Genomic DNA, 57,671 nt, shown 5'->3' with positions numbered 1-57,671 from the left:
AGCGAAGGCTTGGAAATATTTAGAAAGGACCAACAAGCTTTTGATCTGATCATTACCGATTACAATATGCCGATCATGGATGGTCAGCAGTTAATCAAACATATACGTGGTGAACTGATGAATAGTGTGATACCGATCTTAATGGTAACCAGTGAGGATAATCAAACCCGTCTCAGTAATGTACATAAAGCCGGGGTCTCGGCTATTTGTGATAAACCGTTTGATCCGCAAACGGTTAAAGAAATGATCTATAGGGTGTTTGATGCCTAATAAATAAGCCGATTAAACAGGTTTGATTGGCAGCAATAAATATTTACCTATTTATCATTAAGCATTGCTATTGTTCATTGTGACCCGCTTCGCGTAAAATCGCTACCCACTCGATGTCTATTCATCCAATCTGCGGAGCAATACCATGAAACCGATTTTATTTTTGATTTTCCTAATAACCTCCAGTTATGTATGCGCCGAGGAAACCACAGCACCTGTTACAGCACCTGTTAAAGAAGAATGGCAAGATACGACCTTAAGTGACGCTGTCATCCAAAAAATACAAAAAGCCCAGTATAATTATAAAAAATGCGTAGTAGACGCTATGCGCAAACCCGATGTAGCCAAACTTGAAAGCCGACACGCTACTGATGCGGTAATCAAAGAATGTGAACCCGTTCTTAGCGAAATTCGCACCGTGTATATAGACGCTGGAGTGCCAGGGGTTTTAGCGGACAGACACCTTAAAAAAATGCGTATTCAGGTCACACGCAACGTGCTGCAAGAGTTGATGTATGCAGAAGCGGCTAAAAAAGCAGGGCAATAATCCCAACTATTTGTTTGTTTAAAACTAATTTGATCAAAATGCCGGACATGTGTGTCCTGTTAACATTTGAGCAGAACAACTAGCATCTGGCTGACCAACCAGTACTGCATACTGCTAATAACTCTCATAAACTACTTATCTCTTAACCGTTTATAGACTATTCATGAATACTTTTAGCATTGATTTATCCTTACGCCCTACCACTTTAGATTTATGGCATGTTTGTTTAGCGGGTACTGTCGCAGTGCTAACGCTACTTATAATCATTCTATCAATTGCTGCATTCTGGTCTAGTCTGCGCTCTAAAAAATCAACAGCAGCGTCATTACAGGCCCCTGAAATAAAAGTGGTCGAAAAAATAATTGAGGTGGAAAAAATTGTTGAAGTTGAAAAAATCGTACAACAACCAGCACCCGAACCGATTATTTTAAAAGAAGCAAGTGATGATGCGGCCTTACAACTTCTCAGCCTATTGCAAAAAGAAGCGCGTTTTATTGATTTTATTAATGAAAACATGCAAGCCTATAGCGACGCAGATATTGGAGCTGCGGCGCGCATAGTCCATCAGGGATGTGCAACAGTCATCAAAGATCACTTTACCATAAACCCAGTCAGTACAGATCAGGAAGGACAACGTATCACTCTCGATCAAGGATTTGATGCTAACGCTTACCGACTAACGGGCAATGTTGTAGGAACTGCTCCGTTCACTGGCGTGTTGGTACATAAAGGTTGGCAGGTCAGCGAGTTGCATTTACCCAAGCTGACCGCTGGTCACAACCCTAAAATTATTGCCCCTGCCGAGGTAGAATTATGAGTGAGGGTTTACGTTATTCCGTTGGCATTGACTTAGGGACGACACATTGCGTACTCTCCTACCTGGATTTGCAATCTGCGGATCAGGAACAGCCGACACTCACTGTATTTTCGATACCGCAGTTAACAGCACCCGGCACAGTAGAAGACAAAACTCAGCTAGCCTCATTTATGTATTTGGCACATGGGGCCGAAATTTCTGAAGGTACAACAGCCCTACCCTGGTGCCATCAAGCAGAACACCTGGTCGGAGAAATTGCCCGCAATTTAGGCAGCAAAACCCCCATCCGACTGGTTTCCAGCGCCAAAAGCTGGCTATGTCATACCGGAATAGATTGTAAAGCAGCCATACTACCCCCTGAAGCCCCCGAAGATGTACCACGCGTGTCTCCGTTTACAGCCAGTAAGGCGTATTTGCAACATTTATGCGATGCTTGGAATCATCAATTTCCGCAACACCCTCTACAAGAACAAGAACTGACTATTACTGTGCCTGCATCTTTTGATCCAGCAGCACGTGAACTCACTGTAGAAGCTGCTCGTGCAGTAGGCTTGCAGCAAGCTGTGTTACTAGAGGAGCCACAAGCAGCTTTATATAGCTGGATTGAAAAAAACGGCCGGGACTGGCGTCAGCAGGTAAAAGTCGGCGATATTATTTTAGTCATCGATATTGGCGGTGGCACCACAGACTTATCTTTGATTGCTGTTACTGAAGATCAAGGTAATTTGCAATTGACCCGAGTAGCAGTTGGCGATCATATCTTGCTAGGTGGCGATAACATGGATTTGGCCCTCGCTTACACGGTAAAAGCCAAGCTGGAACAAGATGGAGGCAAGCGCCTGGAGAACTGGCAATTACAAGCATTAACCCATGCCTGCCGAGAGGCCAAAGAAAAATTATTCACGCATGCAGAATTAGAAACTATCCCGCTGGTAATTGCCAGCCGTGGCTCGTCCTTAATCGGAGGCACTTTGCGCAGTGAATTAAACCGCGAGGAACTCAACAGGGTTCTTGTAGAAGGCTTTCTGCCAGTAGTAGGCATCCACGACAAGCCACAATCAAGACCACGCAGTGGCTTACGTAGTACGGGTTTACCTTATGCTCAAGATGCAGCTATCAGCAGGCATCTAGCTGCGTTTTTATCCAAACAATTACATGCAGCAGGTGAATTTAAAGATATTAATACACCTGAGCATGCTAGTTTTTTGCACCCCACCGGAGTGTTATTCAATGGCGGCGTCCTTAAATCTGAAAATTTGGCGCAACGCTTATTAGCTATTTTAAATGGTTGGCTGGAAGCAGACAAAGCCCCAGAGGCCCGTTTATTACAGGGAGCCGATCTAGATTTAGCCGTTGCCAGAGGCGCGGCCTATTACGGGCATGTTCGTAAAGGAAAAGGGGTACGTATCAAAGGCGGTACAGCAGCAGCTTATTATGTGGGTGTTGAAAGTGCCATGCCAGCTGTACCCGGTTTGCCACCGGAAATTGAAGCATTATGCATTGCGGCGTTTGGCATGGAAGAAGGCAGTGAGCAAGTACTACCCAATGATGAATTTGGCCTGGTCATTGGAGAGCCTGTCCGCTTTCGTTTTTTTGCGTCTAAAACACGCCGTAGCGATAGTGTAGGTAGCCGTTTAGAAGCTTGGGATGCCGAGGAACTTGAGGAACTAAACGAAATAGAAATTACGCTACCTGAAGAGGGTCAACGTAGTGGCGAAGTGGTGCCTGTCAATTTATCAGCAGCCATCACTGAAGTGGGAACATTAGAATTACGTGCAGTATCACGCCTCAATCCACACCAACACTGGAAAATTGAATTTGAGGTGCGCGAAAATCGATAATCAATGGCAATTACCACGTGAGAAAGGACGCTCATCCTGCAACGGGCCAGGTTAAACGGTCTTTCGCACGACATTGGATTGGCTTAAGTTAAACTCAAGCATCCAGTAAGGTAATTCGCCTTTGCGTATTCTTTATTCAACATAAACAGATTAAGACCATACTCTAACAATCAAGATCAATCAAAAATAGCTTCGTAGGTATAGCCATTACTTTCCAGAATTTCTTTTAATCGTTTCAGGCCATCCATTTGAATTTGTCTGACCCTTTCTCTGGTAACACCTAATTCCCAAGCTACTTGTTCCAACGTTTCGTTTTCATAGCCACACAAGCCATAGCGGCGACAAATCACGTCACGTTGTTTATCTGCCAACTGATGTAACCAATGTGCTAAGTTTTTATGGATAGCATTGTCTTGTAAAATTTCCATCGGCGAATGACTTTCATCATCGGACAGAGTTTCTAACAAGGTTTTATCGGAATCTTTACTGCTTGAAACATCAACTGAGCTGACACGCTCATTGAGTTTCAGCATTTTACTGACGGTGTCTACCGGTTTATCTAAATGTCTGGCTATGTCTTCAACCGTAGGCTCATGATCGAGCTGCTGAGTCAGTAGGCGCTGCGCCTTTAAATAAACATTCATTTCTTTTACAACATGAATAGGCAGACGTATAGTACGCGTCTGATTCATGATAGCTCTTTCGATCGTTTGTCTGATCCACCAGGTTGCATAGGTGGAAAATCTAAATCCACGATCAGGATCAAATTTTTCAACGGCTCTAATTAAGCCCAGATTCCCTTCTTCAATCAAATCCAGCAATGGTAATCCACGATTCAGATAACGGCGTGATATTTTTACTACCAACCGTAAATTACTTTCTATCATGATTTTACGAGCGCTCTCATCTCCATTTAAAGCTCGCTTACCATAGATTTTTTCTTCATCAGCACTCAAAAGCTTCGATTTGCTTAAATCATTCAGATAGGCACGAGTCACATCAAAATTTGAATCGTTCTGCGAATCGGTATTATCACTATCTACCAGTTTAAAAACTTCTGGTACATCGCTTATATCGAGATCAGAGATATCATCATCAATGTCATCAAAACACATTAAATCGGGTACATCCAACTCTTTTGCTACATTTAATACTTCTTCCATCATGAGTAGTCTCCGGGTAAGGACTTGCAATATCAGACCGATCAGACTGTAGTGCTACCTATGCAATTTATTAAATCACACTAAAAAAATGCGAAGTAAATAGCAAACATTAGCATTAATTCGTGCAACATTACACAACATCTAACAAAACGGCCCGTAAAAACACAATGACAGTTTAACTTTAAAATATCTGTGTTATCAATTGATAATATTGCCGTTTTTTGCGGGCAAATTCACCTTTTTAACAATTTTTTACTAAAAATGCGGGTATTATTTTTTCGTTAAAAAAATAGATCAGATTACATTTACTGTGTCAATATTTTTATTTGCCGTTTTATTTGGCTGAGGTCACAGTTTACAAATTCAATAAATTAACTACACCGCATAAATTTTCTAAGAATTTAATAAAACTTTTTTAGCCAAATTTATTTGCGCAGCAAGATAATCAGACCCACCTTTATCAGGATGAACACGTGCGATCAATTTACGATGAGCAGCAATAATATCTGCTGCACTGGCACCTGCTTTAAGCCCCAAAATATCCAATGCTTCTTGTTGAGTAATAGCGGCAGATCTAAAATTTTCTGAATCAGATTTTTGCTGTTTTTTTGCAGACTTGAAAAAAGTCCATAATTTATGCAGATGGGGCATATATCTTAATAAAACTGGAGCCAACCGCAACCCCGTTGCAAACACCACACCCAATAATGCAAACAACCAGTTCAAGCGCCCAGACAGAACTAATGCCACTAACAATAGCAAGCCTAGACCTGTCAGTATTTTTTTCAGCCATACCTTGATTTGCTCTGGACTGACTTTTTTTAACCAAGGCAACACCCATACCAGCATTACCATGACAATGATAAGCCCTCCTAGCAGATAAATACGTATCATCCGAAACCCTCTGTTTCTAATTGCATTAAGTGCTTCCAAACAATGATTTACACCACAACACTCTTTACAAGCTAAGCCGTTGCTAGCACTTCAGTAGCAACTCAAATAGAATATGACCACTTTGCACCATCCTAACTCGCAATGTTGACTAATCAACCACCCGTTCTTGGTTTCGCTGCTTTCAGTGGCGCAGGCAAAACCACCCTGCTCACCCACATTCTTCCCATTCTAAACCAACATGGCTTAAGAGTAGGCGTCATTAAAGCCAGCCATCATGATTTTGATGTTGACCAACCAGGTAAAGACAGTTACAAACTGCGCAAGGCTGGAGCAACCCCTGTAATGCTGGTCTCACCCTACCGCCGCGTCGTAATCACCGAGCTAACCAATAATGCCGACCTTGATTTAGCCACACAGCTTGCAGCATTTCCAAGTGACGGATTAGATTTGATATTAATAGAAGGCTTTAGAGAAGCCCCTATACCTAAAATTGAAGTACATCGCTCACAGCTGGGCAAGCCTTTACTCTATCCTAATGATAAGCACATAATCGCTATCGCCTGCGATTCATTGTTACCATCCCCAATCTCAATTCCTTGTCTGGATTTAAATAATCCAGAACAAATTTGTGAATACATTTTGCAACACTTTTTTGCTAAAGGGTTTAACAGTGGCGATGACAAAGACAAGCTGCTATCACAAGAAAAATGATTAGCAATTTACTCATTGTGTTTCGCTTGGCATAATAGTCTGATTTTGATTGACAACCAAGCTTGCCAGCCACTAGCTAGCATGACTTACATCAAAGTTTGAATTTATATGCAGTTTTTTTGTCTTACCTTTCCCTCGATGTTTAGGTAAAAATGTTTACCAAAACTTACCCACTATTTTCAGGAATTCCATTATGTCCAAATCAGTCACATTACAAGTAATCGGCATGAAATGCGGAGGCTGCGAAAACTCCCTAACTACAAAACTTTCGGCGCTTAATGGCATTTTTTCCGTTAAAGCATCCCATCAGGACAAACAAGTTCAAGTCGATTACAATCCTGATGAAATTGATCTTGATGAGATTGAAGACGCCATTTCTGATGCTGGTTTTAAAGTTGAATCCTAAAGCAACAACGCTTAACAATACACTATTGGGAACTTCGAAAAACCACCTTTCGATAGGCTCAGGGCGAACGGTGGCATTTATATATTAATAACTTACCGTTCACATTGAGCCTGTCGAAGCACAAAAGCCAGGTTTTTCTAGGTTCCCTGGAGTAAAAACATGTCAGCACATCAACTAGCGAATTCGGCGTTTTTTCATGGCTGAAGACGGTGTTTCCTTATCGAAAGCGGAAGAATATAACAGCGCATGTCACTGCCTAACCCTTAACCGCAAAGCTTTAGAAGAGCAGCTTAGCCGTGTCGACAATCGCGGTGATTTATATCGAATGCTGATTGACGAACGACCGCATCTAATTGCAAACTCAGCCGTTTTTGTCAACAAAGCACATCTAAACAAACAACTGGAAATTATCTGGGCGCTGGAAAAAGTAATCGCCATGCCAGCCTTTCAGAAACAAGTTCTAAACTATGCACCGCAAATTGCACAATTTCAACCTAAAGCATTTGGCGCTTTTGTGGGTTACGATTTTCACCTAGCTGCAGACGGACCCAAGCTAATCGAGATTAACTCAAATGCGGGAGGACCTTTAATCAATAGCTTAATAAGTCACGCCCAACATGCCTGTTGCAAAAAAATAGGTAGCCGACAATTTGACCATGCAAACCTTACAGAAAAGTTTATAGATGATCCCGAAAATTCATTTATAGCAATGTTTTATCAGGAATGGCAAGCAGAGCGCGGCACGCAGCCTTTACATACTATTGCTATCGTTGATGACGAGCCAAACAACCAATATCTGCTACCCGAATTTATATTATTTAAACATTTATTCGAACAACAGGGTATTTGTGCGGTCATTTGCGACCCATCCGAGCTTCATTATCATAATGGCGCAATTTGGCACGGAGCACTGAAGATCGACCTAATTTATAATCGCTTAACGGACTTTAGCCTGGAACAGCCTAAACTAGAATCGTTGCGCGCCGCTTATCTGGCTAGTGACGTGGTACTTACACCTCACCCCAGAAATCATGCCATTTACGCGGACAAACGTAATTTAACTTGGCTTTGTAATACCGATTTTTTAGAGCGTATTGGCGTTGAAACAGCCATCCGTGACATCCTTATACAAGGAATAGCCCATACCGAGCAGGTTAATATCCAAAAAGCAGAGATACTTTGGTCCACACGCAAATCTTTATTTTTCAAACCCTGCCGAGGATTTGGCAGCAAAGCGGCCTATCGTGGCGACAAATTAACCAAACAGGTATTTAGTTATATATTAGAAAATGACTATGTGGCACAGACACTGATAAAACCTAGCGAAAGGCACTTGGAAATCGGACAGGATATTGTGAAAATGAAGCTCGATTTACGCCACTATGTGTATAAAGGTCAAACACAACTGATTTGCGCACGACTCTATCAAGGTCAAACCACTAATTTTCGAACGCCTGGCGGTGGTTTTGCACCCGTAGTGATTATTTAAAGATTGGAATCACTTGCATTTCCTTTAAGCAGCAACGAGTACAGTCGAAAACTACAAACTCTGTATGTGTCCTATCATATCGGCAAGATAGTTGATCATTTGCCCAATTAATACATGCAGATCATCCAACATACTTTGCAAGGCACTAAGAAAGGTACTATGGCTAAAATTGGCGTTTCGATAAAAACTAAAACCTTTATGTATGGTATTGATTCCCATACCTATCATAATCAAGGCGGCGGCTTTATACATAAAACCTCGCAATTTAGCGCTGATTTTACCAAATGCTAGACTGATAAAAAGCATCATAGGTAAGGTACCGGCACCAAATACTAGCATAAGCGCCCCTCCCTCCAGCAAAGTATGGGCAGAAGTGGCTTTAACGGCCATGGCAAAAGTTAAAGGGCAAGGCATTAAGCCATTTAAAAACCCTGAGAGTATGGCTCCTAACACAGGCCCCATTTGCCTGGAACTGGCATAGCCTTTACGCAAAGCCTGCATAGGAATTAGCCTTATAGTGGCTTGCCAAGGAGTCCAGCCCAAAATCCCGAACGCCAAAACAATCACGACCATACCAATAAACATTTGCAGAATGCTCTGTATTTCGCCAAATATGCCACTGTCCACCAACACCACACCCAGCATTGCGGCAGAAATACCAATTAGACCGTAGACACTGATACGGGTAAATTGGTATGCAATATAAGGCCAAATACTTTTGGTTTTGCCAGTATTCATAAAATAGCCGGACACCAGCGCACCGCACATTCCCAAGCAGTGTCCACTACCTAAAAATCCAGCAATAAATGCCAAGGTGTAATCGAATCCAGAGGCAGTGACAATATCAGCCATACCCTGCATAGCGTGCATACCGTGATCCATGCCAGCCATACTATGATCCATACCATTCATGGAATGATCCATACCGGACATGCCTTCCATATTATGTTCCATTTATTTACTGAGCCTGAGTGAATTAACGATAACGGAAACAGAACTTAAAGCCATGGCAGCTGCAGCAATCATGGGGTTGAGCTTACCCAAGGCAGCAACTGGAATAGCAATAGTGTTGTAACCAAACGCCCAAAACAAATTCTGTTTTATAACGCGAAGGGTAAACGTACTGAGCTCAATAGTCTCAGTCACTTTGGAAATATCTCCTTGTACCAAAGTCAAATCAGCTGATTCAATAGCGATGTCAGTGCCACTACCTATGGCAAAACCCACATCGGCGGCAGCCAAAGCAGGGGCATCGTTGATACCGTCACCTATCATGCCAACCAAATAACCCTCAGTTTGTAACTGACGGATGATTTCCAGTTTTTCATTGGGTTTGACGTTAGCAATGACATCAGTTATACCAACACGCTTAGCGATATAGTAAGCGGTTTTTTCAGTATCACCCGTTACCATCATGGTTTTGATGCCCAACTGGTGTAAGCGGGTGATAGCAGCGGCGGATTCAGGGCGCTGATTATCTGCAATGGCAAAAACCGCTGCTTCCTGGCCATCAATGGCCATATAAACGGCTGTTTTACCTTGTTCGGCAAAGACATCTGCCTGCACTGATAACGCTGATACCCGAACTTTCTGGCTTTTCAGCCAACTTTGGTTGCCAAGCAATATTATGTGTTCGGACACACTTGCGCGAATACCGGAGCCGGTTTCGCTATAAAAATAGGCGCTTTCGACCAGATTAATCTCAGCTTCACGCGCATGAGCAACAATCGCTCTACCGAGAAAATGTTCAGAATTATATTCTGCCGATGCTGCCAGTAAAATAATTTCGGCTTCGGTCATGGATGATAAATTAAAAATATCACTGACTTTGGGCTTACCCTCGGTAATAGTGCCGGTTTTGTCGAACACCATAGCATTGAGTTTGCTAGCAACTTCCAGGCTTTCGCCATTACGAACATAAACACCTTTTTTAGCAGCCTGACCAGTGCCTACCATAATAGCAGCAGGTGTCGCCAGACCGAGCGCACAAGGGCAGGCAATCAATAATACGGTAATGGCATTGCCGAAAGCGAATGCAAATGGCACCCCAACCAACAGCCAGCCCACCAAAGTAACGGCAGATACCCCCATCACGGCTGGAACAAAAACCGCCGAAATTTTATCCACTTGTTTCTGAATAGGCAACTTGGCGGATTGAGCCTGATCGACCATATGTACGATACCTGCCAGCACAGTATTCATACCTGTAGCAGTCACTTTAATATGCAAAACGCCACTGCCATTAACACAACCACCTATCACTGTCTGCCCTATACTTTTAACCACTGGCATACTTTCACCAGTGACCATGGCCTCATCCACTGTAGAAAGACCATACACGACAACACCATCTGTGGGTATTTTTTCACCCGGCCGCACCAACAGTAGATCGTCAACCTGTACCTCATCAACATCAACTATTTGTTCCACTCCATTTTTTAACAGATTAGCCATTTGTGGTTGTAAATCAACCAGCTTACGAATAGCTTCACCCGCTTGGCCCTTAGCCCGTTCTTCTAAATAACGTCCTAACAAAACTAAGGCAATAATGGTGGATGCTGCTTCGAAATAGACGTGTCCACGACGCCTAAACAAGGCGGGAAGACTATAAGCATAGGCTGAACCAACGCCCAAAGCAATTAAGGTATCCATGTTGGCAGTACGCTGCTTGGAAAGTCGATATGCTTTATCAAAAAAGGGCTTTCCGGTCCCAAACACCACTTGTGAGGTTAATATAAATTGTAGCCAATGCATCCAGGGAGAGGGAGACATTGACATTACCAAAGCAACTACGGGAACTGTTAAAAGCCCTGCCCATACGAATCGACGTCGGGCTGCGTCAATTCGATTACACTCCTTTTCAATCAGTTTTTTCCTTTGCGATAAAGTGTCGATCAATAAGGCGCTATAGCCAAGGCTTTCAATTTTTTCAATCACTTCAAGTTTGCTTAATTGACCTCGTACCGAGAGAGTTTCGGTGGCAAAATTGACACTGACCGTTTTTACTCGTGCGTCACGATTCAACACCATTTCGATTAATAATGCACAGGAAGCGCAGCTCATACCCTCCACAGCCAAATCAACTTCCTGCAAAGGTCCGTTAAACTCTTTTTTAAGTTGAGAAGTGATGGTGTGTTGCTTTTGACCAATATTACCCAGTACCGCATCCAATAAAATTAATAAATTTTTCTTGGGTAAGCGACGGGAATCGAATTCAATAGTCACTGAACCAATCGCAAATACCGAATTTACCCGAGTAATTTCAGGACGTTTTTTCAGCAGAATTTCAAAAATATAACCGCGTTCTCTATCATTCGCCAGTACTGGAGAAATAATACGAATACGGTTATTTAACTGGTGTTTAAGGTAAAAATTTTTATATTTCAGGCAGTCATCAACCATTATGTTTAAATCCTAAATCTTAGCTCATCCGGTTTGTTCCAAGACATCCACTGTTACAGAATGTAAACGTTATTTTTTTCGCCGTGAACGTACCAACAAAAAGAACATATAAAAAGTTGCTAACCATTCATAGCGATATACAAAAGGCCTTACTAGCCATTCTTGCGTGATACGCGTCCAGTGCGCTTTAATTAAATACAAAACTAAAATATCGTTTAGGAAATCGATAGTGGCTTTTTCAGGATCTCTAATTAAGGCTCTAGGCCCCTTAGTCGTTAATTTTCCAACAATTTTAACTGCCTGAAAAGTTTCTTTGGCTGCTTGATATTTCTCACCAAACCATCGGCTAATGCGGGTGCTTTTTAGCCGTTGCTTAAGTTTTGACCGACCTGGCTTAGGCAATACCAGCTGTTTTTGCGACTCGAACCAGCCTTGGCTCTCCAATTCAGTTAAAATTTGAAATAATTGTTTGGCTAACTCGGAAAATGTGCAGATAGAAGAATGGAAACGAATGGAAAGTTTGTTCTGACTGCGATACAAGTGCACCGAATATACACCCTTTATAGCCAGAATTTGCTCTGTTAGCAACTGAGCAATTTTTTTCTCACAGGCACGTGGCGGTATCTGAAACCGTACATGTTCATTATCGCGATAGCGCAATACAAATTCTTTTTGGATAGTCATTTCAATACAACATAAAAGAAAAACGGGCGAACCTATTTATCAGGTGACGCCCGTTTCACATTAATAAATTTTCCAACGAACCCATTTATCAATAATACATAGGATTACTGACTTTCTTTTGTCTCAGCGACGATATCTTCCAAGTTTTCTTTTTGATGCAGAATAAAATCTTTACCAGCATCAAGGGTATTAGTTGCGCTACTAATAATTTCTTTTCTATATTTATAGACAACAAAACCTGCAACGACACCTAAACCAAAAACCAATAGCGGATGCTTGGTTATCTTGCTCATCAACTTTCCTCCTGTATTTACTGTGGCAGTGGCTATTGTACCCGCCATCACTTGCTTTCCCAATGATATTTTGTCGTGTACTTTGTGAGTGTGCGCCATGTATTTCCTCTGAATTTAAATTCAGCTAAATAATGCTGTTGTTCTGTAAAAGGCCAATGTGATTAACCCAATATACATTTATCGCGAATAAACCTATTAATCAATGGCAGATATTCTATGTACAATAGAGTAATTGCATTAGCAGTCAGTCGGGTTTATAGCATCCTCTTTAGACTTTTGGTTGTCAGGTAAAATTAGCTCTTCATGTAACATTTGGTAAATACCCTTACAACCTTCGCAACAAAAGTTTTTCTCACCTGCAGTTGTCTTTAATTTAAAACCGTCAACCTCAACAGTTAAAGCACAAAGATCACATTCAATCCTGTTTTTGCTAATCATCATTCAAATTAAAATATAAAAACTTCTTGGGCTCGAATTATAGAATTATTTTATCCCGCATGAAAAGCAATTTTATTTAAACAGAGTAACTGCAGTTCAAGGAAGTTCTATTGGGTTTAATTTTACAACCTTATCCAGTATTAACGTAATAAACGCAGACTGGTATCCTCTTCGGCACGATAGGATGCAGCACGGCTTGATGCTTTCATCAATGCAATTCTTAAAGCACCCGTTAAACTGGCGCTTAATCCCAATCGCATAGCCAGTGCTGGAATCAGAATCATCGATGTCAAAGCTAAACCGGCACCTAGCATTAAGGCACCCGTATTAATATTTTCAGCGCTTAGCGTAGCATTAGCGACAATGATTTCTTGAGACATGCTTCTAACCTCTAATAGTGAAGGATTACATTCATATAAAGCACAAAGCACGCCAAAACATAAGCAATTGATAATGATAGAAATACAAAAAAAAGACTATCAATTTTTAAAAAAAATAGGGGATATGACCTATTTTTATTGTGTGATATAACATAGTTTAATTAATTTCATACTGGTGACAACCAACAATCCCCGTGCATTTTTCCAAAAACCAAGCAGCTATTTAGCCCGCCCGAGACAGACGTACTTGTTCGAAACTGCCCATCAGCCATGCCCAGGCTTCACGCTCCCTGTCACCCGCAGTTTTTTCCAACAAGCGACGTAAAGTCTCCAGTTCAGAGGTAATTTGCTTCCACTGTAAATTACCAGAACGGCTAAGTAATATTGCCGCCTCCAACACAGCATGTTGAGCGCGATTAAATCCTTGAAAGGGTTTATGGTTAACGCTATGTACAGCATTACAGAACAATTTTGGCCGTACAGCATCATCTTGTACATGCGTCAGTGTTAATTCCGTATGCGCCAAGGTATTAGCCAGATAAAAACCCTTAACATTCTCAGCAACCAGCAACGGCCAATCTCGCCGACCTGTCAGCGTACCTGCGAATACACGCACATCGTCAGTATAATTAATCACTGCACTGTGGGTTTCCAGAATATTATTCAATGTTAAATTCGGTTTATAGGGCAAAATGACATATTGATCCGCTTCGATAAGCACACCCATGGGGGCAATGTGCGAAACGCCTTGCGCGTTAACCGTGGTAATCAGGGTTTCTTGTATCATTACTCTGTATTAAATTGTTAATGATTGCGAGAAGTATTAGCTACTCTGTTTCGATATTTTCTATACAGCGTTTGGCATTGGCTAAATCTATTCAGGCTTTCCAAACTATCTTATTGACTGAATCTTATTACAACCCCTTATAGTCTAGAGCTGTAGCAAGCCCAATCAACGTGGAAATATTTATTTTTTCTCACTAACAACAGAAGTTAGCATAGGTTTAGCGCGACTAATTTGGATGATATTTTCATTGCTAGTTTTATCTGTATTACCTAAATAGATAAGCAATTCGTATAACTGCTTTTGTAAATCTTCAATAATTCGTCTATTTTCCTGCAATTCTTCGCGTACAAATTCAAAATGGATCTGAAAATAACGGGCAGCGGGATAAGCTTCGCTTCCTACATTTGTGGTACTTGCTTTTGATTTTTCTATATCCATAATCAAGGTTAATTATCATGCTTAAAGAAAATGAATGCCGTTGTTTAATTTATGGGTTCCGCCAGCAACTGCTCAACTTTACTACGAAATTCTTTTGCCTCACCCGGTCTAAAGCCGTAATGAATTTCGCGTATGACGCCTTTGCGATCAACCAGAAAAGTTGAAGGCATTGCTTTGACACCAAATTCTTTGGCACACGCCCCATTATCATCGGCAGCTACCATAAACTCAGGCGGAGTTTGACTGACAAATTGTTTTGCATCCTCTGAATTTTCATCCAAATTTACGCCTAACACCTGCAATCCCTTTTCTTTGAGTTCTTTATCAAGAGTATTCATATAGGGAAAAGACTGTACACAGGGTCCACACCAGGAAGCCCAAAAATCCACATAAACGACTTTACCTTTGAAACGCTGTAGATCATAGCGTTCACTAACATCTAAACTACTCAAAGCACAATTCGGCGCTGCACGGTTAATATCTTCGCTTGCTTCAACCAAAGAGGATATCAATCCTATTAGCACGGCACTCATTAATACTGATAATTTCATGATTTTGTACACTTATATTAAAGGGGAACTCCCTACATAATTTGTTTATGAAGGAAGACCATGCCTAAAGGCCAGTCTTAGGGAAAATACCAGCCAATAAGCATAATTAGCAATTTATGCAGCACAAATAATGCCACTTACCATTATCACTAGGAGGTTATTGCCATAAAAATCATTTTAAAAACAATTGACGAATACAAGAAGTTGATTAAATTAAAGTTTTCATCGATAAAAAACGTATTCTTAAATTTTATATCGCAACAAATTATTTCATTAAGCCACGGCATCCAAGTTTAAATTAATTAAACTATGTTATTTAACACAAAAAAATAAATAAAATAGGTCATATCACCTACTTTTATTCGCAGCCCAGGAAATTAGCGGAATTTCGCCACTGAAAAAAGCTGAATAAGCTCCAAAAATGCCCTATTTTCACAAATGTCAGTTAATTGAATAGGTGATTTCACACACTTTACTAAATCAGTGTTTTGCAGAGTGTATGACTTAATCCATAATCAGCACAGGACAACTACAAAATATTAACCAATATCATTCAATAAGTTACAAAACACAAAGGCATTTTAATCACTCGCTATCTACCTATAAAAAAATATTGGCATTGTATTTGCTATTAATACTACAGAGATTTCGTCTCTATATAAATACTAAGCAATAGTCAGGCTTTAAATGCTTGGAGAGAGCAAAGGAAAGTTCTCTGGCAGGGATGCCTCACAGGGATAGGAAACAACTACTGATATGAGCAAACAGAGTGAATCAGGGCAAAAGCCTAATGAGTGACTATTTTTGTAATTGCAGTTTTAAAAACTCCGGTATACGCTGCTCCAACCAATAACCAGGTTTTCTGGGATTAATTCCACTCACAAAGCCTACATGCCCACCACTAACAGTTACTTCCATACGCACCAATGCAGATAGTTCATCGGCATCGGGTAACACGGCTGGCGTCATAAAAGGATCATCAGCAGCCTGAATGATTAAACTTGGCACTTGTATGTAGGATAAATATTGTCTGGAACTACTTTTTTGGTAATAGTCACTTGCATTTTTAAAGCCGTACAGAGGAGCCACTACACGTTCATCGTACTCCCAAAATGATTGTATATCGGTCAAATTACCCAATTGCCTAATTTTATTCGCTTCTTCAAATTGTTGAATATTCAATAAATGCTGATGTTTATGTTGTAAATACTGTTTCAGCTCCGTCAGTAAACGGTTACGATAAAATTTTGAGAACCCCATATCGAGTCGATTTGCACATTCATTGAGTACCAGTGGCACTGACACCGCTACAGCAGCGAACAGATCCAATTTTGGCCCTTTTTCGCCTAACCATTTCAGCAAAACATTACCACCTAGAGAAAAGCCGACTACGGCTATAGGCAATTTAGGGTATTTGTTGCGCAACTGCATATAAACAAAATCGATATCGGTGGTCTCGCCAGAATGGTAACAACGCGATGTATTATTACTTTCCCCACTACACCCCCGAAAATTAAGCGCCGCACTACTAACACCCTGATTTAATAAAGCAGCTTGCATACCGCGGATATATAATGATTGCGAACTGCCAGTCAATCCATGCAGCAAAATAACCAAGCAATGAGTGAGGTTTCCACAAAAATCAATATCTATAAAATCCTGATCTGGGGTAATCCAGCGTTCTCTATAGCTAGTTACAGGCGGTAATTGCCTAAATAATGCAGGATAAAGGGTTTGTAAGTGGCCGTTATACAGCCATCGGGCAGGTTTGAATGGCATCAAATTAAATTGGGACAAAAAATAAGATTAACTTTTTATTGGGTACTATAAAACCAGTTTACTCTTGCTACTAGACTTGTCTAAACAGCATAATGGTATTGCTTTACTGAAAACAGCCCGTATAGTCAAAACGCAACAGCCTGATCCTATTTGCCTTGCCATCTGTTACCTAACTAATTTTAACGCAGTTACTTGCTTAACATTGGGTAAGTTAATTTATTTAAAACGTTTAAAGCCTAAAAATTGCGTATCTATCCCACCCCAGGCTGAGTAATTACGTTTATACTATCAATAAAATTGCAAACTTTTGCTTATATCGATTTACATCATTGCAACAGCAATCTCAAATCATTGATTTACATACGTGTAGGCATCATTAATTGTTAAGGTGACATGCAAAACAAAACGATAGGTTGGGACATAGGCGGTGCGCATGTCAAAGCCGCAGCGCTAAATCAGCAAGGCGAAGTAACAAATATTATGCAAGTGGCTTGCCCTTTGTGGAAAGGTATTCAACATTTACATGAAAGTGTCCATGCAATTTTAGCCACATTAAATGCACAACAATATACGCATGTTATCACCATGACGGGCGAGTTGGCAGACTGTTTTACCAGTCGCCAGCAAGGCGTTGAGGCCATTATCCAGGCTATGCAGCAATTGTTAAACCCACAACCCTTATTGATTTACGCCAGCCAGCATGGTTTTCTTAGCCTTGAACAAATACAAACCAAGCATACCATGGCGATTGCTTCGGTTAATTGGCAAGCCAGCGCAGAGCTTGTAAGCAGATATTGTGAAAAGGGTTTATTTGTTGATATTGGCAGTACTACCACCGATTTATTGCTGATAGAAAACCACCAGCTACAAGCTCATGGACTTACAGATTATGAACGTCTTGTATCTGGCGAATTACTGTACACAGGCGTAGTCAGAACATCGGTAATGGCAATTGCACAACAGGCTATTTTCAAGCAGCAAGCCATGAATTTAATGGCCGAACATTTTGCAACCATGGCAGATGTGTATTGCTTAACAGAAGACTTAAACTCTGCGCATGATCAGGCAGAAACTGCTGATGGTGCCGAAAAAACCCCAATAGCCAGTGCCAGACGCTTGTCGCGTCTGACAGGATATGAATTCAACATTGATGATTGGTCATTGTGGCTGGAATTTGCCCAATTTTTAAAAAACCAACAAAAACGAAAAATTTGGCTAGCGTGCGAAAAGCAAATTGCACGTCAGCGCATTTCAACTCAAACGTGCCTGGTGGGCGCAGGTGTCGGCCGGTTTTTACTGAAAGAAATTGCAGTGGAAAAAGGATGTACGTATGTTGATTTTAGCAGTTTCTTTACCAGCCTGGAAAATACCGCTGAACTGGATGCGGGAGACTGCGCACCTGCAGTGGCAGTGGCTTATCTTGGTGGCGGGTTTGGTTAATAGCCATGGCTAGTATAAAATTACACCATTCGCCTAATTTACTTCCTGTCTTCACGTCGTTATTTACACACCTTGATGTCTTTCGTTAATGCTGTAAAACATGCCCTGCCCTATTTTGAGGACAGCGCCCTATTATTTGCCCCATTGGCAGATCGACCTTGGGCCATTTTTTTGGACAGTGCCTGGAGTAAAAAAAATACCACTGGCCGCTTCGATATCATTGCCTATGCTCCGATTTGTACATTACAAACTTATGGTAGCGAGACCCTTATTTGCAAACAAGGTGTCGAAACGCGCAGTAACGAAGATCCATTTACATTGCTACAACAACAAATGGGGCCAAAATTAGCCAGTATTGCTGACTTGCCATTTAACGGTGGCGCAATGGGCTATTTCGCCTATGATCTGGCGCGCCGTATTGAAAAACTACCGGTAAGCGCCAGCAATGACGAACAAATTGCTGATATGGCAATGGGAATTTATCAATGGGCAGTCATTGTCGATCATCAACAACAGCAAAGCTGGCTAGTGGGCTATGACCTACCCGTTGAAACCCTGTCTATACTAATAGAACAATTCAGCCGAATAACGCCCGCACCAGCAAAACCCGCTTTTACCGTTTTGGCAGAGCCAACTGCCAATATGGACAAGACGGCTTACGCAGTGGCTTTTGCAAAGATTAAACAGTATTTGCTGGAAGGCGACTGTTATCAGATTAATCTAACACAACGCTTTGCCAGCCCCTGCCAGGGCGATGTCTGGCAAGCTTATCAGGTATTACGCCGCATTAATGCCGCCCCGTTCAGTGCCTATCTGAATTTGCCCGATGTGCAAATATTAAGCTCTTCGCCAGAACGTTTTTTAAAAGTCTGTGGTAATCGGGTTGAAACTAAGCCTATAAAAGGTACTCGCCCGCGCAAAATGGAAGCCGAAGCAGATCAGCAAGAAATACTAGCCTTACAAGCCAGTGAAAAAGATCGGGCAGAAAATGTCATGATTGTCGATTTACTACGCAACGATATTAGTAAATGTTGTCGTCCAGGCTCAGTAAAAGTACCCAGTTTGTTTGCCATTGAAAGTTATGCAACCGTGCATCATTTAGTTTCTACAGTCACAGGCGAACTAGCAACTGACCAACAAGCTCTGGATTTATTACGTAGTTGCTTTCCTGGTGGATCAATTACGGGCGCACCTAAAATTCGCGCTATGGAAATTATTGAAGAACTGGAACCGCATCGCCGCGGTATTTATTGCGGAGCCATTGGTTATATCGGTTTCGATGGCAACATGGATACCAATATTGCTATTCGTACACTGGTGCATAATCAGGACACTATCCGCTGCTGGGCAGGTGGCGGTATTGTTAACGACTCACAATTGGATGCCGAATATCAGGAGTGTTTTGATAAGGCCGGCGCGTTATTACAACTCTTGGCTGAATTTAGACGCTGATATGCGCATCATAAAACTAGGTGGCAGCTTATTATCCAGCCAGGTTTTACCCGCCTGTCTTGATTATGTGGCAGAGCTACCTGGCCAAACCTTACTGGTTCCTGGGGGCGGCATATTTGCAGATCAGGTGCGTAGTTTACAAAGTGTGTATCAGTTTAACGACATCTCTGCACACCGCATGGCTGTTTTAGCCATGCAACAAATGGCTTTGCTATTTAATGGCCTTAAACCCAACTTTAGTATTTATAATAGTATTTATGCACCTTGCAATTGGCAAGGTGTCGCCGTATGGTCGGCTAACATCAAGGAACTGGATACAGAGGGTATTACCAATAGCTGGGATATCACTTCTGACAGTCTGGCAGCCTGGCTGGCATATTATTTACATGCCAGTGCTTTAATCGTGGTTAAAGCGGCCAGCATTGATCCGACAGCAAGCACTTTGCAGTTACAACAACAAGGCATTGTAGATGCTGGTTTTAACCAATTTGCCAAACAGTTATGCTGCCCGGTACATATTATTAACAAAGATCGCTTTTTAACCACATCATGTTTAATTTAATCAAATCATTGTTGAATAAGCGTTTGCGCAATGCCTATTATCAAAGCCGCGAGTCGCTGTTAGGTCATCATAAACGTGACATTGTGGTGGTACAGGTGGATCAAGCCTGTCAAAGCCTAAGAGATAGCCGTGATGAATTTGTAGATGCGCTGGATAAATTTAAAACTCTGGTTAAAATAGAAGACAGCGCACTTGAGCAACGTTACCAGCAATTAAAGCGGCATTACGATGTGTGCCGCTATCGAGCTGATCAAGTCAATGAGCGCATAGTGGCTATTGAAGAAGTCAGTGAGGCCTTGTTTAGCGAATGGGAAAATGAGCTGGAACTGTATACTAACCGTACTTTGCGCAGTCGCAGCCAGCAACAATTGAAAAAATCCCGTATGCAATATCAACGCTTGTTACGTACGTTACAAACCGCCGAACAACGTATGCAGCCAGTGTTATCGGCATTTCAAGATCAGGTATTATTTTTGAAACACAACCTAAATGCACATGCGATTGCGGCATTAAGGCATGAGTTTGTGGAAATTGGGGTAGATATTTCCCGCCTGATTGAGGTTATGGAAAAAACCATATACGAAGCCAGTGCGTTTGTCTCTGTACTTGTCGATCAGAAACAGCTGCCAGCACCGCAGGCTTATAAAAAATAGGCTTTGGCGGTGTTGGCATAGCTGCCAGCTGAATTACATCCCGCTTAATTTATACGTAACGCTGTGCGGATTTTTTTTATCTCTATCATCGGGAGTCTTTTTTCTGTTTTGATCAATACGCTCCTGAGTATATTGCGCTATCATTTGATCCCAATTGTTAAACTGTTCATATTCTTTAACGCCTGCTGCTTTACGTTTCAAGAATAACTCTTTTCCAACTTCGATAAGTTGTTCTGGCGTTTTACCATCGACAGCATCTAAAAAGTCTTTGTTATTTCGAATGTCATCGCGTAAAGTCCAGAAAGACACTTCATATTCGATGCGTTGATCGAGAGGAAGACGCTCTTTTATAGAAGTCATTGATCTGTTAACTGTTTTTAGTGAGCTACCGTTGATTTGCTGGCCTTTATTACAACCAGTCAACACAACGCAGATAGCTAAAACTAAAACCACTGATAATTTTTTCATGGTGTTATCCCCTCGGTGCCAAAATGAACAAGCCCGAATTTTATATTTATAATACTTACCATTCGGGTAAAGAAACAAAGTAAATTACTCGGTAATTATAAACCCAAGCCCAAATATCATGCTGGAATTTATCCAACTTATCAAACAGCGTTATCAGACTGTACTTTTGCAACTGGATCAAAAACATCCGCAATTTTTCGAGTACCAACAACGTTGCGAACAACTATTATACGCTGAAGCGTTTATCCGCAAAGGCCTGTTAATTGAAGCTTATTCACATTTTCCGCTGCAAATTGCAGTCGTCGGGCCAACCCAAGCGGGTAAAAGCTCCCTGGTCAATTTATTGCTAAACGCCCACAGTGCTGACGTCAGCCCTTTGGCCGGTTATACCGTACATCCGCATGGATACTGTCATGGTGTATCCAGCGATGATTGCGATGGCATGCAAAATTATTTTGGACGCTTTCAGTGTCTCGAAGAAAGTATGTTAAGTCGTAACCGTTTTGATTGTTACTCGTTGGCAAATGCGCCTAATTTTTCTAATTCTTTACCCAACTGCGTTGTTTGGGATACACCCGATTTCGATTCTATCGATGCAGCCGATTATCGGGAAGGCGTTATTAGAACGCTGGCTCTAGCCGATTTACTGGTATTGGTAGTAAGCAAAGAAAAATATGCGGATCAATCGGTTTGGGAAGTCATCAAAACTATCGCCGATTTTCAACAACCTCTATTAATTTGTGTTAACAAATTAAACGAAGGCAATGAAACTGAGATAGTAAATTCCTTAAAGCAAAAATGGCAACAACACCGTACCGATCCGGTACCGGAAATTATACCGCTGTTATTTCAAAAACTAACCGGCAATCCAGACTGGCCGGACACAATTTGTCCAAAAGCGTTTAGATTAGCCAAAAAAATAGGTCATCGCCAGCATCTTATCCATCAGCAAAACTGGTTACAACGTTATTGGCAAACTTGGCTGGAACCCATAGTCGCTGAACATCAAGCTCAACGTCATTGGCAAACCTTGGTCGATCAATGCCTTGCACAGGCTCAGCAAGCTTATCTACGTGATTATCTTGACCACCCACACCATTATGATACGTTTCAGACTGCTATCCTGAATATGCTGAATTTGCTGGAAATTCCCGGCATTGCCAAAGCTATCAGCAAAACGCGCCGTCTCATGACCTGGCCAGTACGCACCTTGATTAATCTGGGTAAAAACAATTTTAACGGTCTGCAAGGACAGGAGATGCTGGTATTAAACGTAATCGGTGAGCATGTCATGATACAGCTGGCCGACAAACTGCTGGAAAAAAATGAGACAGAAGCCCAGCCCAGCGCTTGGTGGAAAGATACCGCCATTATTTTGCGACAAAAAAAACCGGCTATATTGCACGATTATGCTCTGGCAGTAACTGATTACCATCAGCATTTTCAACAGAATGTGGAAGCTGCTGCACAGCGGCTGTTTCTTAAACTTCAGGATCAGCCTGTCATACTCAATAGTTTACGCACCACCCGTGCCACGACTGACGTTGCCGCCATTTTGCTGGCTCTGCAAACTGGCGGGATTGGTTTACACGATCTGGTATTAACCCCTGTATTGCTAAGTGTTAGTTCATTGCTGGCTGAAAGCGCCATAGGCAGTTATATGCACCGGGTAGAAGCGGAACTTAAGCAGCAACAATTAAGCAAAGTAAAAACGCAATTATTTGTCAATTGTTTACAACAAAGACTTTATCAACTGCCACAACTCAGTCACAACAATAATCGTTTTAATATTTACGAAAGCCAATGCCATCAGGCTGAACAATTGCTAAAAGAGAAAAAACATGGACTACGCTTGTTGTAAAATCAATCTGCTAGCAAGTATTAACCCATTTTTAACCATTACCAGTCTGACAGACTGTTCCAGGAAACATTTATGATGTCCGCTTACTATGATTTGTTAAGCCAAGCACGCAATTGGGCAGAACAAGCGGTGCATAGCGGGCGTTTACATGCCGAACAGGCACAGGCTTTATTTGATATTGATCATACCAGCCCACAAAAGCTGTTTTCAAACCGTGAGCATAATACTTGTAAACCTTTATTGGTTGCTTTCATGGGCGGTACCGGTGTAGGTAAAAGCAGCTTATTAAACCGTCTGGCCCAACAGCCGATTGCCAAAGCAGGCATACAACGACCTACCTCGCGGGAAGTAACCCTTTATCATCATGAAAGCATTAATGTAAACCAACTACCCGAAGGCTTACCCTTACACAGCGTCAAACTCAGCCAACATAATAATGCTGATCAGCAAAACATTATCTGGATGGATATGCCTGATTTTGACAGTGTGGAATTAGGTAATCACACACTGGTTAAACAATGGTTGCCCTATATTGATGTATTGCTGTACGTGGTGAGCCCGGAGCGCTATCGAGATAACAAAGCCTGGCAATTACTGCTAAACGAAGGTATGAAGCACGCATGGCTGTTTGTGATGAACCAGTGGGACAGAGGCCAACCAGAACAATTTTTGGACTTTAAACAACAATTATTAAAAGCCGGATTTAACCATCCGCTTTTGTTTCGCACGAGTTGCAGCGAACCAGAAGGTGATGAATTTGCCCTGCTATTGGCGCAATTGCACACACTTTCCGAACAGCATAGTGTAGTGCAACTTGAGCAGCGCAATGAGCAATGGCGTAATCAGCAATTGCAAAGCGTTCTAAAACAATTATTAGACGAAACAGGACAACGGGACTTTTTGCAACTACAAAAATCTTATACCCAGTTATGGGAACAAAGCGAAACATCCTTTATGCAAGGCTTGGCGTGGCCGCTGCAAAATCTGGCTAAACTTTGGGCAGAACAACCCACCCAAAAGCCAAGCATAAAACTGTGGGATGAGTGGGCGCAAAGCCGATTTGATGATATTTTAGATGAAGTGGTACTGCAAGCTGCACAATTAAATATCCCCAGCAAACCATTGAAAGCACGTCTGCAAGGCATTAAAATCCAAGCGGATAAAAAAGTCAGGCACTCTACCGAACTAGCAGGCCGAGAAGCATTGCTTAACCCCGGTAATAGTTTGCATCGTTTTCTGCTTAAATTTACCGCCATCAGCGAAACTTTGCTACCGCTTGCGGCAATGAGTGTGGTTGGTTATCAAGTGTTTATGGGATATTTTCACAGCAGCATTGCCAACAACTCTGCGACCTATTTGGGATTGGATTTTGCTATCCACAGTGTCATGCTCATTTCCTTAAGCTGGTTAATTCCCTATTTTATACATAAAAAAATTCAGCCTTCTTTAGAAAAAAACGCATTACGCGGTTTACACAAAGGTTTGCAGCAAGCTTTAGCTAACTTGAATCAGGATATTGAGAATGCCTTGAGCGAAGAGCAATCCACTAATGTAGAGTTACAGGAAGAAATTCGCGCATTACTGGCGAAAGTGACACCGTCATCCGTTCCCAAACTGGAACGTGATAGTTTATTGGGTAGGGTATTGATTAATTCGTAAATGGATGACACTGAGGCGCTAAGTATCTGTATTATCTATTGTAAATAGTCTTGATTCTATCTGGAGATTTAGTATAGCAGTTTTAATCTGATCTTATAGTGAAGGATAAAGATCGACCCTAAGGCGACAATCATCGACGTTTTACCAATGGCAGTAGTTGAATGTATTGCCGACAGTAGGATAATGACATGGTTTTCTGGAAACGTCTGTTCATTGAAGCAGGCAGTGGGGCGTGGTATATTCAACGTTGTTATATATGAATACTGGAGTGTTTACTATGGCTACTACTAGCTTGAGTCTTGGGGAGCATTGGGAAGTCTTTATTAGGAGTGAAATCGCTAGTGGCCGCTACGGCTCGGCAAGTGAGGTTGTGCGGGATGCTTTGCGGGAACTTGAGGAACGCAAGCATAAACTCGCAGCATTACGGGTGCATCTTGCTGAGGGCGCTGCGCAAGCCAGTAAAGGCGAATTTGTTCAGGATTATACTGTTGCCGCCGTTATTCGGGAGTTGGATAACGAGGGATAATGGCAACTTATAGGATAACCCCCAGGGCGCTTAGTGACTTGAAGAGCATTGGCCGCTACACGGCAGAAAAATGGGGTAAGCCGCAACGGAACCGCTATTTAGCAGATATTGATAAACGGTTTAATTGGTTAGCCAAGCAACCACATCTAGGCAAACATCGGTCGGATATTGCCGAAGGCTATTACTGTTTTCCTCAAGGTTCTCATTTGATTTTTTATATGCTCAATCCCTTGGGAATCGACATTATCGGGATACCGCATCAATCGATGGATTTCGTCGCTTATTTCGACCAATGATTAGTCAATATCTGGTATCGACCCACAGGAAACATTGGGCTATGGAATTAGGCTTCCCGATAATGGTCATTGGTAAAGCGGCAATTTGTGATACTGACCAGGGCACCCATCTATGATTCGATGCAGGATATTTCAAAATTGCGTTTACAATAAGAGGTTCGTGTAAGGGTGGGGATTAAATATGGGAGTGCCATTAGCCCGGTTTAGACCCACAAATGTCATACGAAAGATTGAAAAAACAGCTTATTCACATAACAATGAATAAGTCAGATTAAGCGAAGCGTTGAGCTAGGCTTAATCATCAGAATACTCTCAGAATACTTAAATCTCAAATCGTAGTGTTGATTATATTTGTCGTAAATTGAGCATCAACTCAGTGATGATTTATCCAGACGCTGAAACGCACTCAAGCTTATTATAATTTCCGCGCCGCCTTGTTTATGGTTATGAAAGGTCAATTCTGCATCGTGCAATTGCGCGAGGCGTTGCACAATAAGCAGACCTAAACCGCTACCATAACCCTGAACATCATTATGATACGAAAAGGTATTCAGCTCCGCAGGTGTCATGGGCAGACCGGGGCCTTGGTCGGTGACGCATAACTCCATTTTGCGCCCCAGATTTTGGGTGCTGAGTTTAACCTGTCCACCGCCATGCTTGACACCGTTGTCGATCAGGTTATACAAAAGCCGCCGCAAGGCCATCGGCTTGTAGCGCACCGGCGGTAGTTTTTCCAGGGACAGGGTTAAATCCACTTGGGCGCGTTGATATTTTTTCTCTATATCCAGTAATAACGGCGTGATTTCACCTATCTGCCAAGGTTCAGCTTCTTCGATATTAACCCGAGCCAGTTCGATAAAGCGTGTTAATATCCCGCTCATTTCCTCTATATCGTCCTTCATCCCTAGCTTTATATCGTCCGCATCTTCAGCCATCAATTCGGTAGCCAGGCGGATACGCGTTAACGGTGTGCGCAAATCATGAGAAATACCCGCCAGCAAAAACTCCTGTTCTTTGACTATATGGTCAAGATCGGCTCGCAGCTGGTTTAACGCTTGGCCCACCTCTTGAATTTCGATCGGGCCACGTGGATTAATGTCCACACTATTTAAATCGCGGCCTATAGCTCTTGCGCCCTCGGCTAAATCTTTTAATGGGGCATTCAGGTAACGCGCAATCAAATAAGCCATAACAGCCGACAAAAATCCGTTTACCAGAAAAACTATCCTTACAAGAGTTGGTGCATTGCCTATGTCTCCAACCGGAAAACCTATCGAAAATGCTGGAGCCTTGGTATGCATCAGCCAAAGCAGGTTTTGCGGTTGACGCTGTAAACGTAACAATACCGCATCACTTCCGGCCTGATTCAGGCTGTCCTGCAACCTATTAAATAGTGGCAAGTCCGGTAGTGCCTCATAGCGTTGATCAGCGTTGTTTACAAGCACCATACCTCTTTGTTGCTGCAAACGTTCTAGCAGCTGGTGATTGGCGTCTTTATCGCTGTGTGTGACAAAATCTTCGACAATCATCATCAGCGATTGAGTGGTTGTGGCGAGCCACCGTCCGGCCGGTTGTGTTAAAAAAAAGGCAAGGGTCGACCATGCCAGGAAGAAATTAAACACCATGATAAACAGCGTTAACAGCAACATGCGTCCAAATAATGTTTTAGGAAAAACCTTCATGCTAGCTCATCTTGTTGTTGCGTCAGCATATAACCCCGTCCTCGCACTGTTTGTAAATAGCAGGGCCGGGCCGGATCGTCTTCCAGCAGGCGACGCAAGCGGGATACCTGTACATCCAGGGAACGATTTTCATAGTCGTGGTCACGACCATTGATCAAATAAGCCAGACGTTCACGCGAAAGTGGTGTTCCAGCGTGTTGCGCAAGCACATTCAGCAAGGCGAATTCATTGCCGGTCAGCGCGATCTGTGCGTCTTCCCGGTATAAACAGCGTTGCGTGGAATCCAGGCGATACGGGCCAAAATACAATGACGAACTGTTTGCTATCGGTATGGCGGCAGCCACGCGCGGACGACGACGCAACACGGCATGAATTCGGGCGACTAGTTCACGCGGTTCAAACGGCTTGGGCAAATAATCATCAGCGCCACCATCCAAACCTGAGATGCGCGACTCAGCGCTGCCATTGGCAGTCAACATAATAATAGGCGGATTATTTTTATCGGCACTTAGCCTTTGACAAATTGACAAGCCTTGCTCGCCTGGCAGCATCCAGTCCAGCACGATTAAATCGATAGGGTCACGTTCCAATTTCATAGTCATTTCCAGAGCATCGCCAACGCCACTTACCACAAAACCCTGTTGACTAAGATAGCGTTTCAATAGCGACCGTATCCGCAGGTCGTCATCGACAATCAGTATTTTTGCTTGCTGCATGAGTTTATCCGGTTAGCCGTTTAATTAGGCTTGAGTATATCAATCTTTATTTGCTGGGCTGCCGGATTGTTACATTTGGTTACAATTCGATTCGTGTTACTGAGAGGACTTTCAGATAAGCTAATTGAAGCTTGATTAGAGTGTATTAGGCCGACGATCAATCGCAATTTTTAATTAATACTTACAGGAAAATACATAACCATGACTTACGATCAACGCGTCCTTCCTAGGCAGAACATAAAAATACTGGCCGCATTCATCCTGATCTTGGTGGATCAAACCCCCATGGCACAAACAGTCACCACAGCACCGTCAGCTATCGAACAAGCAGTTGAAAAAGTACTCAAGACGCACCCTGAACTGGTCCGCGATGCGTTGAACGAGTTGCAACGCCGTGAAACCGCCGACATAGCAAAACAGGAGGCGACCACGCTGGCCGAGTCTACCAAGGAAATTTATTCAGAAACCGGCTCCATTGTGTTGGGCAATCCTACGGGTGACGTCACCCTGGTAGAGTTTATCGACTATCACTGCGGTTACTGCAAAAAAATGGCGCCCGGTATTGAGCAGCTAATCCAGCGCGACAGCCAGTTGCGTGTATTGGTAAAGCAATTGCCCGTACTGGGTCCGGAATCGATTGCTGCGGCCCAGTTGATGCTGTCAGTCGAATCAGGCCCGACTGTAGCGCAGGTGCATCAGACCTTGATAACCAATCAGGATCTTGATGCTGCCAGCCTATCTCTTATCGAACAGAAATATCAGCTCAAGCCGGTAAACAAGATTTTGGCCAACCGTGGTTTGGGTGAAGTGCGGGTGTTGTCCGAGAAATTGGGCATTCAAGGTACGCCAGTGCTGATCATTGGTGACACGATATTTCGCGGAGCGGTTGAAACAGCACAATTGGAGGAGGCGATCCAGATGGCCCGCAATACCCTGTTGACTCGTTCCAAGGCCAAATCCTGATTTGCAACATATATCAATTTACCACCAACCGTTGGGCTATTTTTTGCCAAGCGGTAAACCTACCCACGCAGGAATATTAATCATGAAAAACATAACTCGATTTCTGATTGGCCTTTTGGCACTAACAGCAGTCACGATTTCCCAGGCGGCAACTGATCCAGTTTCCGCCATTCAGAATACGGCAACCGGGCAATGTATCACCCTTACGCAACCGATGACGATGACGAAGTGTGATCTGTCGGCAAAACAGAATTTCAATTTTCCGGCTACCGGCGAAATCACTATTGAACCCAATTTGGCAGTCTCGGGTGCCAATTGCCTGACCGGCAGCTTTACAGTCGATGGTCCGGTCAGCATGAGTAGTTGTAACGCCCTTAGCTCGAATTGGTGGCGCTCTGGCAAGCAAATCCGCCTGTCAGGTGGGACGCAATGTCTGACTCAGATGGGCTCAAACCTTGAGATGCAATCTTGCCTAGCCGATAACGTCAATCAGCAGTGGACTCTGGCCAGCGAAGTCGCGGCCGATTGGCCACGTACTGGTTTGACTTCGATGACCAGCACCCCGACCGGCTTCTGTCTTCAGGTGGGCGCAGCTATCCCCACCACCCCCACCAAGCCGAGAAAAATAGGCGGCATTACCATTCCTAGCCCCCCTAACCCTGCATCGCTAAGATCCGCATCCTGTAAACAGTATATGAATGAATTTTTTCAGTTCACACCGACCGGAACCATTGTGGTGCAAGGTATGTGCGTAACTGATGGCGGCGATGGTGCGGTCGGTGATCAAGTTGTACTCATGACATGTGATGGCCGCATTAATCAGCAATGGACACGCAACGGCGATACCATCCTTTCCAAGAAAAACGGACTCTGTATCGGTATCACCAACAATTCTTCGGACCCTAACGCGACTACACAGTTACAAAAGTGCGGCAGCGATCCACATCAGCAATTGGGCTTCAGTCGACTAGCTTCAAGCTGGCCACCGGCAGCATCGGTTCCGTCCACGGCAGTTTCGGGGGCTACGCTCACGAACCAGCAAGTAACAACTCTCGTCGACTGGATACAGGACGAGGTCTCGATCAGTAACATGCCATTCTGCTACAAGACAGGCAGCTACGACCGTGGTATCGGAATCAAACCTGATAGCTGCAAAAGCGGAAAAGAAATGGATGCGGGGCTATGCTATAAACCATGCAGTAGCGGTTTTAAGGGGGCCGCCACAATATGCAAAACGACCGATTCGTTAACCTACAATCCCGGTAGCCACTGCACCGCACATGCACCCAAATGGCTCGGAGGACGCTGTATCGCGTCGGCCATGAATTCCTGCAGGGCAGGCTACCGCAGTGACAATATAGCGACTTGCTGGATTAACAAAGCAAGCTATGATCGCGGCGCCGGTGAACTCCCGACCTCCTGCAATTCGAATCGGCAGCTTCAGGCAGGTCTTTGTTATCTTACACCTCGGTCTGGCTTCTCCTGCAACGTCACGAACTGTCAGCCGGTCTGTGCTGCTGGCAGTAAAGACTGCCTTGGGGCCTCGTGTACGAAAGATGTAAAAAACTGTACTGCTAGTATTACCGATATGGTAGTAAGCACGGCGGAAGTATTGGCCTTCATAGTCACCGAAGGTGAGTCCGCTGCAGTCGATGAGGCTGTGAATGCCGTCAAGAATGCGAAAAATGCAAACGATCTCGCTCAGGCTATAATTAATTTGCAGAGCGATGTGGAGAGCTTTATGCAAGGGGCAGAAACTAATTTCGCAGCGTTTTCAACGACGCAAGTGGAAGCCTCGGTAGCGGCAGTGTATGAACGCGGGTCTGACAACTACAATTACATCGCCCGTGAATGGGCTGCGCGTTTGCTGCTTATCAATATTGCCCAGTTGGAGCTGGACCTCGACACCATACTTATTACTACGCTCGATCCAACTGGCGTAACCTCCACAATCAATGCCTTTGCCAAACCACCCTGTAGACAGCACAGGACTATGCCGCAAGTCTAGTCTATTTCACTGAACCGAGCCTGCCGCGACTCTTACTCTTAGTCGCGGCAGGCTTTTTTTTGCCTGTTTATGAAGGGCCGTAGGACGTAATGCGTGACGGGGTTGCAAACCCCGACCGGCATTATGTACCGAACAAGAAATTGTCCTATAGGTCAGACACATATTGTTCGTGCTCGACATCAATTCACACAAAATATTGGGCAATGAAAAGATGTTGCCATCGGGGCTGCAGTTTATCGTTAATACGGCTTGGAGAGTCAAGTGAATCTCCTCTGCTTACTTTTCTAAGTCGTGACGCATCGCGTTGATTATTTCGTCTTTCGACTCTCTGTAGCGCTCATATTGCTGCGGAGATAAAGTGCCGCGCAGTATCTCGTCTTTTTGTTGCAGAATTGCTTTGATATCCTGAATTTTAAACAGCAGCATACTGGAGCCTTTTAGGATAGGTTCTACTTTTTCCGCATAGGCAAGGTTAATGCCGTTAATTTTGTTGGTTGCTTCTGGAGTAAGGTCCAGTTTTTCCTGCATAAAGCGGGTTTGCACGGTCGCGCGTTGTAGGGGAGTGGTTTTAAGCAGAAACTCAAGATCATTTGGCATAACACACGGTGGCGGCAACAACAAAGCCAGTGCAAGCAAGGATTTTAAAGGGCGCATATTGTCTCCAACTATTTTTTTTAACATACACTGAATACAGAGAAGCCGCAAACCGGAGTCGGGAGTAAATTGACAATCCATTTTTGCCAGTCATCAATAGGCGTAGAAATGTTGGGTAACGAAAAAATGCGGCCAATCCTATTAAGCTAGTTTCGGTTTGACTGTATTTAAGTCATAAGCATCCGTTCACTGAAAATAGGTGAAGGTCCCTGGATGGTCGTTATGCATGACGATCCTTGTCATAAGGGCAAATTGTCGAACATATTCATTGCCATAAAGCAGCCAGTCGCCAATGTCAGGTTTTGGCCGGACCTTGCCTTTCAATGTCTGATCTGGTTCAAAACAATTTACAAAATCGTCAGATAGAATCTAGACTTTAAAACATGAAGCATTTACGTATCTTTAATTCGCAAGAAACCTCAGCTAAATACACCGCATCAATACCCTGTTGTATAAGAAAACTGCGTTTTGTACTCACGCGACTCCAAAGGAGCCCCCTACCCTAAATCTTAGTGCAAAATAACAGGCTAGCGCTCTCCCCTATTGCCCCTTTAATGACGACATCAAATCTTTAAAGTCGCCCGAAAGTGATTGTAAAGTGTTTTGATATTTAACCATGGCTTCGGCATATTTTGCTTGCTCGATATGGCCTTCCACGGTATTACCATCCAGGGAAGATTGCTGAGGAATACGAAAGCGTAGTTCGGCCCCAAATAAGGGATTATTATCGGCCAAATGACTTTGCTGAGTTTGCTTTAACCCCACAGCATTGTTACCTAAAAGTTGTTGAAACACTTGTTTGAAATCCAAGTCACGCGCTTTGTAGTCTGGCGTGTCTGCATTGGCTAAATTCGAAGCCAAAACTTGCATATGCTTTTCACGTAGCATGAGCATTTGTGGGCCAGTGCTCAATACATTTTCGATAGAGAGTGAATTGAATGCCATAATTAACAACTATTGATGCTTAAAACCATCTAAAAGCATTAACTATGCCATATTCTATATGTATAAATATTAACAATAAGCTGGAAATATAAGAAAAACCAGCGTCAAAAAACTAACATCCCGAAATCAGCTAACAACGAGGACTGCTATTTGACTTTTAATTAACTGCACTTCGTACAAATAATAGCGCACCTACATCTGTATATACCTCATCGTGTTGCGTACCCTGCGGCGCTAATTGATAATCGCCACTACACAACAGACTGTCGTCCAGAAACACTTCACCTTGCACCACTAAACACTCTTCCTCCAGTGGATGCGCATGGCTAATAAACTTTGCACCGGCTTGCAAACGGTAAAAACCAGACTCCCTGATGCCATCGTTCCATAAAACTTTTTTTTGTATGCCTTCCACTACCGGTTGCCAATCTTGGTTAGCATAAGCAGAAATACTTTGCGATAAATCAGTGCCGGGCAATACGCCGCCCACCAGTTCACGCAATACATTTGCCGTATCGCCCAACGAAGTGCCACGCAGATACGCCAACGCGCCACTAGTAGACTTAATTGCGGCATGTCTGCTACCCGGTGGACTGACATGATAATCCAATGGACCTAAAGTGGTATCACCCAATTGCAATTCACCCTGCAATACAATACCTTCTTCCAACCAATGATGACGGTGAGGCAACAGACTGGAACCGGGTGCAAACTTTATCAAAACCGAGTTACCTTCAGGACCGTTCCAAAGTGACTTAACGCGGATACCATTCATAAGATTTTTCCACGAGCCATCTTTACCACGTAACGTTAAAAATGCCGCTTGTCTGGCAACACTAGCCTCTGTCAGATTGAGCAGATTGAGACGCATGCTTTGTTTGCGTTCAGGTTTAACGGCTATCGGTGCAATTTTCTCAATAATGAGTCGATTAAGCGCTTCTTGCTCGGACTGTGTTGATACTGTCATGGACTTACTCGTGTTTATCAATTAAAAGGTTTCAGTCAACTGGGTTGCCAAGTTTTGCTGTAATAACTGCAATCCACGGCGTATATGCGATTTAACGGTACCCAATGGCAATCCGCTGCAGACGGCTATTTCATCGTGACTTAAGCCGCGAAAAAAAGACAACGACAGCAAATGCCTGGGTACAGGTTCCAAATCGGCTAATGCTGATTGCAACTGCTGGCTTTGCTGTACCGCTACCAATATATTCGGCGGCTCATCTGCATCAGATGCGGCAATTAATTGCAAAGTTTCCTCATCAAGCTCTATTTCATCGCTTTCAATTTTACGCAGGGCATCTAAAGCTCTGCTGCGGGCTATGGTCATTACCCAGGCTTTTACCGAACCCCGTTCAGGGCTATAGCGGGGTGCTTGTCGCCATACCTGCCAAAAAGTATCTTGCACCACTTCTTCGGCCAACGGTACTTGTTTAGTAATACGCAAGACCAAACCATACACATAGTCCACTAAATGGTCATACAGTAAACCAAGTGCAACTTGATCACTATCTATTACCCTGACTATATAATCTTGGCATAGTTTCTCACTTGCTAATGCCTGATCACCGGGTGGCCCTTCCGTTCCCATCCTCAATTCAGCGGTATTTTGCATGTGATCAGCAATCATTGATTTATTACCCTGTTATTAGCATACGTTACTGACGTAATTTTGGATGAAAAAATATCAAACTATTTTATTCCAATTTTGCTCTGAAAGCGCCCATAGCCTATCACAACATTTTTTTCTAACCTATACCACCCTATCTACGCCAATTAATCCCTCTTATTTTATTTGTACTGCATCCAAAAAGTTTTCTTTTGCGTATTGGTTATTGCTGGCCGAATTCAAAGTTTAAAACATGATACTAGCTTAGAGAAACACAGTGGCTAATCGAGGTTTTAAGCAATGAAAACTGTTGCATAACAGTTACTAGCACTTGCAAATACGTAAATTCTTAATTATGAGGTTCCATTATGAAAAAAAAACTAGGCTTTCTATTATTAAGCTGCTCCTGGGCACTAGCCAACAGCGCTGTAGCTTCTGACTTTGATTTTAAAGGAAATTTCCAACATGACAACGATGTCATGAGCTTTAATCTAACCATTAACTCCCCGGACAACTTAACCGTTTTCACCTCTTCCTCGTTGCAGGGTGGTTTTGACACGGTATTGACTTTATGGGATAGCAATGGAAACCAAGTATTTGAAGATGCCGATGGTAGCAGTAGTGGTTTAGGTGGCTCGTTATCCTCAAATGGTACTGTTTATAACTACAGTGAGAATGATAGCTTTTTCTCCCTATTCCTTAACCCCGGTCATTATCTAGCGACTTTAACCCAATACGACAACTTATCAGCTAGCGATAAACTGACAGATGGTTTTTTTAGAAATGATCCTAATTTTACTGCGGCATTTGGCTGCTCTAACGGTGTCTTTTGTGATGGCATACAACGTTTTGACAACCATGGTAATTTACTGGCATCACAAAACTTAACTTCAGAATGGAGTCTGCATTTTTTGAATGCCGAAAATGCAGCAGTCAGCTCCGTACCGGAAGCACCTGGCGAACTATTAATGGCTACTGGCTTATGTCTATTGTTTGCCGTCAGAAAATATCAAGCGACTAAACCTACAGCCTTATTCGCCTGAAAACAAATTTTTTAATTAACTGCATCCATCTTTACTTTGCTTACGTATTAATACTGACTGTCGCTAACGGCAGCCATTTAAAATTTATAGAGGAATTGAGATCATGAACTTTTTTAAGCGTTACAAAAAACCTTTACTGCCAGCCGTTTTCGGCTTATTACTTTTGCCTGCCGGAATTCAATCGGCATTAGCAGCCAATCACCGCGAAGCGCCATTAACAGCCTTGGATACTAAAGCGGATATTACCGACTGGTATGCTTTTGTTAGTTATGACGATCCTAACAAGTTGACCATGATTTTAAACGTGGACCCACTGCTGGAACCCAGCAACGGTCCAAACTATTTTCCTTTCGATCCAGAAATACTCTATGAAATGAAAGTAGACAACAATTTTGATGCTGAAGAAGATATCACCTTGCAATTCCGTTTCAAAACCGAAAATCGTTTACCCTCTGTTTTTACCAGTATGGTGGGTGTTGGTAATGGTGGTTATGTGCCTAGCAACGGACCTAATCAAGATAAATATCCTACCGGCAGTTTACTTGCGCCACCAGCTATTACCGCCTTAGACGGATCTGGATCAGAAGGTTTAGGCGTTAGACAAAGTTATACTGTAACCATGATTAAGGGTAAAGGGGCAAATCGCAAAGTAATCGATTTAAGCCAACAGCATGCGCTCTATGCAGTACCCTCTAATGTAGGCCCACGTACAATGCCCGATTATAAAAGCTTGGCTGCTCAAGGTGTATACAATTTGGGAAATGGTGTGCGGGTATTTTCCGGCACCGTGGACGATCCGTTTTACATAGACTTGGGAGCCACCTTCGACAGTGTTAATTATCGAACAGGGGCTTCGGGTGTTGATGTTCCCGCCGTGTTCAGCGATGCGCAATATGCGGCCGACAATAAAAACTTTGCTGCGGATGATGTTTCTGGCTTCAATGTTAACACTATCGCCATCGAAATCCCGATAGCCATGTTGACCGCAGACGGTAAAGCACATACGGCATCTGAAGCTTTAGCCGTACTAGGCACCTATGCAACAACCTCTAGACCGCGTACTAAATCGTATGCAGAAATACCCGGTGATAAACCAAGACTAGCCAATAGTTATGTGCAAATTCAACGTATGGGTAATCCGCTGATCAATGAGTTATTAATCGGCACCGGCGATAAAGATCGTTTCAGCATGAGCGACCCAAAACACGACAGTAATTTTGCAAACTATCTGTTAGATCCATTATTACCCAGAGCGGTTAATGCTTTATATAGCGGTGGCGTTCCTATCCCAGCATCCCCTAGAACCGATTTACTTCCATTAGTTGTGTATACCGCACCCATTTGCCCAGGTTGCACAAGCAGCCAGCAAGGCCCGGTTGCTGACTTACTTAGAGTGAACACTGGTATTGCTGCCGCTACCCCGGAAAACCGTAAACGTATGGGATTTATTGCTGGCGATAGTGCCGGTTTCCCAAATGGTCGCCGCGTATCGGATGACGTTACCGACATTGCCTTACAAGTTGTGGCTGGTGTATTGAATCCTGCATTCAACAGTTTTCCAAACAATCGTTTGGCCGATGGTGTAAACGCTAACGATCACAGCTATCAGGAAAGTTTCCCATATGTTGCATTTGCTAACAGTGGTAGACAAAGCCGACACGTTGATCCTGGTGAAGCAGGTTGTTTCGATGCTAAAGATTTGTCTAAGGCTGTCAATTGCCCAACGCAATAATGGTTTGTGGACTGAGTAAGGTCTAAATAACTGCTCAGTGGTAAGGACACCAAAGGTTGCCCACGCGGAAGATGAAATGAAACTGCGTGGGCATTACCCTGCCCACTCCACACGAAGAGTAACGAAATAATTCGCTGAACGCCACTCAGAAATTACGTTTCCAGCCACTCCCAACGCGATGAGGATACTCTCTTATGACATATAGACAGCTTATCTGTAAATTTTTAAAACAGATGCAGACAATCACTCTAATTTTGGCAGCATTGACCATCTACAGTAATGCCCAAGCTATTCCTTATACACCCGATAATCCGCAACAAGTACTGGAAAGCTTGCCTGCGCGAGGCACAGCCTGGCTAGAAGTTAGAAATTTACGTGACCGCGTCAAGGCGGCACCAAACGATTTAGCCGTGGCGTTAGAATTAGTAAAACGTTATATAGAATTGGGTAGAGCTGAGTCCGATCCTCGCTACTATGGTTATGCCGAAGCCGTGTTAACGCCTTGGCTGAAAAATGCTCACCCCAGTGCAGAAGTATTAACTTTACGCGCCACTTTGTACCAAAATAGGCATGAATTCCCGGCGGCACTTCATTATTTAAACCAAGCATTGGCGCAACAGCCACGTTTAGCGCAAGCCTGGTTAACCAAAGCACAAATTTTGGAAGTGCAAGGTCACTACACCCAGGCATTAAATCATTGCCTGCCTTTATTAAAACTGGCCGTGCCACTTACCAGCCAGGTTTGCATCAATTCCACACTAAGCTTAAGTGGGCAACTGAATACTGCTTATCAACAGCTACAGAAAGTAATGTTATCAGCCTCCTCTTCCTCAGCCGCAGAACAACAATGGGCGTGGGTTACTTTGGCAGAAATGGCAGAACGCCTAGGTGATACCGAGGCTGCCGAACAACATTATCAACAGGCCCGACAAATACCTTTGCAAAATGCCTATTTAACTAACACTTATGCCGACTTTTTACTCGATAGACAACGCTACCAAGAGGTTGTCAGCTTATTAAGTGAGCAAATCCGCGCCGATGGCCTATTACTGCGCTTAACCCTAGCCGAACAACACCTACATATGCCTGAGGCAGCTGAGCACATACAAATCTTGAAAGCTCGCTTTGCTGCCAGTCACTTACGGGGTGACACGGTACATCAAGGTGATGAAGCGCGTTTTTTACTCCATCTGCAAAATTCTGCCGGGCAGGCATTACCCCTGGCCTTGGCAAACTGGTCAATACAGCGTGAACCGCGCGATGCCCGCATTTTATTGGAAACAGCTCTTGCTACTCAACGTAGCCAAGCAGACGTTAAATCTGCTATAGCACTTTTACAAAATGCAGGCTTAGAAGATGTGCGCTTACAGACTCTTATTCAACGCTATCAGGAGCTACCCGCATGAAACTAATGTTCATTTTTAGTCTATTAAGCCTGCTCAGTTTCTCCGCTATGGCACATAAACCCAGCGATAGCTATCTAAGCATTAGCAACGAAGCACAGCAAAGCCATGGTCAATGGGATATTGCCTTGCGTGATCTGGAAACAGCTATCGGTTTGGATACCGATGATGATGGTGAAATTACCTGGCAAGAATTACACGCACAACAAGCCATGGTTACGGACTATGCCTTAAACAGACTTGTCATCAGCAACACAGAACAGCCCTGCGCACTAAATCCGACCGATTTTAAAGTAGATGAACACAGCGATGGCCATTACGCAGTGGTGTATTTTAAAATTGATTGCGCAAACTCTGGACCACAATTCAACATTAATTATCAATTATTTTTCGATTTTGACAGACAGCATCGCGGCTTACTGAAACTGAATAGCAATAACAGCCTTATTACGCATATATTTAGCCCCGAGCAACCCAACTATCAATTTAACGTCAATACCCAATCGCAACCCTTACAAGAGTTTTTGAGTTTTAGTTATGAAGGCTTACAGCATATCTGGAAAGGTTATGATCATATTTTGTTTTTGCTGAGTCTCATCCTGCCTGCAGCATTAAAACGTGACTATCGTGAATGGCACGCCAAACTAACACTGCGCAGTGTCTTTACCGATGTTCTGAAAATCGTTTCGGCATTTACCCTTGCTCATTCCATTACCTTGAGTCTGACCGCTTTACACTATATTGTACTGCCAAGTCGTTGGGTAGAATCAGCAATTGCCGCGTCGGTGGTATTAGCCGCCTTAAACAATATTTTTCCACGCTTTATGGCGCAACGTACTTGGTTTGCCTTTGGTTTTGGTTTAATTCACGGCATGGGTATTGCCGGCGTATTATTGGATTTAGGCTTACCAGACACCCATCGATTATATGGTTTGTTAGGCTTTAATCTAGGTGTTGAAGCGGGGCAACTGCTAATCGTTTCTGCGCTGTTGCCGCTGATTATCGTCTTGAGTCGCCGTGACTATTACGCAAAATATATACTGAAACCCGCTTCCAGCGGCATAATTACCATCGGTATGATTTGGTTACTGGAACGTAGTTTAGACTTTCAGGTATAGATTGTTACGGTAAAAAACCATGTGACAGCAGAAACCTAGGATCTACTGGTATATGCCTCGTTAATGACACCCTATGTTAGCGTAGATAATTCTGGTATAAAGCTTCATAGAACACGGGTAGGTAATATGCGCACATAGCACTATGTGCGTATGTAATCGCTATGTCGGATGTTTCGATCCATTTACTGATCAAGTTTTAGACTCACAGCGGTTAATTCTTTGAATATTATTTTGTTTCACAAAAATTGCATGGATGGTTCTGGCGCTGCCTGGGCCGCATGGTCGTACTTTAGAAATAACTCAAAATTTATTGGCGTGCAATATGATAAGCCTATGCCGCATTTTAATGCTGGGGATGATCTGTATATATTAGATTTTTCTTACAGTCCTGAAGCCATTATAGAGGCGGCGCAAAAAGCGCATACCATTACCTTAATTGATCATCATCAATCTGCCCAAAAAGAACATGAGCAGTATTGGGCAAGTCATGATATTCCTGAAAATGTCAAAATCAGCTTTGATTTAAACCACAGTGGCTGTGTTTTAGCATGGCAATACTTCTTTCCGGATAAGCCAGTACCGGAATTGTTAAGCATTATAGAAGACCATGATTTATGGAGTTTTAAATACCCAAGCACCAAAGCTATTATGTGTGCCTTGCACAACAAGACACCGTTTAAGATACAGAATTTACATAAATTGTATGGTAATACTTCGTTAAAAAATATAGAAAAAATGGGTGATCTGTTACTTGAACAACGTAATGGCAGTATTAAAAGACTTCTGGTTAAAAAGCATCCCATACAATTGGGGGGATTTAAGGGTTTAGCAGTCAACGCACCACCCGAATTTTCTAATGAAGTAGGTCATGCACTTGCGCATGAATCGAATACCTTTGGCACTACTTATCAATATGATGGTGATACACAGCGGTGGTGGTTTGCCATACGTTCAACAGGTAACTACGATGTCAGCGAAGTGGCAAAACAATATGGGGGTGGTGGCCATAAAAATGCTGCGGGTTTTAGTCTGGATCAGGATCATTTTGAAACCCTGTTTCAGAATAGGACTGCTTAACAACGAGTTTCGTTTAAGCCGATTTTTGGCATCAGAAATTCAACTCCTTTACCCTGCTTTTTTTGCTGAGCTAAATTAACGCTTCCAACTTCAGTTCAGATTGGTTCAGAATAAGTGTTCAAGTTGCCAGAATATGCACTTACAAAACGGGTGATTATTCAACGCTGTTTTGCAACTGCTTGACTTATCTTTAGTTGCGATTCTCTTTACCGATCAAGCCTTCCCATATCATACTTTTGACACGATGTGTGCCTTCGGTGTTTGTTACAAAGGCGATAAAGGCATCCTGTACACGACTAAATTCAACTCCAAAAACTTTTTTGAAGGCATCTTCAAACGGTATGCCATTGTGAACTTCACTTATTACACTAGCTAGGCGAGGTTGCACATCAGGAAAACCATGGCCATTAAAAGTGGTTCTAAGATACTCCACAAACCAAGCCCCTCCAAATTCAAGGCGGGCGTTGGCTTTAGGATCGTTCGCATCATGTACGTCGCCGCGCTGCATGCGGTGTACTACATCTGACATTTGCTCAGGAGTGAAGTTAGCTATGCTACGGGCCAACGCATGATCATAAGGTTGTGGTGGTAAGCCAAGAGAATAGCGGTACCAGAAACCATTAGTCAAACCACGTCCTTCAGTAATAAAACCAGGCACCACGCCATTGCCAGTTTGGCGTCTATCCTGAACATGGTTCAACTCATGTGCAACAGTACCTTTGGTTAGGTCAGGTAAGGTATATAAACGCTTTAACGCTATAGTAAAACCCCGACCACTTCCTCCAGAAGGCGCATTATCATCATCAAGCAAACGCAGTTGCACTGGCTGTCCATCCAATAAGGTGGGATTAACCCATTGCTGAGTTTCTAATAACCAATTCCAGGCATTCTGAACTGTCAATAGAAAAGCATGGGCTTCTTTGGGATCAAGATTTGTGTCAGAATAGAGTTCGAATCGACCGTCGCCGCTGGTCATAACTAACGGTTCGTCAGGTGCATTGCCTGCAGCCAATACCCCACTTATCAATGACAGCCAAAGACTTGCTATCAGCAAACTAACCTTAAAGTGAAACTTTTTCAAACACAATCCTCTTATTTTATTTATTTCTGTGAACAGTACTGTTAAATTGGGTTCAGATACACCATAAAATCTATGGGGCATTTTCCTATATGATACCTTACTCAGGTATATACTTTGCTGGCTGATTTATTCAGATGTCGCCGAGAATAACGTTAAAACAGGTAGACTCTTTCCATCGATGGCACTTGGAAAGAGTCGATCAATGGCTGCCTATTAGCTTAACTGTGGTGGTTAGAGTGGCCTAATCCGCATTCTTCCTTGTGTTTTTGTGGATCTTGGCAGTGTTGATATAAGCAGGGTAAGCGTAATCCATATAAGCACATAAGAGGTAATAATGAACACCGATCAACAAGCTCTAAGCAAGGTGCCAGAGGTAACGCTAGTCTTTTGGATCATAAAAATTCTTGCTACAACACTTGGCGAAACAGGTGGCGATGCAGTCTCAATGTCTATGGACCTTGGTTATCTGGTTGGTACCGGAATATTTGCAGCAATCTTTATTGTTGCTGTAATTGCTCAAATATCGGTAAAGAAATTTCACCCGATCATCTACTGGACAACAATCATTGCAACGACAACAGTGGGTACGACGCTTGCCGATTTTGCAGATCGTTCGCTAGATATTGGTTATACAGGCGGTACGACAATACTGTTCAGTTTGCTCATGGCATCGCTGTTCATTTGGTATCGTATTCTGGGTTCGGTGGCGGTTAATACTGTGACTTCACCGAAATCTGAAATGTTTTACTGGATCACCATCATGTTTTCTCAAACCTTGGGAACCGCGCTCGGTGATTGGACGGCAAATTCAGCTGACCTTGGCTACAGTGGCAGCGCGATAGTTTTTGGCTTGATGTTAGTAATCATTGCAGTGGCGTATTACAAAACAAAAATTTCCCATACAATCTTGTTTTGGTCAGCGTTTATACTTACGCGGCCACTTGGAGCCGTAGTCGGTGACTTCCTGGATAAGCCGATAAGTAAGGGTGGTTTGGAACTCAGCCGTTATTCGGCGTCAGCAACATTATTTGTTTTAATGGCCTGTTTTATCTTCTTTTTTGCGCAAAAACCTGCAAAACAAGTGCATTAAGCCCAACGCGCCGTCAATAACATTTATGGCTAGATAGTCGTTCCCTAGAAATACCTCAACTTAGTACGTTGTCGTTTTTGGGAGATAAAACGTGCCGAATTTCAATCAATTTGTAATTGTAAACTTATCCCCCCTATCAAAAACGGACAGATCTGTTGCCAATTTTGAAATCCAAATCCCTTTTGCTTATGTAACAATACATATGTCTTCATCTCTAGCAGGAAATAACCATAAATGAACAGGATCAAAGCCAAATCATCACGTGCCGAATTGGCCTACTCATTAGTTTGTGACTTGCAACATCGTTTTATTAATAGATTGAACAAGATCAGCAACAAGTTCGGTAATGGCAATGTTTTTGTACCGATAGAATGGTTGCGCGACCAGGGGAAGCATGGCGGAGGCATGCGCTATATGGCGACCGACGAGACGATATTCAATCGCGGGTCGGTCAATACCTCTCAGGTGCAGTATGACGATGATGACAGCAAGAAACTGGCATCCGCTTCGGCGATTTCCACCATTATCCATCCCGACAATCCGCTGGCACCTTCAGTGCATATTCACCTCAGCTGGACCGAAATGAAGGACGGCAGTGGTTATTGGCGAGTAATGGCTGACCTAAACCCATCTAACGAGTACGATGCGGATAAAGAACAGTTTGCCGAAAAACTCAGGCAGGCTGCAGCGGAACGGTACGATGAAGCTGCCGCACAGGGTAATAGTTACTTCAATATTCCAGTGCTGGGACGCCACCGCGGCGTGACGCATTTTTATCTGGAAAACTACTTTAGTGGTGATTTCAATATCGACCTGAATATGGCAAAGACGGTTGGCGAGGCTGCTATTGATGTTTATTGCGATATTTTCTCGGCTGCCCTCGATACTCGCACATCGCCAACCGACGAGATCCGCAACAAGCAGCTTGAATACCACACTCTGTATTTCTTTCAGGTATTGACACTAGACCGTGGGACTACGTCTGGCCTATTGGTGCATAACCAAAACGATATTGGCATCCTGGCATCGCTGCCATCGCATATAAACCGTGTCTTGCTGGCTTCATGGGTACAGAAAATGCCACCACCGCAGGATCAACTGTTGCAGAACATCCTCGATTGCCTGCCAGCAACGGACATCTGCCCGGTTGAAGATGATACCAAGCAGGCATTAGCGAATTGCCTACGGAAACATTACATGGCGCATCCAGAGGCGATCAACATGCAGGCCAAAGGCAACATCATCCCTCCAACCGTTAACAATCATCGTTGAGAAAGTGATTGCAAGCTTGTGAAAAAGTGCGTTCTCTTTATATCGAACCATAAAACTCGCAATATAAATATCTAGGAATTAACTTATGAGCGTTCACCAGATTAGTCGGCAGATGGTGAACTGGGAATTATCCCCGGTAGCAAGGGCGCAAAATCTTATATCGTTCGTGGTAAAGGCAATCCACAATCCTTTTGTTCTTGTTCACACGGAGCGGGACGCTTAATGAGCCGAAGCACCGCCAAAACGCAATTTGCTAGTATGCATTAAGGGTTAAACCTATAGGGTGGCAAGCAACGATTTTAGTTTTAAAAATGGAATGTATATTGCTTTTAATTATTAAGCCGTAAAAACGTTCTATTAATGCCCCAAACTGGCCCTTTAAGCGCCTCAGCATGGGGCAATGCACCGTTGCCGTGCATTACACAAAACCTTATGTGCTAAAAAGTGTTCGATCCGGAAGAGCTATAAGCGATGACGGGCATTTTTTAGCCCATCATTGCTATTACTTTTGACATAACAAAACAATGCTAAACAAGTTAAAAAACATATTTTCACTCTTTAAAATTTCTTTTGTAGCCGTCTCTTTATTTTTAGGAATACTGTTTATAAATCTGGTTTTTGTGATAACAGACGAATTTCACTTAGGTAAGATTGATAAAGAAGCTTTTGGAGATCTGGGATGTTTTGTTGGAGGGTATGTAGGTGCCTATTTTACTCTATGCAACGTCATTCTACTTTTTATTACCTTTAGGGATTACCGGAAAGCTTATACCAAGCAAAGTTTTGAGACTCATTTTTTTGAGTTATTAAAAATGCACAGGGAAAACGTATCAGAACTTCAAATAGAAGTTAAAACAGAAATAAAAGTAGAGAAAGGCAGAAAAGTTTTTGTACTTTTATACCGCGAGTTTAGATTTATTCTGCAAGCCATTGAAGATATAGAATCAAGCTTTTCTAATGAAGATAAATGTATCATTGCCTATTGTTGCTTATATTATGGAACGGGGAGAAACTCGACGCGTTTACTTAAAAATGCCTTGAGCCATTATGACAAGAATGAGTTTGTAAATAAGCTGTTAGATAAAATAAAAAACTATTTTGAACAGCTTGATCCGATTGAAAACGAGGATAAGAAATGGATTAAACATGAACTTTTCGGTGGCCATATAACACGTTTACGCCACTTATTTTTACATTTATATGAAACATTTAACTATGTTGACACCAATTGTACAGATACCAATGAAAAAGAAAAATATTTTAAAATAATTCGTGCGCAACTTTCGCTGCATGAACAAACTTTATTACTTTTTCATAGTATTTCACATATATCGGGCAAATGGAGTAAAGATATATTACTCAATTATAATATAGCCCAAAACTTTCCTCTTGATTTTGTCGATTCAGAAAAAGTACTGGATATAAAAAAGTTATTTAATTTAGACTAAATACGCCTATTAAAAAATCAAAACAGAGGGCAAGTTAACAATCAACCTGCTCTCTTTAATTGCAAGCTTCGATGCTGGCTTTCACTCTGAACTCCGGCAGTCTATGCAAGAATGACCGCTTCGATACACAACTAACTCAATTCACTAAAACTTATCGACGCTGAAAACCTATATCCGCTATTCGACAGTTTTGAACTAATGGAAACTGTCTTAAATCCCTATTGACAGGTTACAGCGGCATTATTTTGCAGTCGCAGGAAATAAAAACCAACAACTATAAAAGGAAAATATCTAAATTAAAGAATAACTGATTGATTGATAAGCTTAGTAATAAGGGTTGCCGATTCATGATCAGAAGGGAATTTTTTTGCCATGTTGCTTTTAATTAAAGTTTATAAACAAGATAGGCGGTTTATTTTAAATTTATGTAAATAAATCAAAGGTATTCTTAACTTAACTTTACATTTTTTTACATAAAACTCTGTCTAATTTCTAATTAATTGGCTGATAATCTGCTTAGGGAAAAGTAGGTGTTCGATGTATTTATGTCTTAATGATAGTGCATGAATAGTTCGAGCATTTCTTGACTTTTAATTGGAGAACGAAAATGTCTATCAGCAGCATATCAAGCAGTAGTAATTGGTTATATCAACTTAATAATAGCCAAAATATTAATTCTAGTAACAGTTCGAGTGGCAGCACAAATAGCAGTAATGGGCTTGACATGGCACCCCCGCCAGGACCACCACCCTCCGGTATTATGAGTGCAATTACCCAAGCTTTATCGCAAATAGGCATTGGTAGTAGCTCGTCATCTAGCTCGACTGGTTCAACAACAGCAACTGATTCAACGTCGGGGACATCTTCTTCGTCATCCACAACCAGTGCAGATGCCGCCCAGGCTTTGGCGACTTTTATGCAGAACCTGATGGCAGCATTGCATGCTCAAAGCGGCAGTGATAGCAATCAAGATACGGCAAACAGCAGCAATGGAAATACTGACAGCAACCAGGCAAATTCTACCAGCAGCATTAACGGTGCTGGTCGGACAGGCCCGAATATACAGGCTGACTTACAAAGTTTAATGCAAGAATTGTCATCCGCTTCCTCCTCGACAAGTTCGACCAGCTCAACAAGCTCATCGTCGTCAAGTACTACAGATTCCACACTCAGCAGTTTAGAAAAAAGTTTTAGCGATTTAGAGAGCGCTCTAGGTGGGAGTAGTACTGCGACTTTAAGTAGTTTTTTACAATCATTTTCCAGTAATCTACAAAACTTTTCTGGCAGCTCCGGTAGCTTGTTAAATACTCAGGCGTAATTTAGGTATTGTTATTGACACACTACGTCTGGTTTTTTTTAATACCGTCAATAACAGCATAAACAGGGCTGGTTAAATTAATTAAATTTAACCAGCCCAAAGGCTATTTACTTAAGACGGCTCTGGTTGCATTACATACTTTCCGTAATTCAACAATTTACGCTATATCCATTTTAACCCAATATTTTTACTCTACTCTATTCGAAACCAATCCAACTGTTGCCGTAGTTTCACTACATTACCGACAATAATTAAAGTGGGTGCTTTTATTTCATCTAATTCTGCATGTTGATGCATGTCGGCCAAACTGCCTGTTAATACCCGTTGCTGGCGAGTAGTGCCTTGCTGAATGATAGCAATCGGCAGCTCTGCGGGACAACCATGTGCTATCAATTCTTGGCAAATGGTTTCCAGCCCTACCAAGCCCATATAGATAACCACCGTTTGATTGGGTCTGGCTAATTGTGGCCAATCCAGATTGACTGTACCATCCTTGAGATGTCCGGTGACAAAAATACAGGACTGAGCGTAATCCCGATGGGTCAGCGGAATACCCGCATAACTGGCACAACCAGCGGCTGCGGTAATACCTGGAACCACCTGAAAACTGATACCTTGCTGCATTAAGGTTTCGATTTCTTCACCGCCGCGACCAAAAATAAATGGATCGCCCCCTTTCAACCTTGCCACGCGTTTGCCAGCCAGCGCCAGATCGGCTAGTAACTGGTTGATTGATTCTTGCGGCAAACTATGTAGGCTACGCTGCTTGCCGACGTAGATTTTTTCGGCATCGCGTCTGGCCATCTCCAACACACCGTCCGACACTAAGCGATCATACACAATCACGTCAGCCTGTTGCATCAATCGTAAGGCTTTAAAGGTCAGTAAATCCGGATCGCCCGGCCCGGCACCAATTAAATAGACCTCGCCGTGAGTTTGTGAGTTTTCAACGCGGGATAATTGCGTATTAAAATGCTGTTCCGCTTCCTGTTCCTGGCCTGCAAAGACTAATTCGGCAGTGCGCCCTTGCAGCACATTTTCCCAAAAAATCCTACGTTTTGCCGGTTGTGTTATATGTTGCTTAACCCTTTCCCGGTATTTTTCGGCAAATACCGCCAAGCGCCCATAAGCGGCCGGAATAGTGCTTTCAATTTTAGCGCGCAATAAGCGGATTAATACCGGCGAGGCACCACCTGAAGAAATGGCGACCAACAAAGGTGAACGATCGACAATAGCCGGAAATATAAAACTGCATAGATCTGGATTATCCACCACATTGACGGGAATATGCAGCTGATTCGCTGCTTGTGCAATTTCGATATTGGTGGGTAGGTGATTGGTGGCAGCGACCACCAGACGCATGCCTGTTAATACTTGTGGATTAAACGCTTGCTGGTGGACAACAATTATGCCGGCTTCCGCCATAGCTGCTACCTTAGCACCTATATCCAGAGCAACGACCACTATACGGGCATTAGCTTTTGCCAATAACTCAATTTTACGCGCGGCTATTTCGCCAGCGCCTATTACCAGACAGGGCTGGTCTTTCAATTTCAGGAAAAGGGGAAAATAATCCATGTGTACCGTTTTTGTGCAAAAGTGAAAGATAATCTTTAGAAAAGTTATCCGTATTTAGCTAAAAGACCGCTAATTTCAGCGCTGCGTAAAGCCTGATCCAAGCGCTGCCAATCTAATTCATTACCCGGCAATCCGAATCGCAAACTGACTGGCATGTTAAACAAACGCGTAAAAATTCCTTGTCTGGCTAACAATGTGTGTAATTTTTCAGCTTGTGGATGCACTACCCACTGAAAAAGTGCACTACTACCCTGCGTAACCCAGCCATTCTGATTTAATAGTGTGACCAAGCGCTGCCGTTGCTGACTAAGTGTCAGAATGGCGGCCTGTTGCCAAGCACGGTCTGCCAAAGCCAGAGCCGTAACATAACGGGCAGAATGACTGATCGTCCACGGACCCAGTTTTTCGGCAATGCGGGTTAGTAGCGTTTGTTCCGCAATCATAAAACCGCAACGAACACCCGCCAATCCAAAAAACTTGCCTACCGAACGCAGAATAATAAGCCCTTTCTTTACAGGCAAGGCCGAAAGGCTATATTCAGGCATGTTATCAATAAAAGCTTCATCCACGATCAACCATCCTCCACGTTGACTGAGTTTATGATGCCAGTCCAGCAATCGTGCTGGCTCCCATAATTTACCGGTAGGATTATTGGGGTTAATAATAATTAACACATCCAGAGTATCCAATTCCGATTCAATATTGTCGATATCCAATATGCGTAATTGATGGCCCGCATTTTCCCAGCCAGTAGCATGTTCTGCATAGGCGGGATGTAAAACACCCACCTGCGCGGGCGCTCTCAGTGTCGGCAATAGCTGGATAGCTGCTTGAGAACCTGCAACGGCTAATAAGGAAGAATTTTGATAATAAAGCCTGGCGTTTGGCAATAACTCGTCATTATCTTCCGGTAAACGTTGCCAACAATGGGCAGGTATAGCGGGTACCTGCCAGCCATTGGGATTAATACCTGTAGACAAATCCAGCCAATCAGTTAGGGGTATACCATACTGATGTGCCGCTTCCCGTAATCGCCCACCATGCTCAAGCAAAGTTAACACCGACAACAATAAGCAGCCACCATAGCCAGCAAGTGCGGTAAATTAATTGGCAAGCTCGATCAATATCGTTATTTTGTGGAATGTTTTTTCCGCCAAACCAAGGCTTTTGTTTAGGTACGCCAGCATAGATTGCTGGCCCGCCTAATTGCAAATTTAATGCCCCTGCCCCCGCAGACATAACCGGCCCGGCATTAGGGCTTTCCAGCAGTGGTGCGTGGTAGCGCCACGCCTGCAAAGCTTGAGAACTATTTCCTAATACGGTATAGCTTAAGGCTGTTAAGCGGGCAGGCAGCCAATTCATTGCATCGTCGAATCGGGCACTTGCCCATCCAAAATGGCGATAACGCAGGGTTTTGTAACCCCACATGGCATCTAGGGTATTGCTTAACCGATACAGTACTGCGCCAAATGGCCCCAGCAACACAAACCAGAATAATGGCGCAAACACTGCGTCTGCACCATTTTCCAATACAGATTCAATCGTAGCACGGCGTATATCTGCATCGCTCATATGAGCAGTTTGGCGGCTGACAATCTTGCTTACCTGCAAACGCGCATCGCTTAAATCGTTTGCTTGTAAAGCAATATGTACCGCTTGTGCATGTTGCTGCAAACTGCGCGCACCTATACAAAAATACAGGGTTAATGTACCGAAAACTATTTCCACCCATGGGGACTGGGGTTGCCAGAGCAGCCAGGCAAAACTTGGCACTATCGCCAGAATCATAGCCACAACCCCAAACAGGCGCTGATAATTCTCGGAAATATCAAGCCGCAGTAAACCCTGCTCTAAATACTTAACCCATTTACCAAACGCGACCAAGGGATGATAGGTGTTTGCAGGCTCACCCAAATAGTAATCTAAACTTATAGCTAAACCCAGAGTGACGCTCAATATGATGGCTGGTGTCATCGCTTTGTTAAGATTATTCCAAGGTGCCTAAATAAGCGCTAATAGCCTTAATATCTTCATCACTCAGCGTTTTGGCAATCATATTCATATGTCCGGCTTTACGTTCGCCACTTTTAAAATCATGTAATTGCTTGGCAAGATAATCGGCATGTTGACCAGCCAATCTGGGTACTTGTGCCTGACCGGTTAGTTTTGCACCATGACAACCCAAACACATATTCACCTTATCTTTACCCTGTTTGGCCAAGTTGGTATCGCCACCTGAAGATTTGCTGGGCAGACTAGCAAAATAAGCGGCTAAATTCTGGATATCAGCATCACTTAAATCCTTAGCCAAGGGTTGCATCATGGCATTGCTACGACTGCCAGTTTTAAAGCTGTTTAATTGCGCTTCCAGGTATGAGTGGCTTTGTCCAGCCAGACTGGGAAATAGTGCCATGCTACTCACACCTGCACTACCATGACAACCTTGACAAACCATTGCGCGATTTTTGCCAGCCACTAGATCTGCGGCATAAACATTAAAAGCACTGAAAGTTACCAGTAGAGCTGCACCGATTTTTTTATAATAGTTATGCATATCAGTTCCTCAATGAGCGAGTGGTTGAAAAAACTGTGCGGGTGATACAGCCATCACCCAAAGTGTCGGTAACATATTAGCGTATACCCTGTTTTTAAACCAGAACTGGCATTAACGCCACGCTTATCTTATTGATGTATAAATTAAAGTCTTAAGCAACTTAACAGCTTATACACTGCTTAACTACGACGTAAAGGTAGAACATGAAAAATATCCACTTCTATCATGGCAAAGGCTACAATCCAAAGACAGGCATCGTAAGCATCCAGCCAGGAGGATTGTATTAACCAGGCTGGAACCATGGCGGTTAAACAGATAAAAACGCATGCGTTAATCATTTTAAATTGATTTTGCCTTACTGCTACCCGCTCTGGAAAACGTATTTCAAGCTCTAATAGTGCAATCAGGGTAAACCAGAGTAAAGCATTGATAACTTCCAGCCATTCTTGCTGATAGACATATCCAAAAAACACCAGTACCACCAGCGCAATCAGGCTATTTCTGCAAGTTTCCTGGGTATTTTTACTAATATTGGCTAAATTTTCATCGGCTTCCAATTCATACAAAATCAACAAACCTACCCAAGCCAAAGCATCCAAAGCACTTATCAGGGTATCCAATAACGCATAAGCGATGATATTAATGCTCAGTAAAGTTAGCAGAATAAGTTTAGTTTTTGGATAGCGCAAAGATAGAATATTCATCAACAGAGTTTATATGAGATAAGTTGACCGTATAAATCGGGTGTTTATGTTGGGTAGATTTGTACTTACCCAACATGGCTTACAATGCAACCTCTGATTAGTAGGGTTACTTTACAAAGCAGGCTTTTTCTGCTGCCGCTTCTGCATCTTTTAACTGACCACGTAAATCTTTTGATTGTTTAGGGTCGCGAAAAGGCGCACCGTTTTCGCCAGGGGTTTTCTGCATTTGTACAAAAGTACGTGCGGCTTCGTAATCTGAAAAACTCAATTTTTCCGCAATTTTATCAATTTTACAACCGCAAGCGTATTGATTGATATAGCTGAGACCACCATGTTTGGCTACGCATTCCAGTACGTAATCCACTCGATCACGGGTTGGATATTCATTAATAAATGTTTCAGGCTCTGCTACTTCTGTGGAAGCTACAGACAAATCTGGCTCGTTTAACGTCGCACATGCTGTTAATAAAAACGCTAATGAAGCGGCAGATAAGAGTGAAATTTTTTGCATGTTATTGCTATCCTCAAGGTAAAAAACGGGTAAGATGTGGCATATAATTCAATAGCTGGCTAAAGTCAGTTATCTATACCGCTAATGCACAGTTTTGCTTTGCAAACTCGAAAAACGCACTTCGGCCATCGGCTATTATAAATCAGCTTTAGCGACTAAGCCCTCTGATAATTAATTGATCAGTATCGATCTGTTTCAAATCATATGGCAATGCATCGGCAATACCTAGCAAACGGGGTTTTAAGGGCTCTACTTAGGGTTTTGCTGCAAAATCGACAATTTGTCTTAACTGAGGATTCATCTGCTGGGCGAACTCGTTTAGCGCTTGATTATCGTTATCTTCTGGTAACAAATGCGTTTTAATGATGGTTTTTCCGTCCAGTTGATAAGTCACAATATTACAGGGCATAAACCCAATAGCGGGTGGACTAATTTCCAGCATGGTTTTCGCCAGAGTCAAATTGCAAAACTGAATGGTATCAAACTCAGGAAAATTTTCAGCGCCTCGCTCTCGGATTACCTTACCTACTCGGCTATGGGCCGTAATACGAAAATTATGTTCGGCAATAGCCACATCAAGATCAATTAACACATCATCATACGGCTTTGGGGTTTCTACCTGATAAAATGGCACACGTTCACCTGACAATGGCCATAGCGAACAACCACTAATGAACAACAGGCTTAGGACAATGAAAACTCTCTTTAACATACATAAAGCTTAGCATTATGCACGCACAAAACAAAGTAAGTGGTGTAGTTTTGGCAGGTGGGCAGGCTAAACGCATGCAGCAACAGGATAAAGGCTTATTACTGTTGAATGGACGCCCCTTAGTCAGTTACACTTTGGCAGCCATGTTACCTTTAGTCGACGAACTAATGATTAGTGCTAACCGCAATCAGATGAAGTATAGTCAATTCGGTTATCCGATTGTTGCCGATCAGTCTCAAAATTTCCAGGGTCCCTTAGCAGGCATACTCGCGGCTATGCAAGTCGCAGAATATCCATTGTTACTAGTGGCACCCTGCGATACCCCTCTTCTGCAAAGCCAATATTTACTGCGCTTATTAAACGCGTTAACGCCAGAAACTCATCTGAGTATAGCCTTTGATGGTGAACGCATGCATCCAGTCTGCATGGCAGTCAAAACCCAGCTGTATGGCAATTTGTACGACTTTTTAAAAAATGGGGGCCGAAAAATGCAACACTGGGTTAATCAGCAACAAAGTGTACAGGTTGACTTAAGCGATGTGCCTGAAATATTTATCAACATTAATACACCCACTGAATTAGACGCTTTAGAAGAAAACCTGAAAAAGTAACTCTTGGTAAATTTACCCAGAGCTGAAACTAAAAATCTTAATCAGCTTAAGTAGATAACTATTGTTGTTAATGGGTTATCCACTCTTTATGCTTATTCGATTTCTTTGTTTTTCAAATCTCGACTAATCGCCAAATTGATTAGATGAATAGCCCAATAGCTTATTAATGCAAATATGAGGATGGGAATAAATGCATTATTTTGAATAAGGGCTAATATTGCCGATAGTAAAAACAGACCAAGTGATAAATTTTTCAACGGAGAGATCAGTTTGTGCATTTTGCCGCCTAGACTGAATTCAGTCGCAGTTTAGTATGGGATAACCATAGACTGATATGTAACTTTTTACAATACCTCAATTTGTAGATTTGTTATTTCATTCAAAGAAACAATAAAATATATTTGATCTAGCTCATCAACGTATAGCAAGGTTAACGCGACAAAAAAGCAAATTTATCAAGTCGACATAAAAAATCTCAACACGTCATCGAATGACTATCCCTAATCTAATTTTAATCTAAACTTAACTGTATTCTAAGAAAACAAGTTTAGAATTTCTTTCAAGTGCAAAATTTAGGGTGTAATGATGATCGACTCCAAAACTGTAACGTCCAAAAATATTAGCCAATCAAACATCAGCAGCAGTCGTTATGTAACAACTGATGGCTTAGTTAAATATTGCATAACATCCCCTCTGCTTGAGCTGCCTATCGATTTTAAGGAATGGTTCAAGCCGGCAATTACCTCAACCAATCAACTATGAGCATGATAAGCGCTAATTAAGCCAGCCAATCAAGATCCTAAGTAGTGACAAACAATAACAATAAGCTGTACAAGAGCCCTCCCCCTAATAATCTATCAAAACCTGAATAACTACTCTGGAGTAACAACGTGAAAGTAAGTGGCAACAATGTCTTAAATGTAAGTAAACACCTTATTTTATCAGTCGCAATGGCCACAAGCCTGTTATTTGTACCCGGTTTATCGTTGGCCGTTGATAAAGACGCGCACGAAGATCAAACCGAATTACGCATTAAGGATATGCATACAAAATTAAAAATTACAGCAGAGCAGGAAGCACAATGGTCAAAAGTAACGCAAGTCATGCTTGAAGAAGCTAAAAACATGGACTCACTAACTCAAACCAGAATCGAACAGGCCAAGAATATGACGGCCATTGACGATCTTAAATCCTATGCAGAGATTGCAGAAGCCCATACAAACGGGATAAAAAAGCTGATTCCGGCTTTTGCAGAACTTTATTCTGGCATGTCTGATACCCAGAAAAAGGAAGCCGACCTGTTGTTCCGCGAAGGTTTCAGTAAACAAAAACACAAAAAAGCGCACAAGGAAGCCGCTGGTAATTAATCGCAAGTATTGCTAAAAACACTTGGGCAACCAGTGTATGTCAGAAAAAATCCGGATCACTCAGTTTATGGATAGTTTGACTGATTTAAAAAAAACGAACTAAGCAATGCTGTAAATGTGATTTTTGATTGTTGTTTATCTATACAAAAACTAAATACGAAACATAAAACCGCATTAAACAATCTAAAAATATAGGATAAAAATGCAAAATTTACGACTGAAAACCAGAATTTTTAAATCGACCGGAAGCAAATTCATCATGGGATTTATTATTGCTTCGACACTAAGCATGCTGCCTATGTCTTCAGCGTTTGCAGATCGTGACGATTGGGGTGAACATGACAGAGGGGGGCGTGGCGGTGATCGCGACGGCTGGCGAGGCGGCGAGCATGAGCGTTGGGAACATAGACGGGAGTATGGAAATGGCTACGGTGGTTATCCACAACCTGCATACGTACAGCCCTATGGCTATGGTTATGCACCACAACCGATTTATGTTCCACCTCCAGTTCAATATTTACCACCGCAATCTCCGGGTATAAATTTGATTTTACCGCTTAACTTTCGTTAATAGTCTATCTCTCCCCAAAAAAAGTAGACAATATCTCTAGAATGCAGTGTAAGCCAATTAACAAATACCTAAAGTTGATTGGCTTAGCAAAACCGATACTATGTTCGCAATAAAGTAGACGTCTAACAATGAAAATATGTGCAGACGAAACCACTTTTAAAATAATTTGTCTCAGCTAAATACTATTGCCCTATCGTCCAATAGTGTGACAACTATACTCAACATAAACTGCTCACCATTTTTGTGTTAACAGAGGCATAACAGCATCTGATTGCATTTATTGAATTGCACACACATTACGTCTATCAAGAGTTTAGGGAGATACTTTGTTATGAGTAATTTCAAGGCTTTTATTGGTCAGTCTCCAATAATGGCCGATGTAATCAACAGTGCACGCATCGTTTCGAGTTCCGATGTCACGGTACTCATTACCGGAGAGACTGGTACAGGTAAAGAAGTGCTGGCACACGCCCTTCAACAAGAAAGTTCGCGAAGAGATAAAGCGTTTATTACCTTAAATTGTGCAGCACTACCAGAAAGTCTGGTGGAGTCCGAATTATTTGGTCATAAAAAAGGTGCATTTACGGGTGCCACAGCCGATAAAGAAGGATTGCTAAAAGCAGCAAATGGCGGCACATTATTTTTGGATGAAATTAACTCTTTAAGCTTACCGATTCAAGGCAAATTATTACGCTTTCTTGAATCTGGTGAATATATGGCGGTGGGTGACACCAAAACGCATAAATTAAATGTGCGCATTTTAGCGGCCACAAATACTGATTTAAATAAGGAAATTTTACAAGGCACCTTTCGTCAGGATTTGTATTTTCGTCTGAATGTAATTCCCATAGAATTGCCTCCGCTACGTGAAAGACTGGAAGATATTGAGGCCCTTACTGAGCATTTTTTTAGCAACTACGCCAAAACCCATGCTTTACCTGTTGCTAAGTTTAGCCCATCGTCGTTGCAATCCTTAACTAATTACCCTTGGCCGGGTAACATACGCGAACTTCGTAACTTGTGTGAACGATTTAGTATCTTAATGTCGGGTAAAACGATTGAAACTGACAGCCTGCCACCGGAAATTATCAAACATAGTTTAAATGTAATGCCATCCAGCTTTAACTTACCTTCTGATGGAGTAAAACTAGATACACTGCTAACCAGTTTTATTCAGCAAGCATTGCAAAGATCTCAAGGTAATTACAGCAAATCTGCCAAGTTACTGGGTATATCGAGATTCACTTTATACTACAGACTACGTAAAATGAGTATTGATACCCCCAAGTTCAGCGACTAACCTCTAGCCCACGCCATCAACGCGTGTAACTTTGACTCATCTCAAGCAGTTCGTGCTGTAAATCTTCAAAATCATATTCACTGAGTCCGATGTATATCAAGATGTTTTTTTTGATGCGCAAAAATTCATGATCAACTCGTGTGTGACCAAAAGTCTGACAGGATTTACAGGTGTTTTCTGCCAATTTAAGAATAGCTAGCAAGTTTTTCTGATGCTTGTCGGTTTGCACTATGTCAGCAAAAATGTCTTCGGTTTTGTGATGACTGGCAATAACTTCGGCTAGGTAAGAAGGTAATTTCCAGGCTTTAGCAACAAAATAACCCACCACCGCATGATTGGTTCCAATTCTATCGTTTTCGATATCCGTAATCTTTCGTTTGGATTCGTTATACGCTTCCGCCAGTATTTTTGGATATTGCGGATGCTTATCAACTAATAACGGAATACCGGTATTATGAAACAACCCCAGCGTATAAGCTTCATCAGGTGTTGCTAGACCTAGCTGTCGGGAAATGGCTGCACTGGTCATAGCCACATCCATGGCGTTGTCCCAGAAAGGTGTCATTTCAATAATTTTAGCATCGGAAAAGCTATCTCGAATCGACAGTGAATTAATAATATTGGCTATATTTACAATCCCCAGCAGGCAAAGCGCTTCTTTAATGGACGCTATCTGATTGCTTAATTTGAAAAATGGGCTATTAACTACTTTTAGAATACATCCCGAAATACCAATATCTTTACTGATAATTGCGCAAATATTTTCTAAACTGGTTTCAGGCATCTGCATTTCCATT

At 42.6% G+C, this 57,671-nt stretch carries 59 protein-coding genes and 1 pseudogene (2 of these 60 only partly in view); 31 read left to right on the top strand and 29 right to left on the bottom strand.

Going from position 1 to position 57,671, the window contains the following annotated elements; genetic code table 11:
• The 4 genes from ABH008_RS08380 to ABH008_RS08365 all read left to right on the top strand — a co-directional run.
• A protein-coding gene (locus ABH008_RS08380; protein WP_347989400.1) for a response regulator crosses the window boundary here: on the top strand, positions 1–270 show its end. 534 nt of this gene lie to the left of the window's left edge; only the last 270 of its 804 coding nucleotides appear in the window; the start codon falls outside the window, past its left edge; its stop codon occupies positions 268–270.
• A 145-nt stretch (positions 271–415) separates the two neighbouring features.
• Positions 416–817: a hypothetical protein gene (locus ABH008_RS08375; protein WP_347989399.1), complete on the top strand. Its 402-nt coding sequence runs from the start codon at positions 416–418 to the stop codon at positions 815–817.
• Between the two features lie 163 nt (positions 818–980).
• On the top strand, positions 981–1,634 hold the full coding sequence (locus ABH008_RS08370; protein ID WP_347989398.1) for a DUF2760 domain-containing protein: 654 nt from the start codon (positions 981–983) through the stop codon (positions 1,632–1,634).
• Positions 1,631–3,475 carry an Hsp70 family protein gene (locus tag ABH008_RS08365; RefSeq protein ID WP_347989397.1) on the top strand — a complete coding sequence of 615 codons (1,845 nt, stop codon included), beginning with the start codon at positions 1,631–1,633 and terminating at the stop codon, positions 3,473–3,475. Before ABH008_RS08370 ends, ABH008_RS08365 begins: the two co-directional genes overlap by 4 nt.
• Before the next feature lie 176 nt (positions 3,476–3,651).
• Here ABH008_RS08365 and rpoS read toward each other — a convergent pair whose 3' ends face one another.
• Together rpoS and ABH008_RS08355 are read right to left on the bottom strand one after the other, a co-directional pair.
• Positions 3,652–4,641, bottom strand: coding sequence for an RNA polymerase sigma factor RpoS (gene rpoS, locus ABH008_RS08360; protein WP_347989396.1), 990 nt, complete (start codon positions 4,639–4,641; stop codon positions 3,652–3,654).
• A gap of 390 nt (positions 4,642–5,031) precedes the next feature.
• Positions 5,032–5,532, bottom strand: a complete 501-nt coding sequence (locus tag ABH008_RS08355) for a molecular chaperone DnaJ (protein ID WP_347989395.1) — start codon at positions 5,530–5,532, stop codon at positions 5,032–5,034.
• 141 nt (positions 5,533–5,673) lie between these two features.
• Between ABH008_RS08355 and mobB the strand changes: the two genes are divergently transcribed.
• From mobB to ABH008_RS08340, 3 genes are all read left to right on the top strand, one after another.
• A complete protein-coding gene (gene mobB / locus ABH008_RS08350) occupies positions 5,674–6,243 on the top strand; it encodes a molybdopterin-guanine dinucleotide biosynthesis protein B (protein WP_347989394.1) in 570 nt (189 codons plus the stop codon).
• Positions 6,244–6,436: 193 nt separating this feature from the next.
• Positions 6,437–6,649, top strand: coding sequence for a heavy-metal-associated domain-containing protein (locus ABH008_RS08345; RefSeq protein WP_347989393.1), 213 nt, complete (start codon positions 6,437–6,439; stop codon positions 6,647–6,649).
• Between the two features lie 196 nt (positions 6,650–6,845).
• Complete coding sequence (locus tag ABH008_RS08340; RefSeq protein ID WP_347989392.1) at positions 6,846–8,138, top strand: hypothetical protein; 1,293 nt, start codon at positions 6,846–6,848, stop codon at positions 8,136–8,138.
• 51 nt (positions 8,139–8,189) lie between these two features.
• Here ABH008_RS08340 and ABH008_RS08335 read toward each other — a convergent pair whose 3' ends face one another.
• The 10 genes from ABH008_RS08335 to ABH008_RS08290 form a co-directional block, all read right to left on the bottom strand.
• Positions 8,190–9,092, bottom strand: coding sequence for a sulfite exporter TauE/SafE family protein (locus ABH008_RS08335; RefSeq protein WP_347989391.1), 903 nt, complete (start codon positions 9,090–9,092; stop codon positions 8,190–8,192).
• Positions 9,093–11,540, bottom strand: coding sequence for a heavy metal translocating P-type ATPase (locus ABH008_RS08330; RefSeq protein ID WP_347989390.1), 2,448 nt, complete (start codon positions 11,538–11,540; stop codon positions 9,093–9,095).
• Positions 11,541–11,609: 69 nt separating this feature from the next.
• Positions 11,610–12,224 (bottom strand): hypothetical protein, encoded by a 615-nt coding sequence (locus ABH008_RS08325; protein WP_347989389.1) that lies wholly within the window; start codon positions 12,222–12,224, stop codon positions 11,610–11,612.
• Between the two features lie 104 nt (positions 12,225–12,328).
• The gene (locus tag ABH008_RS08320; RefSeq protein ID WP_347989388.1) at positions 12,329–12,616 is read right to left on the bottom strand and encodes a hypothetical protein; all 288 of its coding nucleotides are present in this window, start codon (positions 12,614–12,616) and stop codon (positions 12,329–12,331) included.
• A gap of 138 nt (positions 12,617–12,754) precedes the next feature.
• Positions 12,755–12,955 (bottom strand): heavy metal translocating P-type ATPase metal-binding domain-containing protein, encoded by a 201-nt coding sequence (locus ABH008_RS08315; protein WP_347989964.1) that lies wholly within the window; start codon positions 12,953–12,955, stop codon positions 12,755–12,757.
• A gap of 140 nt (positions 12,956–13,095) precedes the next feature.
• Positions 13,096–13,335 carry a hypothetical protein gene (locus ABH008_RS08310; RefSeq protein ID WP_347989387.1) on the bottom strand — a complete coding sequence of 80 codons (240 nt, stop codon included), beginning with the start codon at positions 13,333–13,335 and terminating at the stop codon, positions 13,096–13,098.
• A gap of 223 nt (positions 13,336–13,558) precedes the next feature.
• On the bottom strand, positions 13,559–14,122 hold the full coding sequence (locus tag ABH008_RS08305) for a DUF447 domain-containing protein (RefSeq protein WP_347989386.1): 564 nt from the start codon (positions 14,120–14,122) through the stop codon (positions 13,559–13,561).
• Positions 14,123–14,302: 180 nt separating this feature from the next.
• The gene (locus ABH008_RS08300) at positions 14,303–14,560 is read right to left on the bottom strand and encodes a hypothetical protein (RefSeq protein WP_347989385.1); all 258 of its coding nucleotides are present in this window, start codon (positions 14,558–14,560) and stop codon (positions 14,303–14,305) included.
• A 44-nt stretch (positions 14,561–14,604) separates the two neighbouring features.
• Complete coding sequence (locus tag ABH008_RS08295) at positions 14,605–15,111, bottom strand: TlpA disulfide reductase family protein (RefSeq protein WP_347989384.1); 507 nt, start codon at positions 15,109–15,111, stop codon at positions 14,605–14,607.
• 798 nt (positions 15,112–15,909) lie between these two features.
• A complete protein-coding gene (locus ABH008_RS08290) occupies positions 15,910–16,890 on the bottom strand; it encodes a hydrolase (protein WP_347989383.1) in 981 nt (326 codons plus the stop codon).
• Between the two features lie 393 nt (positions 16,891–17,283).
• Here ABH008_RS08290 and ABH008_RS08285 point away from each other — a divergent pair, with 393 nt between their 5' ends.
• From ABH008_RS08285 to ABH008_RS08270, 4 genes are all read left to right on the top strand, one after another.
• A complete protein-coding gene (locus tag ABH008_RS08285; protein ID WP_347989382.1) occupies positions 17,284–18,330 on the top strand; it encodes a hydantoinase/oxoprolinase family protein in 1,047 nt (348 codons plus the stop codon).
• Positions 18,331–18,405: 75 nt separating this feature from the next.
• A complete protein-coding gene (gene pabB / locus ABH008_RS08280) occupies positions 18,406–19,782 on the top strand; it encodes an aminodeoxychorismate synthase component I (RefSeq protein WP_347989381.1) in 1,377 nt (458 codons plus the stop codon).
• A gap of 1 nt (position 19,783) precedes the next feature.
• Entirely contained in the window at positions 19,784–20,344 is a 561-nt protein-coding gene (locus tag ABH008_RS08275) for a uridylate kinase (RefSeq protein WP_347989380.1), read from the top strand.
• Entirely contained in the window at positions 20,332–20,997 is a 666-nt protein-coding gene (locus tag ABH008_RS08270; RefSeq protein ID WP_347989379.1) for a DUF2959 domain-containing protein, read from the top strand. The genes ABH008_RS08275 and ABH008_RS08270 overlap by 13 nt, the downstream gene beginning before the upstream one ends.
• A gap of 33 nt (positions 20,998–21,030) precedes the next feature.
• Here ABH008_RS08270 and ABH008_RS08265 read toward each other — a convergent pair whose 3' ends face one another.
• Positions 21,031–21,465 (bottom strand): DUF6694 family lipoprotein, encoded by a 435-nt coding sequence (locus ABH008_RS08265; protein WP_347989378.1) that lies wholly within the window; start codon positions 21,463–21,465, stop codon positions 21,031–21,033.
• Between the two features lie 118 nt (positions 21,466–21,583).
• Between ABH008_RS08265 and ABH008_RS08260 the strand changes: the two genes are divergently transcribed.
• The 4 genes from ABH008_RS08260 to ABH008_RS08245 all read left to right on the top strand — a co-directional run bounded on the left by ABH008_RS08260 (position 21,584) and on the right by ABH008_RS08245 (position 25,807).
• Positions 21,584–23,326, top strand: a complete 1,743-nt coding sequence (locus ABH008_RS08260; RefSeq protein ID WP_347989377.1) for a GTPase — start codon at positions 21,584–21,586, stop codon at positions 23,324–23,326.
• A gap of 72 nt (positions 23,327–23,398) precedes the next feature.
• Positions 23,399–24,985: a GTPase domain-containing protein gene (locus tag ABH008_RS08255; protein ID WP_347989376.1), complete on the top strand. Its 1,587-nt coding sequence runs from the start codon at positions 23,399–23,401 to the stop codon at positions 24,983–24,985.
• Positions 24,986–25,262: 277 nt separating this feature from the next.
• Positions 25,263–25,511: a type II toxin-antitoxin system ParD family antitoxin gene (locus ABH008_RS08250; protein WP_347989375.1), complete on the top strand. Its 249-nt coding sequence runs from the start codon at positions 25,263–25,265 to the stop codon at positions 25,509–25,511.
• The gene (locus ABH008_RS08245; RefSeq protein WP_347989374.1) at positions 25,511–25,807 is read left to right on the top strand and encodes a type II toxin-antitoxin system RelE/ParE family toxin; all 297 of its coding nucleotides are present in this window, start codon (positions 25,511–25,513) and stop codon (positions 25,805–25,807) included. The genes ABH008_RS08250 and ABH008_RS08245 overlap by 1 nt, the downstream gene beginning before the upstream one ends.
• A 368-nt stretch (positions 25,808–26,175) precedes the next feature.
• On the opposite strand, the gene ABH008_RS08240 is transcribed toward ABH008_RS08245, so the two are convergent.
• Together ABH008_RS08240 and ABH008_RS08235 are read right to left on the bottom strand one after the other, a co-directional pair.
• Positions 26,176–27,489 (bottom strand): ATP-binding protein, encoded by a 1,314-nt coding sequence (locus ABH008_RS08240; RefSeq protein WP_347989373.1) that lies wholly within the window; start codon positions 27,487–27,489, stop codon positions 26,176–26,178.
• The gene (locus tag ABH008_RS08235; RefSeq protein ID WP_347989372.1) at positions 27,486–28,205 is read right to left on the bottom strand and encodes a response regulator; all 720 of its coding nucleotides are present in this window, start codon (positions 28,203–28,205) and stop codon (positions 27,486–27,488) included. The genes ABH008_RS08240 and ABH008_RS08235 overlap by 4 nt, the downstream gene beginning before the upstream one ends.
• A 201-nt stretch (positions 28,206–28,406) precedes the next feature.
• Here ABH008_RS08235 and ABH008_RS08230 point away from each other — a divergent pair, with 201 nt between their 5' ends.
• Positions 28,407–29,168, top strand: coding sequence for a thioredoxin domain-containing protein (locus ABH008_RS08230; protein WP_347989371.1), 762 nt, complete (start codon positions 28,407–28,409; stop codon positions 29,166–29,168).
• An 82-nt stretch (positions 29,169–29,250) separates the two neighbouring features.
• Complete coding sequence (locus ABH008_RS08225; RefSeq protein ID WP_347989370.1) at positions 29,251–31,176, top strand: ricin-type beta-trefoil lectin domain protein; 1,926 nt, start codon at positions 29,251–29,253, stop codon at positions 31,174–31,176.
• Positions 31,177–31,452: 276 nt separating this feature from the next.
• On the opposite strand, the gene ABH008_RS08220 is transcribed toward ABH008_RS08225, so the two are convergent.
• The 4 genes from ABH008_RS08220 to ABH008_RS08205 all read right to left on the bottom strand — a co-directional run bounded on the left by ABH008_RS08220 (position 31,453) and on the right by ABH008_RS08205 (position 34,390).
• A complete protein-coding gene (locus ABH008_RS08220) occupies positions 31,453–31,830 on the bottom strand; it encodes a hypothetical protein (RefSeq protein WP_347989369.1) in 378 nt (125 codons plus the stop codon).
• A gap of 540 nt (positions 31,831–32,370) precedes the next feature.
• Complete coding sequence (gene flgB / locus ABH008_RS08215) at positions 32,371–32,775, bottom strand: flagellar basal body rod protein FlgB (RefSeq protein WP_347989368.1); 405 nt, start codon at positions 32,773–32,775, stop codon at positions 32,371–32,373.
• 157 nt (positions 32,776–32,932) lie between these two features.
• Positions 32,933–33,742 carry a cupin domain-containing protein gene (locus ABH008_RS08210; RefSeq protein ID WP_347989367.1) on the bottom strand — a complete coding sequence of 270 codons (810 nt, stop codon included), beginning with the start codon at positions 33,740–33,742 and terminating at the stop codon, positions 32,933–32,935.
• A 21-nt stretch (positions 33,743–33,763) separates the two neighbouring features.
• Entirely contained in the window at positions 33,764–34,390 is a 627-nt protein-coding gene (locus ABH008_RS08205) for a sigma-70 family RNA polymerase sigma factor (protein ID WP_347989366.1), read from the bottom strand.
• Between the two features lie 362 nt (positions 34,391–34,752).
• Here ABH008_RS08205 and ABH008_RS08200 point away from each other — a divergent pair, with 362 nt between their 5' ends.
• The 5 genes from ABH008_RS08200 (at position 34,753) to ABH008_RS08180 (ending at position 40,757) form a co-directional block, all read left to right on the top strand.
• Entirely contained in the window at positions 34,753–35,427 is a 675-nt protein-coding gene (locus tag ABH008_RS08200) for a DVUA0089 family protein (protein WP_347989365.1), read from the top strand.
• A gap of 103 nt (positions 35,428–35,530) precedes the next feature.
• Positions 35,531–37,159, top strand: coding sequence for a DUF4331 domain-containing protein (locus ABH008_RS08195; protein WP_347989364.1), 1,629 nt, complete (start codon positions 35,531–35,533; stop codon positions 37,157–37,159).
• 194 nt (positions 37,160–37,353) lie between these two features.
• Positions 37,354–38,565: a hypothetical protein gene (locus ABH008_RS08190; RefSeq protein ID WP_347989363.1), complete on the top strand. Its 1,212-nt coding sequence runs from the start codon at positions 37,354–37,356 to the stop codon at positions 38,563–38,565.
• Positions 38,562–39,680, top strand: a complete 1,119-nt coding sequence (locus tag ABH008_RS08185) for a HupE/UreJ family protein (RefSeq protein ID WP_347989362.1) — start codon at positions 38,562–38,564, stop codon at positions 39,678–39,680. Before ABH008_RS08190 ends, ABH008_RS08185 begins: the two co-directional genes overlap by 4 nt.
• 219 nt (positions 39,681–39,899) lie before the next feature.
• Positions 39,900–40,757, top strand: coding sequence for a DHHA1 domain-containing protein (locus tag ABH008_RS08180; RefSeq protein WP_347989361.1), 858 nt, complete (start codon positions 39,900–39,902; stop codon positions 40,755–40,757).
• A gap of 190 nt (positions 40,758–40,947) precedes the next feature.
• Here ABH008_RS08180 and ABH008_RS08175 read toward each other — a convergent pair whose 3' ends face one another.
• Positions 40,948–41,838 carry a hypothetical protein gene (locus tag ABH008_RS08175; protein ID WP_347989360.1) on the bottom strand — a complete coding sequence of 297 codons (891 nt, stop codon included), beginning with the start codon at positions 41,836–41,838 and terminating at the stop codon, positions 40,948–40,950.
• A gap of 334 nt (positions 41,839–42,172) precedes the next feature.
• Between ABH008_RS08175 and ABH008_RS08170 the strand changes: the two genes are divergently transcribed.
• From ABH008_RS08170 to ABH008_RS08150, 5 genes and pseudogenes are all read left to right on the top strand, one after another.
• Positions 42,173–42,928, top strand: coding sequence for a hypothetical protein (locus ABH008_RS08170; protein WP_347989359.1), 756 nt, complete (start codon positions 42,173–42,175; stop codon positions 42,926–42,928).
• Positions 42,929–43,162: 234 nt separating this feature from the next.
• Positions 43,163–44,200, top strand: coding sequence for a coproporphyrinogen III oxidase (locus ABH008_RS08165; protein WP_347989358.1), 1,038 nt, complete (start codon positions 43,163–43,165; stop codon positions 44,198–44,200).
• 114 nt (positions 44,201–44,314) lie between these two features.
• Positions 44,315–44,449 (top strand): annotated as a pseudogene (locus ABH008_RS08160) (RtcB family protein); the annotation flags it as partial.
• A 371-nt stretch (positions 44,450–44,820) separates the two neighbouring features.
• Positions 44,821–45,648, top strand: a complete 828-nt coding sequence (locus tag ABH008_RS08155; RefSeq protein ID WP_347989357.1) for a putative phage abortive infection protein — start codon at positions 44,821–44,823, stop codon at positions 45,646–45,648.
• A gap of 607 nt (positions 45,649–46,255) precedes the next feature.
• Complete coding sequence (locus ABH008_RS08150; protein WP_347989356.1) at positions 46,256–46,966, top strand: hypothetical protein; 711 nt, start codon at positions 46,256–46,258, stop codon at positions 46,964–46,966.
• 192 nt (positions 46,967–47,158) lie between these two features.
• Here the strand turns inward: ABH008_RS08150 and cysG are convergent, their stop codons facing one another.
• From cysG to ABH008_RS08115, 7 genes are all read right to left on the bottom strand, one after another.
• Positions 47,159–48,544: a siroheme synthase CysG gene (gene cysG, locus ABH008_RS08145; protein WP_347989355.1), complete on the bottom strand. Its 1,386-nt coding sequence runs from the start codon at positions 48,542–48,544 to the stop codon at positions 47,159–47,161.
• 44 nt (positions 48,545–48,588) lie between these two features.
• Positions 48,589–49,605, bottom strand: a complete 1,017-nt coding sequence (gene cobD, locus ABH008_RS08140) for a threonine-phosphate decarboxylase CobD (protein WP_347989963.1) — start codon at positions 49,603–49,605, stop codon at positions 48,589–48,591.
• Positions 49,589–50,518, bottom strand: coding sequence for an adenosylcobinamide-phosphate synthase CbiB (gene cbiB / locus ABH008_RS08135; protein WP_347989354.1), 930 nt, complete (start codon positions 50,516–50,518; stop codon positions 49,589–49,591). The genes cobD and cbiB overlap by 17 nt, the downstream gene beginning before the upstream one ends.
• Positions 50,519–50,531: 13 nt before the next feature.
• Positions 50,532–51,098 (bottom strand): cytochrome c, encoded by a 567-nt coding sequence (locus ABH008_RS08130; protein ID WP_347989353.1) that lies wholly within the window; start codon positions 51,096–51,098, stop codon positions 50,532–50,534.
• A gap of 179 nt (positions 51,099–51,277) precedes the next feature.
• A complete protein-coding gene (locus ABH008_RS08125; protein WP_347989352.1) occupies positions 51,278–51,802 on the bottom strand; it encodes a hypothetical protein in 525 nt (174 codons plus the stop codon).
• A gap of 106 nt (positions 51,803–51,908) precedes the next feature.
• A complete protein-coding gene (locus ABH008_RS08120) occupies positions 51,909–52,313 on the bottom strand; it encodes a hypothetical protein (RefSeq protein WP_347989351.1) in 405 nt (134 codons plus the stop codon).
• Positions 52,314–52,566: 253 nt separating this feature from the next.
• Positions 52,567–53,025: a DUF302 domain-containing protein gene (locus ABH008_RS08115; RefSeq protein ID WP_347989350.1), complete on the bottom strand. Its 459-nt coding sequence runs from the start codon at positions 53,023–53,025 to the stop codon at positions 52,567–52,569.
• 17 nt (positions 53,026–53,042) lie between these two features.
• Between ABH008_RS08115 and mobA the strand changes: the two genes are divergently transcribed.
• A complete protein-coding gene (gene mobA, locus ABH008_RS08110) occupies positions 53,043–53,636 on the top strand; it encodes a molybdenum cofactor guanylyltransferase MobA (protein WP_347989349.1) in 594 nt (197 codons plus the stop codon).
• A 92-nt stretch (positions 53,637–53,728) separates the two neighbouring features.
• On the opposite strand, the gene ABH008_RS08105 is transcribed toward mobA, so the two are convergent.
• Positions 53,729–53,914 carry a hypothetical protein gene (locus ABH008_RS08105; RefSeq protein ID WP_347989348.1) on the bottom strand — a complete coding sequence of 62 codons (186 nt, stop codon included), beginning with the start codon at positions 53,912–53,914 and terminating at the stop codon, positions 53,729–53,731.
• 612 nt (positions 53,915–54,526) lie between these two features.
• Between ABH008_RS08105 and ABH008_RS08100 the strand changes: the two genes are divergently transcribed.
• The 3 genes from ABH008_RS08100 (at position 54,527) to ABH008_RS08090 (ending at position 56,874) form a co-directional block, all read left to right on the top strand.
• Entirely contained in the window at positions 54,527–55,003 is a 477-nt protein-coding gene (locus ABH008_RS08100) for a Spy/CpxP family protein refolding chaperone (RefSeq protein ID WP_347989347.1), read from the top strand.
• Between the two features lie 202 nt (positions 55,004–55,205).
• Complete coding sequence (locus ABH008_RS08095; protein WP_347989346.1) at positions 55,206–55,574, top strand: hypothetical protein; 369 nt, start codon at positions 55,206–55,208, stop codon at positions 55,572–55,574.
• Between the two features lie 331 nt (positions 55,575–55,905).
• Complete coding sequence (locus ABH008_RS08090) at positions 55,906–56,874, top strand: sigma-54 dependent transcriptional regulator (RefSeq protein ID WP_347989345.1); 969 nt, start codon at positions 55,906–55,908, stop codon at positions 56,872–56,874.
• A 16-nt stretch (positions 56,875–56,890) separates the two neighbouring features.
• Here the strand turns inward: ABH008_RS08090 and ABH008_RS08085 are convergent, their stop codons facing one another.
• On the bottom strand, positions 56,891–57,671 hold the 3' portion of the coding sequence (locus ABH008_RS08085; RefSeq protein ID WP_347989344.1) for an HDOD domain-containing protein. The gene runs 89 nt beyond the window's last position; 781 of the gene's 870 nt are visible here — the last part of the coding sequence; its start codon lies off the right edge, out of view; the stop codon is at positions 56,891–56,893.

It is taken from the genome of Methylomonas sp. AM2-LC (assembly GCF_039904985.1).
Lineage (GTDB): Bacteria > Pseudomonadota > Gammaproteobacteria > Methylococcales > Methylomonadaceae > Methylomonas.
This window is presented reverse-complemented; position numbering and strand designations above follow the sequence as displayed.

Coding starts and splice junctions, on each gene's coding strand:
- cysG (WP_347989355.1), bottom strand. CDS start 48,544: ATGGATTATTTTCCCCTTTTCCTGAAATTGAAAGACCAGCCCTGTCTG.
- ABH008_RS08105 (WP_347989348.1), bottom strand. CDS start 53,914: ATGCACAAACTGATCTCTCCGTTGAAAAATTTATCACTTGGTCTGTTT.
- cbiB (WP_347989354.1), bottom strand. CDS start 50,518: ATGACACCAGCCATCATATTGAGCGTCACTCTGGGTTTAGCTATAAGT.
- ABH008_RS08125 (WP_347989352.1), bottom strand. CDS start 51,802: ATGAATATTCTATCTTTGCGCTATCCAAAAACTAAACTTATTCTGCTA.
- ABH008_RS08220 (WP_347989369.1), bottom strand. CDS start 31,830: ATGCGCCCTTTAAAATCCTTGCTTGCACTGGCTTTGTTGTTGCCGCCA.
- ABH008_RS08170 (WP_347989359.1), top strand. CDS start 42,173: ATGAACACCGATCAACAAGCTCTAAGCAAGGTGCCAGAGGTAACGCTA.
- ABH008_RS08370 (WP_347989398.1), top strand. CDS start 981: ATGAATACTTTTAGCATTGATTTATCCTTACGCCCTACCACTTTAGAT.
- ABH008_RS08285 (WP_347989382.1), top strand. CDS start 17,284: ATGCAAAACAAAACGATAGGTTGGGACATAGGCGGTGCGCATGTCAAA.
- ABH008_RS08255 (WP_347989376.1), top strand. CDS start 23,399: ATGATGTCCGCTTACTATGATTTGTTAAGCCAAGCACGCAATTGGGCA.
- ABH008_RS08230 (WP_347989371.1), top strand. CDS start 28,407: ATGACTTACGATCAACGCGTCCTTCCTAGGCAGAACATAAAAATACTG.
- rpoS (WP_347989396.1), bottom strand. CDS start 4,641: ATGATGGAAGAAGTATTAAATGTAGCAAAAGAGTTGGATGTACCCGAT.
- ABH008_RS08150 (WP_347989356.1), top strand. CDS start 46,256: ATGTCTATCAGCAGCATATCAAGCAGTAGTAATTGGTTATATCAACTT.
- ABH008_RS08275 (WP_347989380.1), top strand. CDS start 19,784: ATGCGCATCATAAAACTAGGTGGCAGCTTATTATCCAGCCAGGTTTTA.
- ABH008_RS08320 (WP_347989388.1), bottom strand. CDS start 12,616: ATGGCGCACACTCACAAAGTACACGACAAAATATCATTGGGAAAGCAA.
- ABH008_RS08330 (WP_347989390.1), bottom strand. CDS start 11,540: ATGGTTGATGACTGCCTGAAATATAAAAATTTTTACCTTAAACACCAG.
- pabB (WP_347989381.1), top strand. CDS start 18,406: ATGTCTTTCGTTAATGCTGTAAAACATGCCCTGCCCTATTTTGAGGAC.
- ABH008_RS08295 (WP_347989384.1), bottom strand. CDS start 15,111: ATGAAATTATCAGTATTAATGAGTGCCGTGCTAATAGGATTGATATCC.
- ABH008_RS08265 (WP_347989378.1), bottom strand. CDS start 21,465: ATGAAAAAATTATCAGTGGTTTTAGTTTTAGCTATCTGCGTTGTGTTG.
- ABH008_RS08290 (WP_347989383.1), bottom strand. CDS start 16,890: ATGCCATTCAAACCTGCCCGATGGCTGTATAACGGCCACTTACAAACC.
- ABH008_RS08310 (WP_347989387.1), bottom strand. CDS start 13,335: ATGTCTCAAGAAATCATTGTCGCTAATGCTACGCTAAGCGCTGAAAAT.
- ABH008_RS08165 (WP_347989358.1), top strand. CDS start 43,163: ATGAACAGGATCAAAGCCAAATCATCACGTGCCGAATTGGCCTACTCA.
- mobA (WP_347989349.1), top strand. CDS start 53,043: ATGCACGCACAAAACAAAGTAAGTGGTGTAGTTTTGGCAGGTGGGCAG.
- flgB (WP_347989368.1), bottom strand. CDS start 32,775: ATGGCATTCAATTCACTCTCTATCGAAAATGTATTGAGCACTGGCCCA.
- ABH008_RS08090 (WP_347989345.1), top strand. CDS start 55,906: ATGAGTAATTTCAAGGCTTTTATTGGTCAGTCTCCAATAATGGCCGAT.
- ABH008_RS08120 (WP_347989351.1), bottom strand. CDS start 52,313: ATGCAAAAAATTTCACTCTTATCTGCCGCTTCATTAGCGTTTTTATTA.
- ABH008_RS08235 (WP_347989372.1), bottom strand. CDS start 28,205: ATGCAGCAAGCAAAAATACTGATTGTCGATGACGACCTGCGGATACGG.
- ABH008_RS08315 (WP_347989964.1), bottom strand. CDS start 12,955: ATGATTAGCAAAAACAGGATTGAATGTGATCTTTGTGCTTTAACTGTT.
- ABH008_RS08345 (WP_347989393.1), top strand. CDS start 6,437: ATGTCCAAATCAGTCACATTACAAGTAATCGGCATGAAATGCGGAGGC.
- ABH008_RS08245 (WP_347989374.1), top strand. CDS start 25,511: ATGGCAACTTATAGGATAACCCCCAGGGCGCTTAGTGACTTGAAGAGC.
- ABH008_RS08200 (WP_347989365.1), top strand. CDS start 34,753: ATGAAAAAAAAACTAGGCTTTCTATTATTAAGCTGCTCCTGGGCACTA.
- ABH008_RS08300 (WP_347989385.1), bottom strand. CDS start 14,560: ATGGATATAGAAAAATCAAAAGCAAGTACCACAAATGTAGGAAGCGAA.
- ABH008_RS08130 (WP_347989353.1), bottom strand. CDS start 51,098: ATGCATAACTATTATAAAAAAATCGGTGCAGCTCTACTGGTAACTTTC.
- ABH008_RS08190 (WP_347989363.1), top strand. CDS start 37,354: ATGACATATAGACAGCTTATCTGTAAATTTTTAAAACAGATGCAGACA.
- ABH008_RS08355 (WP_347989395.1), bottom strand. CDS start 5,532: ATGATACGTATTTATCTGCTAGGAGGGCTTATCATTGTCATGGTAATG.
- ABH008_RS08225 (WP_347989370.1), top strand. CDS start 29,251: ATGAAAAACATAACTCGATTTCTGATTGGCCTTTTGGCACTAACAGCA.
- ABH008_RS08240 (WP_347989373.1), bottom strand. CDS start 27,489: ATGAAGGTTTTTCCTAAAACATTATTTGGACGCATGTTGCTGTTAACG.
- ABH008_RS08375 (WP_347989399.1), top strand. CDS start 416: ATGAAACCGATTTTATTTTTGATTTTCCTAATAACCTCCAGTTATGTA.
- ABH008_RS08195 (WP_347989364.1), top strand. CDS start 35,531: ATGAACTTTTTTAAGCGTTACAAAAAACCTTTACTGCCAGCCGTTTTC.
- ABH008_RS08305 (WP_347989386.1), bottom strand. CDS start 14,122: ATGATACAAGAAACCCTGATTACCACGGTTAACGCGCAAGGCGTTTCG.
- ABH008_RS08185 (WP_347989362.1), top strand. CDS start 38,562: ATGAAACTAATGTTCATTTTTAGTCTATTAAGCCTGCTCAGTTTCTCC.
- ABH008_RS08095 (WP_347989346.1), top strand. CDS start 55,206: ATGCAAAATTTACGACTGAAAACCAGAATTTTTAAATCGACCGGAAGC.
- ABH008_RS08325 (WP_347989389.1), bottom strand. CDS start 12,224: ATGACTATCCAAAAAGAATTTGTATTGCGCTATCGCGATAATGAACAT.
- ABH008_RS08210 (WP_347989367.1), bottom strand. CDS start 33,742: ATGACAGTATCAACACAGTCCGAGCAAGAAGCGCTTAATCGACTCATT.
- ABH008_RS08205 (WP_347989366.1), bottom strand. CDS start 34,390: ATGCAAAATACCGCTGAATTGAGGATGGGAACGGAAGGGCCACCCGGT.
- ABH008_RS08270 (WP_347989379.1), top strand. CDS start 20,332: ATGTTTAATTTAATCAAATCATTGTTGAATAAGCGTTTGCGCAATGCC.
- ABH008_RS08250 (WP_347989375.1), top strand. CDS start 25,263: ATGGCTACTACTAGCTTGAGTCTTGGGGAGCATTGGGAAGTCTTTATT.
- ABH008_RS08340 (WP_347989392.1), top strand. CDS start 6,846: ATGGCTGAAGACGGTGTTTCCTTATCGAAAGCGGAAGAATATAACAGC.
- ABH008_RS08335 (WP_347989391.1), bottom strand. CDS start 9,092: ATGGAACATAATATGGAAGGCATGTCCGGTATGGATCATTCCATGAAT.
- ABH008_RS08115 (WP_347989350.1), bottom strand. CDS start 53,025: ATGTTAAAGAGAGTTTTCATTGTCCTAAGCCTGTTGTTCATTAGTGGT.
- ABH008_RS08260 (WP_347989377.1), top strand. CDS start 21,584: ATGCTGGAATTTATCCAACTTATCAAACAGCGTTATCAGACTGTACTT.
- mobB (WP_347989394.1), top strand. CDS start 5,674: ATGTTGACTAATCAACCACCCGTTCTTGGTTTCGCTGCTTTCAGTGGC.
- ABH008_RS08365 (WP_347989397.1), top strand. CDS start 1,631: ATGAGTGAGGGTTTACGTTATTCCGTTGGCATTGACTTAGGGACGACA.